Source organism: Achromobacter mucicolens, from assembly GCF_902859725.1.
GTDB classification, from domain to species: Bacteria; Pseudomonadota; Gammaproteobacteria; order Burkholderiales; family Burkholderiaceae_B; genus Achromobacter; species Achromobacter mucicolens.
The window spans coordinates 168488-224536 of sequence record NZ_CADIJP010000008.1 but is presented as its reverse complement, the minus strand read 5'-3'; the positions used below and the strand labels follow the sequence as shown (position 1 = coordinate 224536).

The 56049-nt window shown below is 67.1% G+C and carries 52 protein-coding genes and 1 riboswitch (2 of these 53 only partly in view); of the genes, 20 read left to right on the top strand and 32 right to left on the bottom strand.

The features are described from left to right. The 3 genes from HV786_RS12560 to gluQRS all read left to right on the top strand — a co-directional run. Window positions 1-1178 carry the 3' portion of a TRAP transporter permease gene (locus HV786_RS12560; RefSeq protein WP_128829700.1) on the top strand. The gene continues 847 nt to the left of window position 1, outside the view, so the window shows 1178 of its 2025 coding nt (coding positions 848-2025); its start codon lies off the left edge, out of view; the stop codon is at window positions 1176-1178. A gap of 237 nt (window positions 1179-1415) precedes the next feature. Then, the gene (locus HV786_RS12555) at window positions 1416-1874 is read left to right on the top strand and encodes a Smg family protein (RefSeq protein ID WP_056327700.1); all 459 of its coding nucleotides are present in this window, start codon (window positions 1416-1418) and stop codon (window positions 1872-1874) included. A gap of 86 nt (window positions 1875-1960) precedes the next feature. After that, entirely contained in the window at window positions 1961-2839 is an 879-nt protein-coding gene (gene gluQRS, locus HV786_RS12550) for a tRNA glutamyl-Q(34) synthetase GluQRS (RefSeq protein WP_175211004.1), read from the top strand. 70 nt (window positions 2840-2909) lie between these two features. Here the strand turns inward: gluQRS and HV786_RS12545 are convergent, their stop codons facing one another. Beyond that, window positions 2910-5534, bottom strand: coding sequence for a GDYXXLXY domain-containing protein (locus HV786_RS12545; RefSeq protein ID WP_175211002.1), 2625 nt, complete (start codon window positions 5532-5534; stop codon window positions 2910-2912). A 62-nt stretch (window positions 5535-5596) separates the two neighbouring features. Here HV786_RS12545 and HV786_RS12540 point away from each other — a divergent pair, with 62 nt between their 5' ends. The 5 genes from HV786_RS12540 (at window position 5597) to HV786_RS12520 (ending at window position 11858) form a co-directional block, all read left to right on the top strand. Continuing rightward, window positions 5597-8248, top strand: a complete 2652-nt coding sequence (locus HV786_RS12540; RefSeq protein ID WP_128829699.1) for a DNA topoisomerase III — start codon at window positions 5597-5599, stop codon at window positions 8246-8248. 119 nt (window positions 8249-8367) lie between these two features. Continuing rightward, the gene (locus HV786_RS12535; protein WP_128829698.1) at window positions 8368-9429 is read left to right on the top strand and encodes an ABC transporter substrate-binding protein; all 1062 of its coding nucleotides are present in this window, start codon (window positions 8368-8370) and stop codon (window positions 9427-9429) included. After that, window positions 9429-10199 carry an ABC transporter ATP-binding protein gene (locus HV786_RS12530; protein ID WP_175211000.1) on the top strand — a complete coding sequence of 257 codons (771 nt, stop codon included), beginning with the start codon at window positions 9429-9431 and terminating at the stop codon, window positions 10197-10199. The genes HV786_RS12535 and HV786_RS12530 overlap by 1 nt, the downstream gene beginning before the upstream one ends. 19 nt (window positions 10200-10218) lie before the next feature. Beyond that, window positions 10219-11064, top strand: a complete 846-nt coding sequence (locus tag HV786_RS12525) for an ABC transporter permease (protein WP_108006355.1) — start codon at window positions 10219-10221, stop codon at window positions 11062-11064. A gap of 14 nt (window positions 11065-11078) precedes the next feature. Then, window positions 11079-11858 carry an SDR family oxidoreductase gene (locus HV786_RS12520; RefSeq protein WP_128829807.1) on the top strand — a complete coding sequence of 260 codons (780 nt, stop codon included), beginning with the start codon at window positions 11079-11081 and terminating at the stop codon, window positions 11856-11858. A 12-nt stretch (window positions 11859-11870) separates the two neighbouring features. Here the strand turns inward: HV786_RS12520 and ilvB are convergent, their stop codons facing one another. Next, window positions 11871-13694 carry a biosynthetic-type acetolactate synthase large subunit gene (gene ilvB, locus HV786_RS12515; RefSeq protein WP_175210998.1) on the bottom strand — a complete coding sequence of 608 codons (1824 nt, stop codon included), beginning with the start codon at window positions 13692-13694 and terminating at the stop codon, window positions 11871-11873. Between the two features lie 93 nt (window positions 13695-13787). On the opposite strand from ilvB, the gene HV786_RS12510 reads away from it, so the two are divergent. Continuing rightward, on the top strand, window positions 13788-14258 hold the full coding sequence (locus HV786_RS12510; protein ID WP_076518156.1) for an Lrp/AsnC family transcriptional regulator: 471 nt from the start codon (window positions 13788-13790) through the stop codon (window positions 14256-14258). Window positions 14259-14280: 22 nt separating this feature from the next. Here the strand turns inward: HV786_RS12510 and HV786_RS12505 are convergent, their stop codons facing one another. Continuing rightward, window positions 14281-15201 carry a bestrophin family protein gene (locus tag HV786_RS12505; protein WP_056327692.1) on the bottom strand — a complete coding sequence of 307 codons (921 nt, stop codon included), beginning with the start codon at window positions 15199-15201 and terminating at the stop codon, window positions 14281-14283. A 106-nt stretch (window positions 15202-15307) separates the two neighbouring features. Between HV786_RS12505 and HV786_RS12500 the strand changes: the two genes are divergently transcribed. The 3 genes from HV786_RS12500 to HV786_RS12490 all read left to right on the top strand — a co-directional run bounded on the left by HV786_RS12500 (window position 15308) and on the right by HV786_RS12490 (window position 17734). After that, window positions 15308-15904 (top strand): SET domain-containing protein, encoded by a 597-nt coding sequence (locus HV786_RS12500; RefSeq protein WP_128829697.1) that lies wholly within the window; start codon window positions 15308-15310, stop codon window positions 15902-15904. A 111-nt stretch (window positions 15905-16015) separates the two neighbouring features. Beyond that, window positions 16016-16167, top strand: a riboswitch (FMN riboswitch). 113 nt (window positions 16168-16280) lie between these two features. Beyond that, on the top strand, window positions 16281-17000 hold the full coding sequence (gene ribB, locus HV786_RS12495) for a 3,4-dihydroxy-2-butanone-4-phosphate synthase (protein ID WP_056327690.1): 720 nt from the start codon (window positions 16281-16283) through the stop codon (window positions 16998-17000). Window positions 17001-17083: 83 nt separating this feature from the next. Next, window positions 17084-17734 carry a TetR/AcrR family transcriptional regulator gene (locus HV786_RS12490; protein ID WP_062839343.1) on the top strand — a complete coding sequence of 217 codons (651 nt, stop codon included), beginning with the start codon at window positions 17084-17086 and terminating at the stop codon, window positions 17732-17734. Between the two features lie 16 nt (window positions 17735-17750). Here the strand turns inward: HV786_RS12490 and HV786_RS12485 are convergent, their stop codons facing one another. The 6 genes from HV786_RS12485 to HV786_RS12460 form a co-directional block, all read right to left on the bottom strand. Then, a complete protein-coding gene (locus HV786_RS12485; RefSeq protein ID WP_128829696.1) occupies window positions 17751-18251 on the bottom strand; it encodes a nucleoside 2-deoxyribosyltransferase in 501 nt (166 codons plus the stop codon). Between the two features lie 5 nt (window positions 18252-18256). Beyond that, window positions 18257-18820 (bottom strand): flavin reductase family protein, encoded by a 564-nt coding sequence (locus tag HV786_RS12480; protein ID WP_420809639.1) that lies wholly within the window; start codon window positions 18818-18820, stop codon window positions 18257-18259. Window positions 18821-18827: 7 nt separating this feature from the next. Further along, a complete protein-coding gene (locus HV786_RS12475; protein WP_056327686.1) occupies window positions 18828-19286 on the bottom strand; it encodes a nuclear transport factor 2 family protein in 459 nt (152 codons plus the stop codon). Between the two features lie 63 nt (window positions 19287-19349). Next, on the bottom strand, window positions 19350-19961 hold the full coding sequence (locus HV786_RS12470) for an NAD(P)-dependent oxidoreductase (protein ID WP_062839340.1): 612 nt from the start codon (window positions 19959-19961) through the stop codon (window positions 19350-19352). Between the two features lie 259 nt (window positions 19962-20220). Beyond that, the gene (gene panE / locus HV786_RS12465) at window positions 20221-21147 is read right to left on the bottom strand and encodes a 2-dehydropantoate 2-reductase (protein WP_062839339.1); all 927 of its coding nucleotides are present in this window, start codon (window positions 21145-21147) and stop codon (window positions 20221-20223) included. A 112-nt stretch (window positions 21148-21259) separates the two neighbouring features. Next, on the bottom strand, window positions 21260-22174 hold the full coding sequence (locus tag HV786_RS12460; protein ID WP_175210996.1) for a DedA family protein/thiosulfate sulfurtransferase GlpE: 915 nt from the start codon (window positions 22172-22174) through the stop codon (window positions 21260-21262). Window positions 22175-22626: 452 nt separating this feature from the next. Between HV786_RS12460 and HV786_RS12455 the strand changes: the two genes are divergently transcribed. The 5 genes from HV786_RS12455 to HV786_RS12435 are packed head-to-tail and all read left to right on the top strand — an operon-like array spanning window position 22627 to window position 28588. Continuing rightward, window positions 22627-23658 (top strand): BMP family protein, encoded by a 1032-nt coding sequence (locus tag HV786_RS12455; RefSeq protein WP_128829323.1) that lies wholly within the window; start codon window positions 22627-22629, stop codon window positions 23656-23658. Next, the gene (locus tag HV786_RS12450) at window positions 23655-25184 is read left to right on the top strand and encodes an ABC transporter ATP-binding protein (protein ID WP_175210994.1); all 1530 of its coding nucleotides are present in this window, start codon (window positions 23655-23657) and stop codon (window positions 25182-25184) included. Before HV786_RS12455 ends, HV786_RS12450 begins: the two co-directional genes overlap by 4 nt. A gap of 45 nt (window positions 25185-25229) precedes the next feature. Continuing rightward, window positions 25230-26303, top strand: a complete 1074-nt coding sequence (locus HV786_RS12445; protein ID WP_063953565.1) for an ABC transporter permease — start codon at window positions 25230-25232, stop codon at window positions 26301-26303. A gap of 10 nt (window positions 26304-26313) precedes the next feature. Continuing rightward, window positions 26314-27264 (top strand): ABC transporter permease, encoded by a 951-nt coding sequence (locus HV786_RS12440; protein ID WP_128829695.1) that lies wholly within the window; start codon window positions 26314-26316, stop codon window positions 27262-27264. A gap of 43 nt (window positions 27265-27307) precedes the next feature. Continuing rightward, window positions 27308-28588 carry an amidohydrolase family protein gene (locus tag HV786_RS12435; protein ID WP_175210992.1) on the top strand — a complete coding sequence of 427 codons (1281 nt, stop codon included), beginning with the start codon at window positions 27308-27310 and terminating at the stop codon, window positions 28586-28588. Here the strand turns inward: HV786_RS12435 and HV786_RS12430 are convergent. The 9 genes from HV786_RS12430 to HV786_RS12390 are packed head-to-tail and all read right to left on the bottom strand — an operon-like array spanning window position 28563 to window position 36820. Beyond that, window positions 28563-28949: a RidA family protein gene (locus tag HV786_RS12430; RefSeq protein WP_128829694.1), complete on the bottom strand. Its 387-nt coding sequence runs from the start codon at window positions 28947-28949 to the stop codon at window positions 28563-28565. The two genes, HV786_RS12435 and HV786_RS12430, sit on opposite strands and share 26 nt — an antisense overlap. After that, complete coding sequence (locus HV786_RS12425; protein ID WP_128829693.1) at window positions 28946-30109, bottom strand: NAD(P)/FAD-dependent oxidoreductase; 1164 nt, start codon at window positions 30107-30109, stop codon at window positions 28946-28948. The genes HV786_RS12430 and HV786_RS12425 overlap by 4 nt, the downstream gene beginning before the upstream one ends. A 12-nt stretch (window positions 30110-30121) precedes the next feature. Further along, entirely contained in the window at window positions 30122-31564 is a 1443-nt protein-coding gene (locus HV786_RS12420; protein ID WP_175210990.1) for an FAD/NAD(P)-dependent oxidoreductase, read from the bottom strand. After that, on the bottom strand, window positions 31561-31869 hold the full coding sequence (locus HV786_RS12415; protein ID WP_056327675.1) for a (2Fe-2S)-binding protein: 309 nt from the start codon (window positions 31867-31869) through the stop codon (window positions 31561-31563). The genes HV786_RS12420 and HV786_RS12415 overlap by 4 nt, the downstream gene beginning before the upstream one ends. Continuing rightward, on the bottom strand, window positions 31853-33010 hold the full coding sequence (locus HV786_RS12410; RefSeq protein WP_175210988.1) for an NAD(P)/FAD-dependent oxidoreductase: 1158 nt from the start codon (window positions 33008-33010) through the stop codon (window positions 31853-31855). Before HV786_RS12410 ends, HV786_RS12415 begins: the two co-directional genes overlap by 17 nt. Then, a complete protein-coding gene (locus HV786_RS12405) occupies window positions 33010-33810 on the bottom strand; it encodes an ABC transporter permease (RefSeq protein ID WP_128829692.1) in 801 nt (266 codons plus the stop codon). Before HV786_RS12405 ends, HV786_RS12410 begins: the two co-directional genes overlap by 1 nt. A gap of 1 nt (window position 33811) precedes the next feature. Next, window positions 33812-34678 (bottom strand): ABC transporter permease, encoded by an 867-nt coding sequence (locus HV786_RS12400; RefSeq protein ID WP_056327672.1) that lies wholly within the window; start codon window positions 34676-34678, stop codon window positions 33812-33814. Then, on the bottom strand, window positions 34675-35742 hold the full coding sequence (locus HV786_RS12395) for an ABC transporter ATP-binding protein (RefSeq protein WP_063953571.1): 1068 nt from the start codon (window positions 35740-35742) through the stop codon (window positions 34675-34677). The genes HV786_RS12400 and HV786_RS12395 overlap by 4 nt, the downstream gene beginning before the upstream one ends. Before the next feature lie 46 nt (window positions 35743-35788). Further along, on the bottom strand, window positions 35789-36820 hold the full coding sequence (locus HV786_RS12390) for an ABC transporter substrate-binding protein (RefSeq protein ID WP_128829691.1): 1032 nt from the start codon (window positions 36818-36820) through the stop codon (window positions 35789-35791). Window positions 36821-37004: 184 nt separating this feature from the next. Here HV786_RS12390 and HV786_RS12385 point away from each other — a divergent pair, with 184 nt between their 5' ends. Beyond that, window positions 37005-37808 (top strand): GntR family transcriptional regulator, encoded by an 804-nt coding sequence (locus HV786_RS12385; protein ID WP_175210986.1) that lies wholly within the window; start codon window positions 37005-37007, stop codon window positions 37806-37808. A gap of 13 nt (window positions 37809-37821) precedes the next feature. On the opposite strand, the gene HV786_RS12380 is transcribed toward HV786_RS12385, so the two are convergent. Genes HV786_RS12380 through HV786_RS12370 form a run of 3 tightly spaced genes read right to left on the bottom strand, consistent with a single transcriptional unit; the run spans window position 37822 to window position 42601 of the window. Next, the gene (locus HV786_RS12380; RefSeq protein WP_128829690.1) at window positions 37822-39546 is read right to left on the bottom strand and encodes a hydantoinase B/oxoprolinase family protein; all 1725 of its coding nucleotides are present in this window, start codon (window positions 39544-39546) and stop codon (window positions 37822-37824) included. After that, window positions 39533-41596: a hydantoinase/oxoprolinase family protein gene (locus tag HV786_RS12375; protein WP_175210984.1), complete on the bottom strand. Its 2064-nt coding sequence runs from the start codon at window positions 41594-41596 to the stop codon at window positions 39533-39535. The genes HV786_RS12380 and HV786_RS12375 overlap by 14 nt, the downstream gene beginning before the upstream one ends. A 24-nt stretch (window positions 41597-41620) precedes the next feature. Next, the gene (locus HV786_RS12370; RefSeq protein WP_128829689.1) at window positions 41621-42601 is read right to left on the bottom strand and encodes a Bug family tripartite tricarboxylate transporter substrate binding protein; all 981 of its coding nucleotides are present in this window, start codon (window positions 42599-42601) and stop codon (window positions 41621-41623) included. A 159-nt stretch (window positions 42602-42760) separates the two neighbouring features. On the opposite strand from HV786_RS12370, the gene HV786_RS12365 reads away from it, so the two are divergent. Beyond that, a complete protein-coding gene (locus tag HV786_RS12365) occupies window positions 42761-43657 on the top strand; it encodes a LysR family transcriptional regulator (RefSeq protein WP_175210982.1) in 897 nt (298 codons plus the stop codon). Between the two features lie 16 nt (window positions 43658-43673). On the opposite strand, the gene HV786_RS12360 is transcribed toward HV786_RS12365, so the two are convergent. From HV786_RS12360 to HV786_RS12320, 9 genes are all read right to left on the bottom strand, one after another. Then, entirely contained in the window at window positions 43674-44507 is an 834-nt protein-coding gene (locus HV786_RS12360; protein ID WP_128829688.1) for an AraC family transcriptional regulator, read from the bottom strand. Window positions 44508-44955: 448 nt separating this feature from the next. After that, the gene (locus HV786_RS12355) at window positions 44956-45891 is read right to left on the bottom strand and encodes a 2-hydroxyacid dehydrogenase (protein ID WP_175210980.1); all 936 of its coding nucleotides are present in this window, start codon (window positions 45889-45891) and stop codon (window positions 44956-44958) included. Window positions 45892-45961: 70 nt separating this feature from the next. Next, window positions 45962-47032: an ABC transporter substrate-binding protein gene (locus HV786_RS12350; RefSeq protein WP_175210978.1), complete on the bottom strand. Its 1071-nt coding sequence runs from the start codon at window positions 47030-47032 to the stop codon at window positions 45962-45964. Then, window positions 47029-48201, bottom strand: coding sequence for an NAD(P)/FAD-dependent oxidoreductase (locus HV786_RS12345; protein ID WP_175210976.1), 1173 nt, complete (start codon window positions 48199-48201; stop codon window positions 47029-47031). The genes HV786_RS12350 and HV786_RS12345 overlap by 4 nt, the downstream gene beginning before the upstream one ends. Window positions 48202-48211: 10 nt before the next feature. Next, window positions 48212-49597 carry an FAD/NAD(P)-dependent oxidoreductase gene (locus HV786_RS12340; RefSeq protein WP_175210975.1) on the bottom strand — a complete coding sequence of 462 codons (1386 nt, stop codon included), beginning with the start codon at window positions 49595-49597 and terminating at the stop codon, window positions 48212-48214. Further along, window positions 49594-49935 (bottom strand): (2Fe-2S)-binding protein, encoded by a 342-nt coding sequence (locus HV786_RS12335; protein ID WP_175210973.1) that lies wholly within the window; start codon window positions 49933-49935, stop codon window positions 49594-49596. Before HV786_RS12335 ends, HV786_RS12340 begins: the two co-directional genes overlap by 4 nt. 37 nt (window positions 49936-49972) lie before the next feature. Continuing rightward, window positions 49973-50767: an ABC transporter permease gene (locus HV786_RS12330; RefSeq protein ID WP_128829687.1), complete on the bottom strand. Its 795-nt coding sequence runs from the start codon at window positions 50765-50767 to the stop codon at window positions 49973-49975. Window positions 50768-50786: 19 nt separating this feature from the next. Further along, window positions 50787-51677, bottom strand: coding sequence for an ABC transporter permease (locus tag HV786_RS12325; protein WP_128829686.1), 891 nt, complete (start codon window positions 51675-51677; stop codon window positions 50787-50789). Window position 51678: 1 nt separating this feature from the next. Beyond that, a complete protein-coding gene (locus HV786_RS12320) occupies window positions 51679-52752 on the bottom strand; it encodes an ABC transporter ATP-binding protein (protein ID WP_108006291.1) in 1074 nt (357 codons plus the stop codon). A gap of 210 nt (window positions 52753-52962) precedes the next feature. Between HV786_RS12320 and HV786_RS12315 the strand changes: the two genes are divergently transcribed. Further along, window positions 52963-53805, top strand: coding sequence for an IclR family transcriptional regulator (locus HV786_RS12315; protein WP_128829685.1), 843 nt, complete (start codon window positions 52963-52965; stop codon window positions 53803-53805). Window positions 53806-53877: 72 nt separating this feature from the next. Here HV786_RS12315 and HV786_RS12310 read toward each other — a convergent pair whose 3' ends face one another. Then, a complete protein-coding gene (locus HV786_RS12310) occupies window positions 53878-55041 on the bottom strand; it encodes an alpha-hydroxy acid oxidase (RefSeq protein WP_128829684.1) in 1164 nt (387 codons plus the stop codon). A 127-nt stretch (window positions 55042-55168) separates the two neighbouring features. Further along, a protein-coding gene (locus tag HV786_RS12305; protein WP_128829683.1) for a phytanoyl-CoA dioxygenase family protein crosses the window boundary here: on the bottom strand, window positions 55169-56049 show its 3' portion. It continues 16 nt past the right edge of the window; 881 of the gene's 897 nt are visible here — the last part of the coding sequence; the start codon falls outside the window, past its right edge — the gene reads right to left on this strand; it ends in the stop codon at window positions 55169-55171.

Genomic DNA, 56049 nt, shown 5'->3' with positions numbered 1-56049 from the left:
TCGCGGCAGGCGTGGAAGCCGCCAGCAGCACGGGCGGGCAGATCACGCCGCCCATCATGGGCGCGGCGGCTTTCCTGATGATCGAGTTCCTGGGCATTCCGTACCAGCAGATTGCGATCGCGGGCATATTCCCGGCCTTCCTGTACTTCTTCGGCATGTTCATGCAGGTCCACTTCGAGGCCAAGCGTGAAGGCCTGCGCGGACTGACCCCCGAGGAAATGCCCAAGCTCAAGCAGTCGTTCAAGATGCGCTGGCCGACGCTGATTCCGCTGGTGCTGCTGGTCGGCGTTCTGGCCAGCGGCCGCACGCCGTATCTGGCGGCCTTCGCGGGCATCACGGGCTGCATCGTGGTGGGCATGCTGAATCCGTTCCAGCGCTTGCACTGGCGCGACCTCTACGAAGCCTTCGAGACCGGCGCAAAGTACGCGCTGGCAGTCGGCGCGGCCGCCGGCACCGTGGGCATCGTGATCGGCGTGGTGACGCTGACCGGCGTGGGCTTCAAGATCTCGTACATCGTGATCGCCGCCTCGCAGGTGCTGGCCTCCGGGGCTGCATTCTTCCTGCCCGAGGCGTTGACGGACATGCAGTCGCTGACGCTGGTCGCCGCGCTGGTCATGACCGGTATCGTCTGCATCCTGATGGGCTGCGGCGTGCCCACCACCGCCAACTACCTCATCATGGTGGCCGTTGCGGCGCCCACGCTGGTGCAGCTGGGCGTGCAACCCATCGCGGCGCACTTTTTCGTGTTCTATTTCGGCATCCTGGCGGACATCACGCCCCCGGTGGCGCTGGCCGCGTATGCGGCGGCGGGCATGGCAGGCAGCGATCCCTTCAAGACCGGCAACACGGCGTTCAGGCTGGGCATCACCAAGCTCATCGTGCCGTTCGTGTTTGTGTTCTCGCCGTCGCTGCTGATCTCGGTGCAGGGGTTCACCTGGTACGACTTCTTCGTGACGCTGATCGGGTGCATGGTCGGGCTGGTGCTGCTGTCGGCCGCCTTCTCGCGTTACATGCTGGTGGGCATGAAGAGCTGGGAACGTTGGCTGTGCACCCTTGGCGCGCTGCTGACGATCATCCCGGGCCTGACTAGCGGCATCATCGGGGTGGTGATCTGCATCCCGGTGTTCATCCGCCAGCTGGCGGGTCTGAAACTGGAGAACGCGCCCAAGGCGGTGTAGCGCCGGGGGGTCGGATCAAAAAAGGGGCGGACCCAATCGGGCCGCCCCTTTTTGCTGAATCAGCCATTTTGTCAGCATTTGGGCGCAAAATGGGCGGTCTTGGGCGCATGGTGACGTCCTACAACATCCGCCTTTTCCCCGGTTGCCCGGCAAATTAAATCGGCGTAAAGTAAAATTCATGTTTGCTGGTCTGCCGATATGCGGGCCGACTGTGCAAACAGGCACAAACTGCGCCATATGTTCGATATCCTGGTCTATCTGTTCGAGAATTACTACACGCCTCAGGCCTGTCCTGCTGCCGATGTGCTCGCCAAGCGGCTTGCCGCTGCCGGTTTCGAGCACGAGGACATCGACGACGCGCTCGGGTGGCTGTACGGCCTGGCCGAGACCACCGAACGGTGCGTCGATCTGGCACAGGCGCCCTCGTCTGGCACCCGGATCTACACCGAGAACGAATACCAACAGCTTGGCACCGAGTCCATTGGCTTCATCGCCTTCCTGGAATCGGCCGGCGTGTTGCCCGCGCCCCTGCGCGAAATCGTGATCGACCGGGGCCTGGCCTCGCCGGAAACGCCCGTGCCGCTCTCCAAGATCAAGATCATCGCCCTCATGGTTCTCTGGAGCCAGGAAGCCGAGATCGACAATCTGGTCCTCGAAGAGCTGCTCGACGAAGAAGGCGGGCGCCTGCTGCATTGAGCACGCGCCCCCGTTCCACTTCCCCTGATTCAACCTTTAAGCCCGCGCGCCTGGCCGCGCGGGCTTGAGCTTTTTATTCCGTCCCCGTGACCTACATCGGCCGTTTTGCCCCCAGCCCCAGCGGCCCGCTGCATGCGGGTTCGCTGGCGACCGCGCTGGCCAGCTGGCTGGACGCGCGCGCGCAGGGCGGGCGCTGGCTGCTGCGCATCGAGGACGTTGACACGCCGCGCACGGTGGCGGGCGCGGCGGACGTCATCATGGGCCAGTTGCGGGCGCTGGGACTGATCTGGGACGGCGACATCGTCTGGCAGTCGCACCGCAACGCGGCCTACCAGGCGGCGTTTGACGCGCTTGCGGCACAAGGTCTGATCTATGGCTGCGGCTGCACGCGGCGTGAAATCGCGGATTCGGCGCTACGCGGTCAGACTGCGCCCGGCGCCGATGGCGAAAGACCGTATCCCGGCACATGCCGTCACGGCCTGCCGGCGGGGCGCGAAGCCCGCGCCTGGCGACTGCGCGTGCCGGACGGCGTGGAACGCTTCGAGGACCGTTGGCTTGGCCCGCAGGAGCAGGATGTGGCGCAGGCGGTGGGAGATTTTGCGCTGCGGCGGGCAGACGGGCTATGGGCGTACCAATTGGCGGTGGTGGTGGACGACGCCGCGCAGGGCGTGACGGACGTGGTGCGCGGGGCCGACCTGCTCAGTTCCACGGCACGCCAGCGCGTGCTGGGCCGTCTATTGGGCCTGCCGCCGCTGCGCTACCTGCACGTGCCGTTGATCCTGGACCCGGCCAGCGGCCTGAAGCTGTCCAAGCAGAATGGCGCCCCCGCGGTGGATACGCGCGCGCCGCTGCCGGCCTTGCAGGCCGCGTGGGCGGCGTTGGGCTTTGCGCCGTTGGCCGCCACGGGCGTCGCGCCATTCCTGCAGGAAGCCACGGCGCGCTGGGCAGCACGGTTTCCGGGCTGACGCCGATCGCAGCAGCAGCGCCCGTCGCTTCCGGACTTGCGCCCGCGGGACACCTAGGGACCGCGACCGCTCACAGCGGCTGCAGGTCCGCCCCCAGCATCCGCACCAGCAACGCTTCGCCATCGTCGGCCACGCGCAGTTCGCCATAGCGCGCGACCTCATACCGCGCCGCTTCGCCTTCCGGGAAGAAGAACGCATTGGTCACGATGCGCACGCCATTGCCGCGCACGCGATAGCGCAGCGGCACTTCGGTTTCGGCGTGCGGAAGCGCGTCAGGCTGGATCCGCACGGCCTGCGCCACCCCGCGTGAATCCGGCGTCAGCATCACGTAGCCGTCCGGCTCGTAGCCCATGACGCTTTCGGCGTCGTTCTGGTTGCCGCCCAGCCGCAGGCGCGTCACTTCGCGTCCGGCCGCAAAATTCAACGCCATATAGTCGCCCTGCATGAGGGAACGCGGATCGACCGGCACCAGCTCCAGGATGACGACCTTGCCCGACGACAGGAGTTTTTCGCGCTCCCAGATGCCGGCGTTGGCCGCGACCAACACCAGCGCCAGGCCGCCCAGGATGCCCGCCGTGCGCCAGCGCAGGGCCGGGGATACCGGCGGCAGGGGACGCGCTTGAACCGGGGCCTGCGTGCGCATCAGGCGCGGCACCAGCCATACCGCCGCTCGCAGCACGAACAACATCACCGCCGCGCCGCTCAACCACAGCGCCTTTTGCAGCAGCGGCAACTCCAATTGGTAGTAATAGACACCCAGGTACGCCAACAGGCTGGCGGCGCCGAAGATCATGACGCGCGGCTGGTTCAGGCCGAATCCCAGCAGCAGCCACGCCAGCGCGAAGCCGACGCCCGGGCTGGGCAGCCAGAACAGCGCCAGCAGCAACAGGCCGATCGGCACGCCCCAGGTGACGCCGCCGGTCAGGAGGCGGCGGCGCGGCCACAGCACGGCCAGCGCGGCGGCCACCGGCAACAGCGCGCCCGCCACGATGAGGATGGCGGTCCGCGGGGCAAGCTGCCAGATCGCAGGCAGTTCGGTGACGGCAATGCCGCTCGCCAGCCAGACCATGCCCTGCACGGACAGCAGGAACGCCCAAGCCAGCGGCTGCAGCGCATGGCCGCGCCGCGCGCCCACGCGGTGGCTGACGGTGAAGATGACGGCGGTGGCCCATGCGCCGATGACGCCGATGGGCAGCAACAGGAAGGTGGCCCGGGTCGCGTCAAAACGGATCCAGGCGTCCATCAGGTCTTCCTGCATGAGTTCGGGCGACAGGCCGCGCCAGATCAGGCCGGCGCTGGCCAGCGCGATCAACAGGCCGCTCAGAAAGCGCAGGATCACGTCGGGACCCAGCGCATAAACCGCGGCCGCCATCAGCAGCACAAAGAAGCTTGCGCTGGCGAACGAGGTCGAACTGGACAGTCCGAAAATGATGAGGATCTGCCCGGTGAAGGCCATGGCCGTGCCGCATTGCCGCCAGAACGGGCCGGCATCGCTGCGCAGCACCGCCACGCCCACGGCGCAGAGCACGAGGCCGGCGACCAGCGCGCCGCTTTCGGTGGTGATGAGGTTGGAGAACGCGACGAACAGCAAGAGGAGCAGGGTGGCCAGCCACGCGGACAGGCCCAGCAGGCATTGCACGTACCAGGGCGGTTCGGCGCGCGGCACGGCAGCGGGCGCCAACTGCGCCACGGGCGCGCTGGATTCGGCGGGATCGACGACATTGCCTGCCGAGGCGCCGGCCGGTTCCGCGTCCGCGGCGGGCACGGGGACCGGCGCTTCGTTGCTCATGCCGCGCAGCCATCGGGCGGCCACGACGGCCTCGGCCATCAGCAAGGCGGCCAGCGGCAGCGCCGCCCACGCGCCGGGCTCCAGCCGCCACAGCCATTCGCCCACCACGCGCAGCGACACGCAGATGACGCCGGCGGCCAACATGGCCAGGATGACGAGGTCGCGCCGGCCGCGCTGATAGTAAAGACCGAGTCCCAGCGTGGCGGCGACCCAGGCGATGCCGTTGTAGGTGCCCAGGCCGTCGACGATGAAATCGCCGAACATGAGGGCCAGCACCAGCACGCTGATCGCGATGGCGGCCAGGATGCGCGGCCCGAAGACCGTGCTGGCGCGCCAGCGTCGCGCGGCCATTTCCCAGCCGAACAGCAAGACGAGGTTCAATGCGGCCATGACCAGGCTGGGCAGGCCCGGACCGCCGAAGATCATCATCCACGTGAAGACGCGTTCGCCCAGCCACAGCGCGACCGCAAGATTGAGCACCAGCGCCCACAACAGCCACACGGCCTGGCTGCCCGCGGCAAGCGCCCAGGGCAGGAGCAGCACTGCCCACCACGCGAACAGTTCCCAGGTATCGGCGCCCGTCTGGTAAGTTTGGCCTAATAGGGCGAGCAGGGCGCCCAGCAGAATGCCGGCCAATGCCAGCAGCGCGCCAGGGATGCTGCGCCGCACGCCGGGCCGGGCGCGCAAGCGCAAGCCGGACCACGCGGCGGCCAGCGCGCAGACGGCCAACAGGCCCTGCACCCCAGCAAAGCGCTGCATTTTTGTCATGTCCTGCCAATTGGCGGCAACCCAGCAGACCGCAGCGCTGCCCAGCAGCAAAACGCCTAGCCACAAGGTGCTTCGCGCCAAAAATTGACGCCAAGCGTGCAGTTCGGATCCCGCTTGCCTTTCAGTGCCGACTTGCATCTGGCGAATCTCCGATCTTATTATCCGCGCTGATACGGCGGGACTACCGCCACTGGAAACACATGAATAAAACGCTGATTATTGCCGAGAAGCCCTCGGTGGCCCTTGATATATCACGCGCCTTGGGAGGCTTCGCGCGCGAGGGCGACTATTTTGAAAGCGAACGTTACGTTCTCGCTTCAAGCATCGGCCATTTGCTCAGCTTGGTCGCGCCCAACGATCCGGTCAAGGGGAAGTGGAGCTTCACGCACCTGCCCGTGATTCCGCCGGCCTTCGAATTGGGCCCGACCGACAAGAAGTCCGCCGAACGCCTCAAGCTGCTGGTCCGGCTTGCCAAGCGCAAGGATGTGGACGCCATCATCAACGCCTGTGACGCGGGACGTGAAGGCGAACTGATCTTCCGCTACATCATTCAGTACGCCGGCGTGAACAAGCCCATCCAGCGCCTGTGGCTGCAGTCGATGACGCAGGCGGCCATCCGCGAGGCCTTTGCCAGCCTGCGCGACGATACGCAGATGAAGCCGCTGGAAGCCGCGGCGCGTTCCCGCGCCGAGGCCGACTGGCTGGTCGGCATCAACGGCACGCGCGCCATGACCGCCTTCAACAGCAAGGACGGGGGCTTTTTCAAGACGCCGGTCGGCCGGGTGCAGACGCCCACGCTGGCCATCGTGGCCGAACGCGAAGAGCGCATCCGCCGCTTCGTGCCGCGCGACTACTGGGAAGTGCGCGCCACCTTCGTGGCGGCCGCCGGCCTATATGAAGGCCGCTGGATCGACCCGCAATTCAAGAAAGACGACCGCGACCCCGAAAAGCGCGAATCGCGCCTGTGGTCGGCCGCCGCCGCGCAAAGCGTGGTCGCCGCCTGCCGCGAGCAGCCGGGCAGCGTGACCGAGGAATCCAAGCCGTCCAGCCAGATGTCGCCGGCCCTGTACGACCTGACGTCGCTGCAGCGCGAGGCCAACGGCCGCTTCGGCTTTTCGGCCAAGACCACGCTGGCGCTGGCGCAGACGCTGTACGAACGCCACAAGGCCCTAACGTATCCGCGTACCGACTCGCGCTACCTGCCCGAGGATTACATCAGCACGGTGCAGGAAACCATGCGCGCGCTGGCCAAGGGCGGCTCGAACGCCGTGGGCGGCCTGTCGCGCCACGCCGAGACCGTCGTCAGCCAGCAGTGGGTCAAGCCCAACCGCCGCATCTTCGACAACAAGAAGGTGTCGGATCACTTTGCGATCATCCCCACGCTGCAGATTCCGCACGACCTGAGCGAAGCCGAAGCCAAGCTCTACGACCTGGTGCTCAAGCGCTTTTTGGCCGTGTTCTTCCCGGCGGCTGAGTACCGCGTCACCACGCGCCTGACCGAAGTGCAAGGGCATCGCTTCCGCACGGACGGCAAGGTGCTGGTCAACCCCGGCTGGCTTGCCGTGTACGGCAAGGAAGCGCAGGGCGAAGACGCCAACCTGGTGCCCGTGGGCGACGGCGAGACCGTGCGCACCGAGGAAATCGAGGCCGTCGGCCTGTCGACCAAGCCGCCCGCGCGCTTTAACGAAGGCACGCTGCTGTCGGCCATGGAAGGCGCCGGCAAGCTGGTGGACGACGAGGAACTGCGCGAAGCCATGTCCGAGCGCGGCCTGGGCACGCCGGCCACGCGCGCGGCCATCATCGAAGGCCTGCTCAACGAAAGCTATCTGCGCCGCGAAGGCCGCGACCTGGTGCCCACCGCCAAGGCGCGCCAGCTCATGACGCTGCTGTCGGGGCTGGACGTGGCCGAACTGACCTCACCCGAACTCACCGGCGAATGGGAGCACAAGCTCAAGCAGATCGAGCAGGGCGGGCTGGGCCGCGAGGCCTTCATGCGCGAGATCGCGCAGATGACGCAGGTGATCGTCAAGCGCGCCAAGGAATACGAGCGCGACACGGTGCCGGGCGACTACGCCACGCTGACAACGCCGTGTCCCAAGTGCGGCGCGGTGGTCAAGGAAAACTACCGCCGCTACGCCTGCACGGCGTGCGATTTTTCGATCGGCAAGCACCCGGGCGGCCGCACGTTCGAGCTGCCGGAAGTCGAAGAGCTCCTGGCCAAGCGCGAGATCGGTCCGCTGCAAGGCTTCATCAGCAAGATGGGCCGGCCGTTTGCGGCCATCCTGCGCATCAGCGACGAATACAAGCTGGAATTCGACTTCGGCCAGAACGACGAGGACGACAACGAAGCCGTGGACTTCTCCGGCCACACGCCGGTGGGCTCCTGCCCGAAGTGCCAGTCGCGCGTCTTCGAGCACGGCATGAGCTACGTCTGCGAAAAATCCGTGGGCCCCGAAAAGTCGTGCGATTTCCGGTCGGGCAAGGTCATCCTGCAGCAGGAGATCTCGCGCGAGCAGATGGAAAAGCTGTTGACCAACGGCCGCACCGACCTGCTCGACGGCTTTGTCTCCAGCCGCACGAACCGCAAGTTCAAGGCGTTCCTGGTGCGCCAGCCTGACGGCAAGATCGGGTTCGAGTTCGAGCCCCGTCCCGAGAAGCCCGGACGCGCCCGCGCGCCGGCCAAGACGGCCACCAAGACTGCGACCAAGACGGCTGCGAAGAAGGCGCCGGCCAAGAAGGCTGCCGCCAAGACCGCAACCAAAACGGCCACAAAAACCGCCACCAAGACCGCCACCAAAACCGCGGCCAAGAAAGCCGTGAAAAAGGCGGCGCCCAAGAAGACCACGGCGTAATCCAGCCTGCGCCGCACGACCAAACGCCCGGGAGACCGGGCGTTTTCCATTGTTGGGCAGCAATCGCTGGGGTATTGTTGACGCCAAACAGCTGCAACCCAGACACTTCCGAGGACGACATGACCCGTAGCTCCGACTTCACCACCCGCCGCCGCGTGCTGGCGGCGAGCGCTTGCGCTTTGGCCAGCATCGGCCTGCTCAATGGGCGCGTCGTCTTCGCGCAGCCCAAGCTGGGCAAGGTCGTCTACGGCCAGGGCAGCATCGACCCTTTTTTCGCGGCCGGCTACGTGGCGCTGAAGAAGGGCTTCTTCGGCGAAGGCGGCCTGGAGGTCGAGTATCTGAATTCGCAAAGCGGCCCGCGCACCAACCAGCTGCTGGCCGCTGGGCAGATTGTGTTCGGCGCCACCGCGGCCACCGCCGCGCCCGCGCTGACCATCGCGGGCAAGCCCGCCGCGCTGGTGTTCGGCTTTGACCGCAAGCTGACGTACGCCAACGTCATCGTGCGCCGCGAGGACTTCGACAGCGGCAAGATCAAGTCGCTGAAGGACCTGGCGGGCAAGCGCGTGGGCGCGACCCAGCCGCAGTCCAGCACGTGGCTGATGGCGCTGTACCTGATGCAGAAGGCCGGCGTGGCCGACAAGGTCGACATCCGCCCCTTGGGCGATCTGGCGACGATGCTGGGTGCGCTCAAGACGGGCTCGGTCGCGGCCAGCATGGCGACCATGTCGATGATGGAACAGGCCCGCCAGGAAGGCTGGGGCGTTCCCATCTTCGACGCCACCACCGAAGCGTCGTGGAACGAGTTCATGGGCGGCGACGTGCCGGGCATCGCGGCGCTGACGCTGCAAGACACCATACAGAAGCGTCCGGAGGTCGTGCAGGCGTTTGTGACCGCCATGGTCAAGGCGCAGGACTTCATCACCGCCAACAGCGCGGCCGCCATCACCGACGTCATCTACGACGATTACCTGAGCGCCTTCCCGCGCCCGGCCATCGAGAAGACGCTGGGCGTCTACAAGGAGACGGTGTTCCTGAAGGACAACATCATCACCGAGGACGCGTACAACCGCATGACGGCCATCATGGGCGACGGGCGCCAGTTCTCCAATGAAGAGATCAAGACCGTGCCTTACGCCAAATGCGTGAACATGAGCTTCGTGCGCAAAGCCCGGGGCCTTTGATGATCACGCTGGACAAGGTAGGCAAGGCGTACCAGTCGCGCCAGGGCACGACGCACGCCGTCGGCGAGGTCAGCCTGACGATCAACGAAGGCGAATTCGTGTCGATCGTCGGGCCGTCGGGCTGCGGCAAGAGCACGCTCTTGAACATGATTGCTGGCTTTCTGCAGCCCACCACCGGGACCATCCTGGTGGACGGGCGCGTGGTGGACGGGCAGGTGCCGCCGGCGCTGGGCTACATCTTCCAGAAGGACACGCTGCTGCCGTGGTTCAGCGTCAGGAAGAACGTGGCGCTGGGGCTGAAATTCCAGGGCGTGCCGGCCGACCGGATCGCAAAGCGTGTCTCCGAACTGCTGGAACTGGGTCACCTGAGCGCGTTTGCCGATGCCTTTCCGCATCAACTTTCCGGCGGCATGCGGCGGCGCGTGGCGCTGTTGATGAGCCTGGCGGTCGAGCCGCGCATCCTGCTGCTGGACGAGCCCTTCGGCGCGCTGGACACGCACACCAAGACCCACCTGCACCGCGAGCTGATGGAGATCTGGCGCAAGCTGGGCCAGACCATCGTGATGGTCACGCACGACCTGGACGAAGCCATCCTGCTGTCCGACCGCGTGGTGGTGTTGTCCGGCCCGCCCAGCCGCGTGCTGCTGGACGAGCGCATCCAGATCCCGCATCCGCGCGACGTCTTCACGCTGCGCGAAACGCCGCAGTTCGTCTCCCACGTGCAAAGCCTCTGGAGCGTGCTGGGCCAGCAGTTCCGCGCCGCCGCCTGAACCGATAGTCATGAATTCGATGGATACCGCCGACACCCTGCAGGACCAGTTGCGGCTGGACCGCCGCGCCAACGCCGCGCGCCGCGTGCGCATCACCTTGTGGCAGGTGCTGATTCTTGCCGTCATCCTGGGCTCGTGGGAAATCCTCACGCGCATTCCGTGGTTCACTCAGAACACGCTTTTCGATCCCTTTTTCATCAGCCAGCCCTCGCGCGTCGCCGTGCGATTGTGGGAATGGCTGCAACCGGGGCCGCGGTCGGTCTGGCCGCACCTGTGGCTGACGCTGCAGGCGACCCTTGTCGGTCTGGTGGTGGGCGTGGGCAGTGGCTTCGTGGTGGGCATGACGCTCAGCCGCAGCCGCTTTCTGGCCGATGTGTTCAACCCGTTCATCGTGGCGTTCAATTCCATGCCGCGGATCGCGTTCGTGCCGCTCATCACGATGTTCTTCGGGCTGGGGCTGGCGTCCAAGGTGGTCACGTCGTGGTTCGTCGTGTTCTTTCTGGTGTTCTTTAACACCTACAAGGGCGGGCGCAGCGTGGAGCGCGAGCTTGTCGATTTCTGCCGCACGCTGGGCGGCTCGCCGCGCCAGATCCTGTGGCGGGTGCGCATCCCCACGGCCGCGGCCTGGACCTTTGCCGCGCTGCCCAACGCCATCAGTTTTGCGCTGATCGGCGTGGTGCTGGCCGAGTTCGTGGGATCGACCACGGGCATGGGATATCTGATGATCACCGCGCTGGCGACGCTGAACGCCACCGACATGTTTGCGGCCGTGACGCTGCTGTCCATCGTCGGCATCGCGCTGGTCTATTGTGTGACGTGGATCGAACGGCGGCTCTTGCACTGGGCGCCGGAGTTCCGGGAATGAGCGAGGCCCGAAAGATGAAGACCCTTCCGTATCTGCGCAATTTCGACCTGACGGGACAGGTGGCGCTGGTGACCGGCTCGGCCCGCGGGCTGGGCTTTTGCATCGCGCGGGCGCTGGCCGGTTGCGGCGCGCGCGTGCTGATCAACGGCCGCAATGCCGATGCAGTCAATGCTGCGGTGACCGAGCTGACGGGCGCGGGCCTTGACGCGCATCCGCTGCCGTTCGACGTGGCCGACGACGCGGCGATGGCCGCGGCCTTCGAACGCATCGACCGCGAGCACGAGCGGCTGGACATCCTGGTCAACAACGTCGGCGCGCGCAACCGCAAGACGCTGCAGGACACCAGCCCGGCTGAAATCCGCGAACTGATCGACACCGATCTGGTGGCCGGTATGCTGCTGGCCAAGTTTGCGGCCGAGCGCATGATGCGCCAGGGCGGCGGCCGGTTGATTGCGATTACGTCGGTGGTGGGGGAGCTGGCGCGGGCGGGCGACGCGGTGTATCCAGCGGCCAAGCAGGGACTGACGGGGATGGTGCGCGCGCTGGCGGCGGAGTTTGGCGGGCATTACATCACCAGCAACGCCATCGCGCCGGGGACGTTTGCCACGGAGACCAATGCGGAGATGGTGGCGGACCCGCAGTTCGGGCCGCGCATCGCGGCGCGCAACCCGACTGGCCGGTGGGGCGAACCGGAAGAAATCGCCGGGGCGGCCGTGTTTCTGGCGTCACCCGCTGCGTCGTACGTGAACGGTCACGTGCTGGTGGTGGACGGCGGACTGTCGATTCAGTTTTGAAGACGGCCCTGCTCAGGTCGTCTCGTCCTGATACCAGACGCCTTCGGCCAGCATCATCTTCTGGTGGCCATGCCCGGCGGGCATCATCGGGAAGCAGTTTTCCTGCGCGGTGACCGCCACGTCCAGGAAGTACGGGCCATCGTGCGCCAGGCATTCGGCCAGCGCGGCGTCCAGCTTGGCCGGGTCATCCACGCGCGCCGCGCCCCAGCCGAAGGCGCGCGCCAGCGCCACGAAATCCGGCAGCGACGCGTTGTAGCTGTGGCTGTAGCGCCCGCCGTGGATCAGTTCCTGCCACTGGCGCACCATGCCCATGTAGCCGTTGTTGCACAGCACGACCTTCACGGGCGTCTCGTGCTGCATGGCGGTGGACAGTTCCTGGATGTTCATCAGCACCGACGCGTCGCCGCTGACGCAGACCACAGTCTTGTCCGGGTGCGCGACCTGCGCGCCGATGGCGGCCGGCACGCCGTAGCCCATCGTGCCCGCGCCGCCAGACGTCAACCAGCGGTTCGGACGGTCAAAGCGCAGGTATTGCGCCGCCCACATCTGATGCTGGCCCACGTCGGTCGAGACGATGGCGTCACGGTCCGCCAGCGCGGCGTTCAGGCGCGACATCAGGTGCTGCGGCAAGATGGCGTCGGGCGCGGGCGTGAAGCCCAGGCAGTCCTGCGCGCGCCAGGCGTCGATGCGCTTGAACCAGGGGGCCAGGCGCGCGGGCTCCAGCGCGGTGTCGCCCAGTTCGGCGCGCAGCGCCCGCACCAGCGGCAGGCAGTCGCCCACCAACGCCACGTCCACGCGCACCACCTTGTTGATCGAGGCGGGATCGATATCGATATGGATCTTGCGGGCGTGCGGGCAGAACTCGGACAGCTTGCCGGTGATGCGGTCGTCAAAGCGGGCGCCGATGCAGACGACGAGGTCCGAGTTGTGCATGGCGAGGTTGGCTTCGACCGTGCCGTGCATGCCCAGCATGCCCACGAATTGCGGGTCGGACGCGGGGAACGCGCCCAGGCCCATCAACGTCAGCGTGCAGGGCGCGCCGGTGTGGCGCACCAGGTCGGTGAACGCCTCGCAGGCCTCGGGACCGGCGTTCACCAGTCCGCCGCCGCCGTAGAAGATGGGACGCTTGGCCTGCGCGATCAGCGCGGCGGCGCGGCGCACGGCCGACTGCGGCAGCTTGGCCGCGAGCTTGCCCGACTGGCGGCGCGCGCGCAGCGCGGCCAGCTTGTGCTGCGACGGCGCATCCAGGCCATCGCCGCTGTCGCGCGGCACCGCAAGCTGCACGTCCTTGGGAAAATCCACCAGCACCGGGCCGGGACGGCCCTGGCGCGTCAGTTCAAAAGCACGGGCCGTCACGCCGGCCACGTCGTCCACCGCGCGGATCTGGGTGTTCCACTTGGTGACGGAGCGCGAGATGCCTATGGCGTCGCATTCCTGGAAGGCGTCGGTGCCGATGGCCGCCGTGGCCACCTGGCCGCTGATGCACAGCACCGGGATCGAATCGCACATGGCATCCAGGAGGCCCGAGGTCGTGTTCGCCATGCCGGGGCCGGAGGTCACGAACACCACGCCCGTGCGGCCGGTGGTGCGGGCGTAGCCCTCGGCGGCATGCACGGCGGCCTGCTCGTGGCGCACCAGCACGTGGCGCAGGCGCGGCTCGGCGTACAGGGCGTCGTACAAAGGCAGGACGGCCCCGCCCGGATAGCCGAAGACCGTGTCGACGCCGTGCGCAATCAGCGTGTCGAGCAAAATCTTCGCCCCGTTTTCAGGGGCGGTTTCGGTGGCGGCAAGCGCGGCGGCGGCGGTGGGGTGCAGGCGATCGTTCATGCTATCCATCTTATTGGGAGAACCGAAGAATTTTTATCTTCTTTTCCACGGATAACGGGCAGACGGAGTAAATTCATCTTTGATTTGGAGGAATCAAAGAAAATGAACCTCGACAAGTTCGACTTGGCCATTTTGAAGGTGCTGCAGGACAACGCGCGCGCCAGCCTGAACGACATCGGCGCGGCGGTCGGCCTGTCGTCCACCCCGTGCTGGAACCGCATCAAGCGCATGGAGAGCGCCGGGGTCATCCGCGGCTACACCGTGGACATCGATCCGGCCAGCCTGGGTTTCATGGACACGGTCATCGTCCACGTGACCCTGGAGAGCCACAGCGAAGAGACGCTGTATGAATTCGGCCGCGCGCTGGCGCAGATCCCCGAGGTGCTGGAGGCCTTCCTGGTGTCGGGCGACTATGACTATTACATCCGCATCGCCGTGCGCGACACCCGCGACTACGAGCGCCTCTTGCGCGAACAGCTCTACCGCATCCCGGGCATCCGGCACAGCAAGTCGTGCTTCGTGCTGCGCCGGCTGAAGGAAACCAAGCTGCCGCTGACGGGGCCGGCTGCGTAGGCGGCCCCCGCGTCCGGTTCTTTTAGCGCAGCACGTAGTCCACCGGCACCGCGGGCTCGGGCAAGGGGCGCACGCCCAGGCCTTCGAGCAGGTCGATCTCGATCACGCGGGCCAGCGCCGACAGCGGCAGGTCGTTCTCGTCCGCGCCGAAGGGGTCTTCCAGCTCGTCGCCCAGCGCGTCCAGGCCGAAGAACGTATAGGCGACGATGGTCACCGCGAGCGGCGTCAGGAACTCCAGCGTGCCCACCAACCCGAAGGGCAGCAGCAGGCAGAACAGCCACGCCGTGCGATGCAGGAGCAGCGAATAGGCGAACGGACAGGGCGTGAACTTGATGCGCTCGCAGGCCGCCTGGATGGCGGCGCACTGCGCCACGCGCTGGGTCAGGCCCTGGTACAGGATGTCGGTCAGCTCACCGCGCCGCAGGCAGGCCGCGAGATCCCGGTTGATGGCCAGGAGCAGGGCATCGGGCACGTTGCGGCAGCCGGCCAGCGAATCCAGCTCGTCCTGCTGCACCCACGGGCGCACCGCCTCGACCATGTCCTGCCCGCGAAGCCGCGCCGCCAGTCCGTAGCCGAATCCGATGCAGCGCCGCACCAGGCGCTCCTGCAAGGGATTGGCGGTGCTGGCCGCCAGCAGCACGGCGCTCTCGCGCGCCAGGCTGCGCGCCTGCACGACGAGGTCGCCCCATTGCTTGCGGGCTTCCCACCAGCGGTCATAGCAGACGTTGTTGCGAAAGCCCATGAAGACGGACAGGGCCAGCCCGAAGAGCGAGAACGGCACCGCGGTCAGATGCGCGGGCGAGAAGAACTGGCGGTGGTACATCCACACCACCACGCAGGAGAGCACCGTGATGACGATGATCCTGCTGAGGATGCGCGGAATGATGGAACCGCGCAGTACAAAGAACAGAGCCAGCGCGGAGGGCCGCGGACGGACGATCATGATGAATATCAAACAAGGGACAAGCCGGCGCTCACTATACGCCTGTGATCGCGCAAAGAGGCGGCCGATATAATTCTGTTTCGTCTCACGCCACCCGCGACCTTCAATGACCACCGAAGACACCCCGATCAAGCCCTGGTACGCAGTCCGCCGCTCCAAGCTGCACGGCAATGGCGTCTTCGCCGCCCGCAAGATTCCCGCGGGCACGCGCATCATCGAGTACGGCGGCAAGCGCATCAGCGCCAAGGAAGCCGACCGCCGCCACCCGACCAATCCGGACGATCCCTTCCACACCTTCTTCTTCGCGCTCAGCTCCGGCCGCGTGATCGACGGCGGCGACGAGGGCAACGACGCCCGCTGGATCAACCATTCCTGCCAGCCCAACTGCGAGGCGCAGGAAGGCAAGCACGGCAAGCGCGTCTACATCGTGGCGCTAGAGGACATCGCGCGCGGCACCGAGCTGTCGTACGACTACGGGCTGGTGCTGGATGGGCGCATCACCAAGGCGCTGAAAGAAGGCTACAAGTGCCTCTGCGGCACGCCGCCGTGCCGCGGCACGATGCTGGCGCTGCCCGCCAAGAAGGCGAAGAAAGCCGACAAGGAAGAGAAAGCGGAGAAGCCCGCCAAGGCCGAAAAGACCGCCAAAACCACCAAGACCGATAAGGGCCCCGCGACCAAAAAGGCCAGCGCCGCCGAGGCCTGACGGCAACACGGGGCCAGTCCCGCGCTTTCCGAAGACCACAACTGCAATAAGCATATTCAATCCCGTCCGGCGGACAGGCGTACAATCATTCGGTCGTTAACACGACATGCAGTACGTCTTCAGGGCGGGGTGCAATTCCCCACCGGCGGTATGCCATGCAATGTGGCGAGCCCGCGAGCGCCCGGCCAGCTATTTGGCCGGGGTCAGCAGACCTGGTGAGAAGCCAGGGCCGACGGTCATAGTCCGGATGAGAGAAGATGTGCCGGCACATACTCGGCTGCGCCGGGCGCGTTTGCGCCCCGCCTGGCCGTATTGCGTTCGGCTGTCGATTAGCCCTGAAACGTTTTTCGCCCAATCCTTTTGCGAGAGCGTTTCAATGTCCAACGTTGCCTTTACCCAGCAGTCCCCCCTTCCCAGCCTGGCATCCCAGCCCTTTGCCGCCCGCTTGCAGCGCGCGCTGCATCATCTGCGTCTTGGCCGTCCCGTCATCCTGATGGACGACTTTGACCGCGAAAACGAAGCCGACCTGATCGTGGCCGCCGACCGGCTGACCGTGCCCGTCATGGCGCAACTCATCCGCGATGGCAGCGGCATCGTCTGCCTGTGCCTGCCCGGCGAAACCCTGGACCGCCTGGAACTGCCGCCCATGGTCCAGCGCAACCAGAGCCGCTTTGCCACGGCCTTCACCGTGTCGATCGAAGCGCGCGAAGGCGTGAGCACCGGTGTGTCCGCCGTGGACCGCGTGACCACGATCCGCGCTGCCATCGCGCCGTCGGCGCAGGCCGACGACATCGTCAGCCCCGGCCACGTGTTTCCGCTGCGTGCGCAACCGGGCGGCGTGCTGACGCGCCGCGGCCACACCGAAGGCTCGGTGGACCTGGCCGTGCTGGCCGGGCTGCGTCCTGCGGGCGTGCTGTGCGAACTGATGAACGCCGACGGCACGATGATGCGCGGCGCGGCGCTGGAGCGCTACGCCGCCGAACAGGGCCTGGTGGCGCTGACCATCGCCGAACTGGCCGACCACCTGCAAAAGCTGCAGGACGGCCAGGCCGAAGCGATCGACGACGAGGTCCTGGAGATGGCGGCCACCGTCTGACCGGCCGCAACGGGTGGGGCCGCGCCATCGCAGCCCCGGTGCGGATGGCATAATCCGCGCAAATACTCGCTTTTGCCCCACCCATGACCGTCATCCCCCAGCCCCGGAAATCGCCGCGCCAACTCAGGTCCCAGCACACCGTCGACACCATCCTGCAGGCCACGGCTCACGTTTTGGCCACGCATGGCTATGCCGGCACCAACACGAACCTGATTGCGGAAACGGCCGGCGTGAGCGTGGGCTCGTTGTATCAGTACTTTCCGAACAAGAACGCGCTGATCGCCGCGCTGCATGACCGTCACGACAACCAGATGCTGGATGTGATCGACGACGTGTTGAACGGCAACCCGGCGGCCACGCTGCGCGAACGCGTGGGTGCAATCGTGCAAGCCATGCTGCACGCGCATCTGCTGGAGCCGGCGCTGCATCGCGTGCTGGAGCGGGAATTTCCGCTGTTTGACCAGCCGCACGAACACAGCCGCGCGGACCAGGACATTCACCGCCGCATGCGGCATCTCCTGGAATTGCACCGCGCCGAGATCGCGCAGGCGGACCGGGATCTGGCGACCTACGTGGTCCTGCGCATCATGGAATCGCTGGTGCACGCGGCCGCGCTGGAGCCGCCGGCGGGCTTCACGCCCAGGCAGCTGGAGGCCGCGGTGGTCGATGCAGTGATGGGGTATCTGGGCGCGCCAGCTGGCGCCGCCAAAAAGAGGAAGCCCGCGCGCGCCTAGCTGCTGGAATCAACCGTCAGCTGCGCGCCATGCTGGCCAGGCAGTCCGCCGGACCGCCATTCACGATGCGCGCGCTGCACGCCAGCATCAGGTTAAGGCTCAGGCCGAAGTCCTCGACGGTATGGCCCTGGGCGTCGACCATGCGCGATGCGCCGTCGTCGGCCGCCGCCCCCACCGCCACCTGATCGATCAGGCTGCCCGACTGGCCGGTATAGCCCCACACGGGTTTGCCGCAGGCAATGGCGTAACCCACCTCGAAGGCCGTGCCCGAATCGGGCTCGGCGCCACGAAACGGATTCAGGTTCGCCATCACCATGTCGGCGCGGCGGATCAGCGCGACGTTGGCGCGATAGATCCACTGCGCCAGCGCCTGTCCGGACAGGTCCGGCGGCGCCGCGTTGTCCAGCGGAAACACGCCCTCGAAACCGTAGGTGGCGCACAGCGTCTTGAGCCTTTCGCCGTGCGCCACGGCATCCGGAAGAAAGACGTCGAAACCCGCCAGATACACGCTGCGCATGGCCCTTACTCCGGATCGGCGACGTTGAAGGATTCGCCGGTGGCGAAGAAGGAGCCGCCGGCCACGTAATGCACCGAACGGCGCTCGTCGTCCGGAAAGTGCCAGCGGTTGCCCGAGAACACGTCCGGCGCCGCCCACGCGGCCACGACCTCGCCGATGAAAAGGTCGTAGGCCTGCTGATTGTGGGGTTCAGGAATGACCTTGCATTCCAGCCACCCGAGGCAGCCCTCGATAAGCGGCGCGCCGATCTTGCTGGCGGCAAACGTGGTCAGGCCGCTGGCCTGGAACTTGTCTTCGTCGCGCCCCGAGTGCGAGCCCACTTGCAGCGTGGCGTGCGCCTGCGCGCGCGACGGAATGCACAGCGCGAATTCGCCCGAGGCTTCGATGAGCTCGCGCGTCCAGGTGTTCTTGTCCACCACCACCAGCATCTTGGGCGGACTGAAGTCCAGCGGCATGGCCCAGGCCGCGGCCATCACGTTGCGGGCGCCGCCGTGCGCGCTGGTCACCAGCACGGTCGGGCCGTGGTTCAAAAGCAGATAGGCGCGTGGCAGGTCGACGGGTTCGATCATGGGCAGCCTAGAACATGCCGTTCTTGTTGGCGGGGTTCTCGGGGATTTCCTGGCTCACGTCCCAGTGTTCGACGATCTTGCCGCCTTCGAGGCGGAAGATGTCGACCACGGCCTGGCCGCGGTCTTCGGGCGAGTCGCGCCACAGGTTGTGGATCATGACGAGGTCGCCTTCGGCGATCACGCGCTTGATCTCGACGATGGCCTGCGGATGCTGCTCAAAGTAGCGCGGGAAAAAGTCGACCATCGGCCCGACACCGTCCTGCATGTACGGGTTGTGCTGGGTGTAATTCGGGCCGACGTACAGGCGCACCGCCTCGTCGATATCGCGGTCCTGGAACATCATGCGGAAGAACGCGACGGCAATTTCCTTGTTCGACTGCGGCGCGGCCGCAAGCGCCGGCGCAGCCGCCACGCAACTGGCGGCGACCAGCAGGCAGGCAGCCAAGGATTTCCACTTCATACGCATACAGGACTACTCAAATGACGCCGGCTGGCGGCCTGCCAGTTTACAAACAAACGCGGCGCAAGATCAGTATCCGACGGTATAGCGGCGGCGCGAATGCCGCGGCGTTTCGACTTCGTCGGCCAGGGCGATCGCGTAGTCTTCCATCGAAATCCAGCTCTTGCCCTCGTCGTCGGCCAGCAGATTGTCGTCGCCCACACGGAAGGATCCAGTGCGCTCGCCGGGCTCGAACATGGCCGAGGGCGACAGGAAGGTCCAGTTCAGCACCTTTTCCTGGCGCAGCGTGTCCAGGAACACGACGCCTGCGCGCGCCTCGGGCTTGTAGGCGTCCGGGAACTCGGGGGTGTCGATCAGCATCTTGCCGGGCGCAACCAGCAGGCTGCCCGCACCGCCCACCACCAACAGACGCGGCACGCCGGCGTTCTTCACGGCGGCCAGGAGGGGCTTGGCATCGGTGGACACGAAACGCGTGGCGCTGATGACGGCGTCGTGGCCGGTCAGGATCGGGGTCAGGCCTTCGGGATCGGTGGCATCGCCCTGGCGGACGGTCAGGCCCGGCTGCTCGTTAACGTCGGCCGGGTTGCGGGCGATGCCCGTCACCTGGTGGCCGCGCTTCAACAATTCGTCCGCCACGCGGGACCCCACGCGGCCGGTAATGCCGATCAATGCGATTTTCATGGTCTTGCTCCTGGGAGGAATGGGCCGGAAGCGGCCGCCGCACGATTGCGGCAGCACGGGCTTCGGCTCAGGCCAAGCCATACTATTCGGTCAAATCCGAACGAAAAACCCGCTAACCAGGAAGAGTTTGTTGCAACCCGTGCACCAATGGGTGCGAACCGGCCGCAGCGCGATATGACCGGACGCGCGCCGCACGCCGCGGCACGCGCAATCAGTGTGCGCCCGGCGGCCCCGCTTGAACAGGGGGCCGCTCCCGCGATCAGCGGGCGGCGCGTTGCGCCTGGTAGACCTGCAGGTGCGAATAAGCCACGCGCAGGTAGGTGGCGTCCACGCCCAGCGTGCGGGCGCGGCGGACCATGTCGCCGACGATGTGGTCCGCTTCCACGGGCAGGCCCTGGCGCAGGTCGCGGAACATGGAGGCGGTCATGGGCTGGGTGCGGTCGGACAGCAGCTTGCGCACGGTGGCATCCGCCTCGGGACGCACGGGATGGCCGGAGGCCGCGGCGACCGCCTGCGATTCCTGCAGCAGGCCGAGCAGGATGTCGACCCCGTCGTCGGTCGATGCGATCTCGCCCACCGAGCCGCGCATCAGGCAGGTGGCGGCGGCCAGCGTCGTCAGCATGACGTACTTTTCCCAGATGTCCTGGTAGATGTTTTCGCTCAGGCGGCTGACGTATTCGCCGCCCGCCAGCGCCTGCTCCAGCGCCACGCAGCGCTCGCTGCGCGCAGGACCGGCGCGTTCGCCGAACACCAGGTTGGCGTGTTTGCCCAGGTGGACCACTTCGCCTTCGGGACCGAGGGTGGCGTTGATCTGGCACAGACCGCCCAGCACGCGATGCGGCTCGAACTCGCGGTCCAGCACGTCGTACTGGAGCACGCCGTTCATGATGGGCAGCACGGCGGTGTCGGGACCCACGGCCGGCCGGATGGCCTCGATGGCGCTGTCCAGGTCGTAGGCCTTGCAAGACAAGACGACGATGTCGTAGCTGTCCTTCAGCGTCTGCTGCGTGACCAGCTTGGGGTGCAGCGTGGCATCGCCCAGCGGACTCTGGATGCGCAGTCCGTGTTCGCGGATGCGCGCGGCGCGCGGCTCGCGCACCAGGAACGTCACGTCCGCGCCGGCTTGCGCCGCGCGTCCGCCAAAGTATCCGCCGGTGCCGCCGGCGCCCAAGAACAACAACCGCATGCCTGTCTCCTGTTGACTGCCCGCGTCGGGCGCGGGCCGATGCGCGCATTATGCGCCCGGGTCTGGCGCGCCGCCCAGCGCCCGCCCCCCGAGGGGCCATGCGCCGGACGCTTCAGGCCTGCTGTTCGCGTTCGGCCCAGGCGTCGTAGCCGCCGCGCAGCGCCCAGATCTTGCGGTAGCCGGCCGCACGCAGCCGCGAGGCCAGCAGGGCGGCCGACACTTCATTCGGGCATGCGCAATAGACCACGATGTCGGAATCGATCGCGCCGGGATCGAGCGCGGGCAGCGGCTGCTTCAGGTCCACGGCCACGGCGCCCGGAATGCGTGCCGCGTCGCGCTGGGCCTCTGGCCGCACGTCGAAGACCAGCGCATTGCGTCCGCTCTGGCGCCACTGCATCAGCTCGTCCACCGACAGCCGCGGAATGACGCGCAGGCTGCGCAGCAGGATCTTGCGCCGCAGATAGCGGGCCACGATGTACACCGCCAGCACGGCCGCCAGCACCGCCAGCCCCATCGGGCCGTAGGTGCCCAGGATGTCGAGCACGTCGTTGACCACGCTGTGGAAAAGGCCGCCCAGCAACAGGGCCGAGCCCACCCAGATCAGCGCGCCGGCCAGGTCGTAGAGAAAGAAGCGGCGGTACGGCGTGTTGGTCAGCCCCGCCATGACGGTGGACAGCGCGCCCGCGCCCGGCAGGAACTTGCACACCAAGAGCGCGCGCACGCCGATGCGCAGGTACAGGCGCTGCGTCTGGCGGATGCACGAATCCTGCGACAGCGACACCTTGCAGACCACGCCCAAGAGTCGCGATCCGTAGCGCCGCCCGGCCCAGTACCACAGGCTGTCGGCGATGAGGCAGGCGGCGGTCGCGGCCAGAAGGGGCACAAGCCAGCCGGCGGCGCCGGCCAGCGCGCCGGCCGCGATGATCATGGGATAGGCGGGCACCGGCAGACCGGCCTGCTCGATGAGGACGTTGCCGAACACCAGCCACCCGCCGTACTGCTCGAGCAGCAATTGAATATCTTGCATGGGATTTCCAGCTTGCCGCGCGCGGCGCGGCTCATCCGCGGATTTTAGGCGCGCGGCTGCGCGCCGGGGCCATAGACCCTGCCCGCCGCGCGGCAACGGTCTGTTCCATTCACGCCCGGCATCCCCGCCCATGCCCCGCCTTCAGAGACGCGGCGCACCAATGTGGTGCCACGCTTCCCCGCCAGGGTGCCTATAATTCTGCCCGGCCATCAGGTTTGCCCGCCTTGTCGCGGGACTGCCCCGTGGCATACAAATTGCTTCGCCAGGACAGGCTGAGAACTCGACCATTCGGGCGGGTGCGCCGCCTGGCGCTCCCATCCGATGACCGAGCCCACGCCCCCGTTCACGCACGATCTGCCCGGCATGCCTGCCGGCCGCAGCGGCCTCCGTGCTGCGGGCGTCATCCCCCCTCATCTCCATTCCCTGTCCTTCCCCGCGTAGGAGTCACCTGCATGAAATCCCTTTCCCTTTCGACCGCCAGCGGCATCGCCCGCCGCGGCCTGCTCAAGCTGGCCCTGGCTGCAGCCGGCGCAACGCTGTTCTCGGGCGCGGCCCTGGCCCAGGCGCCCGCCAAGACCAAGGTCGCCGCCGTGTACACGGTGCCGGTCGAACAACAATGGGTATCGCGCATCCACAAGGCGCTGTCGGCCGCGCGCGACCGTGGCGACATCGACTACACGTTCTCGGAAAACGTCACCAACGCCGACTACGAGCGCGTGCTGCGCCAGTACGCTGAACAAGGCAACAAGCTGATCGTGGGCGAAGCCTTCGCCGTGGAAGCCGCCGCCCGCAAGGTCGCCAAGGACTATCCGCAGACCGCCTTCCTGATGGGTTCGTCGGGCAAGCCCCAGCAGCCCAACTTCTCGGTGTTCGACAACTACATCCAGGAACCGGCCTACCTGACCGGCATGATCGCCGGCGGCATGAGCAAGACCGGCAAGATCGGCCTGGTGGGCGGCTATCCCATCCCCGAAGTGAACCGCCTGATGCAGGCCTTCATCGAAGGCGCCAAGGAAATCAATCCGAAGGCTGAATTCACCGTGACCTTCATCGGCTCGTGGTTCGATCCCCCGAAGGCCAAGGAAGCCGCCTTCGCGATGATCGACAAGGGCGCGGACGTGCTGTACGCCGAACGCTTCGGCGTGTCGGACGCCGCCAAGGAGCGCGGCAAGCTGGCCATCGGCAACGTGATCGACACCCAGCCGCAGTACCCCGAGACGGTCGTCGCCTCGGCGCTGTGGAGCATGGAGCCGACCATCGACGAAGCCCTCAAGCAGGTCAAGGCCGGCACGTTCAAGGCCGACGACTTCGGCCAGTACTCGCTGATGAAGCACAAGGGCTCGTCGCTCGCGCCGCTGGGCACCTTCGAACAGAAGATCCCGGCCGACCTGATCGCCAAGGTCCGGGCCAAGGAAAAGGCCATCCTGGACGGCAGCTTCACCGTCAAGGTCAACGACAAAGAACCCAAGTCCTCGGCACGATGAATCAAGCGCCTCTCGCCCTGCAACTGACGGGGATCACCAAACGCTTCGGCAGCCTGACGGCCAACGACGATGTTTCGCTCACGCTGCGCCAGGGCGAAGTGTTGGCCTTGCTGGGCGAGAACGGCGCCGGCAAATCGACCCTGGTGTCGATCCTGTTCGGCCACTACGTGGCCGACGCCGGCAGTATCGAAGTCTTCGGCAAGCCCCTGCCCGCCGGCCGGCCCGACGCCGCGCTGGCGGCGGGCGTCGGCATGGTGCATCAGCATTTCACGCTGGCCGACAACCTCACCGTGCTGGACAACATCATGGTGGGCACCGAATCGCTCTGGAAGCTGGCCTCGGGCCGCGGCCAGGCCCGCAAGCGCCTCGTGGAACTGGGCCAGCGCTTCGGCCTGGGCGTGGACCCGGACGCGCGCGTGGGCACGCTGTCGGTCGGTGAAAAACAGCGCGTCGAAATCCTGAAGGCGCTGTACCGCGGCGCCCGGGTGCTAATCCTGGACGAGCCCACCGCCGTCCTCACGCCGCAGGAAGTACAGGACCTGTTCGCCACGTTGCGCGGCTTCGTCGACGAAGGACTGGCGGTCATCTTCATTTCGCACAAGCTGGACGAAGTGATGGCCGTGTCACGTCGCGTGGCCGTGCTGCGGCAAGGCAAGTTGGTCGCGGAACGCGAGACCGCGGGCACCAATCCCGCGGAACTGGCCGAACTGATGGTGGGCCGCAAGGTGGTCATGCCACGCGCCGAAGCCGCTTCGGCCGCCGAGCAGGCCGCACCCGTGGTGACGCTGTCCCAGGTCACCGTGCGCGACAGCCGCGATGGCGCGCCGCGCCTGGACAGCCTGGACCTCGTGGTCCACACGCATGAAATCGTGGCCATCGCCGGCGTGGCCGGCAACGGCCAACAGGCGCTGGTGTCGGTGCTGACCGGCCTGCGCCAGCCCTCGGACGGCACGATCCGGCTGGGTCCGGAACACGCCCCCGCACCCACCACGCCCGCCGGCTGGACCGCCGCGCGCGTGGGCCGCATCCCGGAAGACCGCCACGGCGAAGGCATGATCGGCGACAGCCCCTTGTGGGAAAACGCCATCGTCGAAGACCTGAAGGACAAGCGCTTCGCGCGTCATGGCCTGATCCGCGCCCGCGCGGGCAAGGCCTACGCGGCGTCGCTGGCCAAGCAGTTCGACGTCCGCGCCGCTTCGCTGGACGTGCGTACGCGCAGCCTGTCGGGCGGCAACATGCAAAAGCTGATCCTGGGCCGCACGCTGGCGCGCGAGCCGCGCTTCATCGTGGCCGATCAGCCCACCTGGGGCCTGGACATCGGCGCTGTCGCCTACGTGCGCGAGCAGCTTCTGGCCGCCCGCGCCCGCGGCGCCGGCGTGCTGCTGGTGTCCGAGGACCTCGAAGAGATCTTTGCCCTGGCCGACCGCATCGCCGTGCTGTGCGGCGGCAAGCTGGTCGCGGTCAAGCCGGTGGCCGAATGGACGCCGGCCACCGTCGGCCTGGCCATGACGGGAACCCGGGCGTGACGGTGCGAACCGTGCCGCCCGGTTTTCTTCACTTTTGAGCATCCCATGAAACTGATCCTGGAACGCCGCCCCGAGCCCAGCCGCCTTGCGCTGGCATTGGCGCCCATCGCGGCCATCCTCTTTACGCTGGCGGTCTGCACGCTGCTGGTGGCTTGGGCGGGCGCCCCCGTCGGCCGCACTTACGCGCTGCTGTTCGAGGGCGCGTTCGGCACACGCTTCGCGCTGTCCGAAACCCTGACGCGCGCCACGCCGCTGATGCTGACGGGCCTTGCCTGTGCCGTGGCCTTTCGCGCCCGCTTCTACAACATCGGCGCCGAAGGGCAGCTCTATCTGGGCGCGCTGGCGGCGGTGGCCGTGGGCGGCCTGCACGACGGGACGGGCTTTGACCTGCCGGTGCCGGTACTGTTTGGCGGCATGATGCTGGCCGCGGCGCTGGCCGGCGCCTTGCTGCTGCTGATTCCGGCCATCATGAAAACCCGCCTGGGCGTCGACGAAGTGGTGACCACGCTGCTGGGCAACTTCATCGTGCTGCTGTTCGTGTCGATGATGCTGGACGGCCCGATGAAGGATCCGATGGCGATGGGCTGGCCGCAATCGGTGGCGCTGAACGGCGACCTGGAATTGGGCAAGCTCATCGAACGCACGCGCGCCCACACGGGCCTGTTGTGGGCCGCCGGCCTGGCGCTGGGCCTGTGGCTGCTGAACCGCTACACCGTCTTTGGCTTTCAGATGCGCGCGGTGGGCGCCAACGCTCATGCGTCACGCTTTCTGGGCCTGCCGGTGAACCGCGTGATGCTGGGCACCGCCATGCTGTCCGGCGCGCTGGCCGGTCTGGCCGGCGCCATTGAAGTCGCGGGGCGCACCAGCTACGTCACGCTGGATATGTCGCCGGGTTACGGCTACACGGGCGTCGTCGTCGCCATGCTGGCCGGCCTGCATCCGCTGGGCGTGATCCTGGCCAGCATCTTCGTGGCCGGCATGCTGGTCGGCGCCGACAGCATGAGCCGCGCCATCGCGGTGCCCAACTACATCGCCGACGTCATCGTCGCCACTTCGCTGCTCGCCATGCTGGTCGCGACGCTATTCGCGCAGTACCGCCTGCGCCGCAACAAGGCTTGAGGAGCACGCCATGGAATGGATGGATCTGATGAGTTCCTCGGCGTTCTGGGTGGCCGTGCTGCGCCTGGCCACGCCGCTGATTCTGGGCACGCTGGGCGTGCTGCTGTGCGAGCGCGCCGGCGTCTTGAACCTGGGCATCGAGGGCATCATGGTGGCCGGCGCCTTCACCGGCTGGCTGGTCGTTTACCTGGGCGCGCCGCTGTACGTGGGCGTGCTGGCCGCCGCGCTGGCCGGCGCCGTGTTCGGCCTGCTGCACGCCGTGCTGACGGTGCCGCTGGGCCTGTCGCAGCACGTCTCGGGCCTGGGCGTGACGCTGCTGGCCACCAGCCTCAGTTACTTTGCCTACCGCGTCACGTTCCCCAGCGTGTCCGCACCGCCGACGATCACCCCATTTGCCGAAATGAAGTTCCTGGACGGGATTCCGCTGATCGGCCCCGTGCTGGCCGGACAAACGCCCATGACGCTGATCGCGCTGGCCGCCGTGCCGATCCTGGCCTGGGTGCTGAACCGCACGCCGGTGGGGCTGGCCGTGCGCATGGTGGGCGAGAACCCCGCCGCCGCCGAAGGCCAGGGCCTGTCGGTGACGCGCCTGCGCATCGGCGCTATCGTGGCGGGATCGGCGCTGATGGGCGTGGCGGGCAGCTTCCTGACGCTGGCCGCGTTCAACGCGTTCTTCTTCAACATGGTCAACGGCCGCGGCTGGGTCTGCGTGGCGCTGGTGGTGTTTGCGTCGTGGCGGCCCGGCAAGGCGCTCCTGGGCGCGCTGATCTTCGCGTTCTTCGACGCGCTGCAACTGCGCCTGCAACAAGGCGGCGCGGCGCTGCCGGGCATGCCCGAACTGCCGTATCAGGTGTATCTGATGCTGCCCTACATCCTGTCCATCCTGGCCCTGGTATTCATGGCGCGCCGCGCCGCCTACCCGCAGGCCTTGATGAAGCCCTACCGCAAGGGCGAACGGTGACGGGACGACATGACGCCACTGACATTCTTCGCAAGGAACACGCATGCTTGACCTGATTCTTAAGCACTGCACGCTGCCCGACGGCCGCACCAACATCGACATCGGCGTGGCCGATGGCCGCATCGCCGCGCTGGAACCGGCCCTGAAGGCCGAGGCCGCGCAGACGGTGGACGCCGCCGGTCAACTGGTGAGCTCGCCCTTCGTCGACGCGCATTTCCACATGGACTCCACGCTGTCCTTTGGCCTGCCGCGCGTGAACCAGTCGGGCACGCTGCTCGAAGGCATCGCGCTGTGGGGCGAGCTCAAGCCGCTGCTCACGCAGGAAGCGCTGGTCGAACGCGCGCTGGCCTATTGCGACTGGGCCGTGGCGCGCGGGCTGCTGGCCATCCGCTCGCACGTGGATGTCTGCGACCCCCGCCTTTTGGCAACGGAAGCGCTGCTGCACGTGCGCGAAAAGGTCAAACCCTACCTGGACCTGCAACTGGTCGCCTTCCCGCAGGACGGCGTGCTGCGCGCGCCCGGGGCGCTGGACAACCTGAAGCGCGCGCTGAACATGGGCGTGGACGTGGTGGGCGGCATTCCGCACTTCGAGCGCACCATGCAGGACGGCGCCGAATCCGTGCGCATCCTTTGCGAACTGGCGGCCGAACGCGGCCTGCGCGTGGACATGCACTGCGACGAAAGCGACGATCCCCTGTCGCGCCATATCGAGACGCTGGCCTATCACACGCAGCGCCTGGGCCTCTCCGGCCGCGTGACGGGGTCGCACCTGACCTCCATGCACTCGATGGACAACTACTACGTGTCCAAGCTGATCCCGCTGATCCGCGAAGCCGGCGTGTCCGCGATTGCCAATCCGCTCATCAACATCACGCTGCAGGGCCGCCACGACACGTATCCGAAGCGCCGCGGCATGACGCGCGTGCCCGAGCTGATGGCGGCCGGCGTGCCGGTCGCCTTCGGCCACGACTGCGTGATGGACCCGTGGTACAGCCTGGGTTCAGGCGACATGCTGGAAGTCGCGCACATGGGGCTGCACGTGGGCCAGATGACGGGGCAGGACGCGATGCGCGCCTGTTTTGAAGCGGTGACGACCACGCCCGCCAAGATCCTGGGCCTGGACGAGACGGGCCTGGCGGTCGGCAAGCGCGCCGACCTGGTGCTGCTGCAGGCGCGCGACGCGGTCGAGGCATTGCGCCTGCGCGCCACGCGCCTGATGGTGCTGCGCGCGGGCAAGGTGGTGGCAACCACGCCGCCGGCCACCGCCACGCTGCACCTGCCGGGCCGCCCCGGCGAAGTCAGCTTTCAGACGTCGGCCCGCTGACGTAAGCGGGCTGCGCCGCGGCCGTCACGATAATCTCCACCAGCATGTCGGGCGAGGCCAGCTTGGCCTCGCAGGTGGCGCGGGTGGGCATCGCTTTCGGCAACGCCCACTCGGCCCACACGGCGTTCATGCCGGCAAAGTCGCGCGCGATGTCCTTGAGCCAGATCTGCACGGACAGCAGCTGCGACTTGTCGGTGTTCGCCTGCTTCAGATAGCCGTCGATCTTGGCCAGCACGTCGCGCGTCTGGGCCTCGATGCCGCCCTCCGCGGTCGAAGTCACCCCCGCGATATAGACGGTGTCGCCGTGAATCACGATGCGGGACAGGCGCTCGTTGGTTTCCCTGCGCACGATATCGTTCATTCGTCTTGCTCCTTGGTCGATGGGGCGGATGCCATGCCGGCATCCGAAAAACGTTCAATCCGGAATGGCGCGATCGGCAGGTCCGTCGCGCCGGTCGTGATCAGGTCGGCCATGATGCGGCCCACGATGGGCCCCAGCTCGAAGCCGTGCGCCGAAAATCCGAAGGCGTGAAAGGCGGTCTCATGCCGGCTGCTGCGCCCGATCACGGGTATCTCGTCGGGCATGGCCGCCTCGATGCCCGCCCAGCCGCGGTTCACGATGGCGTCGCGCATGTGCGGGAAAAGGTCAACCACCGTGCGCGCGCCCTCGGCCAGCGAGCGGAAATCCAGTTCGGTCCATTCGGCATCCCGGTCCACCCAGGCACGCCGGCCCCCGCCGATCAGCACGGTGCCATTGGTGCGCTGCTTGAACGACAGCGCACGGCCCGTGCCCAGCACCACGGGATCCAGAAAGTGATCCATGCGCAGCGTGACGAGCATCATCGGACTGATGGGTAGCAGCGGCACCGGCTCGCCCCATTGCGCGGCGATGCGATCCGCCCACGCGCCGGCGCAGTTCAGCACCTGCGGCGCGGTGTACACGCCGTCATCCGTCTGCACGCGCCATTGCCCGTCCTGCCGCGCCACGCTTTGCACGCGCACGCCTTCCAGAAAGCGCGCGCCCAGGCTGGCGGCCTTCATGCGAAAGGCGAGGGTGGTGCGGTAGGGATCGGCCGCCGCGTCTTCGCGCGCGATCAGGCCGCCCTGCACGGTGGGCGCGATGGCGGGAATCAGATCCAGCAGGTCTTCACGCGTTATCCACTGCTCGTGGGTGTAGCCGTGATCGGTCATGGTCTTGAGCCGCGCGCGCAGCGTTTCGGCATCCGCCGCGTTCTCGGCGACGCGCACCTGCCCGTGCTGCTCAAAGCCGCAATCGTCATCCACCAGTTCGCCGATGCGATACCAGATCTCGCGCGAGGCCAGCGCCAGCGGCACTTCGGCCAGATGGCGCGACAGCGTGCGCACGCCGCCCGCATTGACGCCGGAAGCGTGACGCCCCACGTAGTTCTTTTCGATGACCAGCGCGCGCACGCCGGCGCGCGCCAGATGCAGCGCGGCCGAGCTGCCGTGCAGCCCGCCGCCGATGATGATGACTTCAGCCGCCCGCGGGTGAACGGTCATGGTGTCCACCCGTCATTTCTTCAGGCGGACGACGGCCTGGCGCGAATCGTCGGTCTGGGGCAGCGAGGCCAGTTCGCCCAGCGTGAGCGGCTTGGTCGGAAAGCGCAGCCGGTAATAGCCCACTTCCTCTGTCGGCACGCCGCGTTCCTCGGCAATGATTTCCGACACCGTCAGGCCGCAGAAGCGGCCCTGGCACGGACCCATGCCGCAGCGCAGGAAGGCCTTCATCTGGTTCGGCCCGCTGCACCCCAGCTTGACGGTCTCGCGCACCTGCGCGGCGGTCACTTCCTCGCAGCGGCACACGATGGTGTCGCCCGTGGGCCGCCGGAACGCCTCCGGCGCCTTGTAGAGCGTGTCGAAGAATTCGCGGCCGCGCACGGCCTGCGCCAGCGCCGCGCGCGGCGCGGCCGCTTCGCTGTCGCGCTTCTCCGCATCGATGCGGCCCAGCAGATGCGCGGCCTGCAGCGCGGCCAGCCGGCCGCGATGCTCGGCGGCCAGCGCCCCGGCGATGCCCGCGCCGTCACCCGCCATGCCGACGCCGTCCACCCCCGTCGTGCCCCATTCGTCGACTTCAGGCTCCCAACAGTCCAGCGCGTCGTTCCAGCGATGCGCCACGCCCACCGCGCGCGACAGGTTCACGTTGGGCACCACGCCCTGGTGCAGCATCAGCTGATCGGCGGGCAACGTCTTGGTGACGCCGCCAGCCGTGTAACGCACGCTTTGCAGCTTGCCGTCGCCCAGCGCTTCCAGCGCCGTCACGCCCTTGACGATGGGCACGGCGGCCTTGACCGCGCGCAGCAGTTTCAGTCCCTTGCCCAGATACGGCGAGCGCAGAAAGCCCCAGACCTTGGGCAGCGCCTGTCCCATGCGTCCCGGCGGCGTGGTTTCCAGCAGCGCGTCGACCTTCACGCCCGCATTCAGGTATTGCCAGGCCACCAGGTACAGCAGCGGCCCGCAACCGGCCAGCACGGTGCGATCGGACGGCACGACGCCGGATGATTTCAAGAGGATCTGCGCTGCGCCCGCGGTGATGACGCCCGGCAGCGTCCAGCCCGGAATCGGGAAGGGCCGCTCCTGCGCGCCGGTGGCCAGCAGCAGGCGGCGCGCGTGCACGATGCGCGCCTCGCCCGCCACCGAGTACGCGACCTCGAAACCGTCGGCCGGCTCGGGCGCGGTACGCTGCGCCACGGCCCAGACGGTCGCCCCCGGCACGTAGCGCGCGCCCGACTGCTGGAACGGCGGCACCAGCGTCGCGCCGTGCCAGTAGTCTTCACCCAGGATGCCGCGGTTGGTAACCGGGGTGGTGGTAATGGCGCGGTAGATCTGGCCGCCAGGCGCGGGCTGCTCATCGAGCAGCATGGTGTCCACGCCCAGGTTCGCGGCCAGCGTCGCGGCCGCCAAACCGGCCGGGCCGGCGCCCACCACCAGCAAATCGCATTGCATCGTGTCGATCATGCCTGCACCTTGCGCGCGCCCAACTGGCGCTCGATCTTCATTCCTTCCCGCACGGGCGTCATGCAGCCCTGCTGGTTCGCTTGTCCGTCGATGGTGACCAGGCAGTCGTAGCACACGCCCATCATGCAGTAGGGGCCACGTGGCACCTCGTTGACGGCCGTGTCGCGGCAGGCCTGCACGCCGCCCGCAAAGAGCGCCGCCGCCACGCTGTCGCCCTGGCGGCACAGCATTTCGGCGCCATTGACCGTTACCCGCACCGGCGCGCCCTGCGCCTGCCGCTGCGCCTCGTCAAGCCGCTTGAACATGAAACCTCCGGGTCGAGAAGGGCGCCATGTCGTCGGCCAGCTTGCCGGCGGCGATCATGGGCGCCAAGTTGAGCGCGTGCGCGGCGGCGAGCGTCACGCCGCTGTGACAGGTGGCGACGAAGGCCCCCGGGCACGTTTCGGATTGCTGATAGATCGGAAAGCCGTCCTTGGACATGACGCGCAGCGCCGCCCAGCTGCGGACCACGCGCACGTCCCGCAGCGCGGGCAGCGTGCGCACGGCGCGGTCGGCAAGCGTGCCCAGGATCGGCAGGCCAACCAGGTTGTCCACATAGCCGGCCTCTTCCTGCGAATCGCCGATGAGCCACGTGCCTTCGTCGGTCTGGCGCAGTGTGGACAACGGCGTCTCCAGCATGCGGCGCGTGCGCTCCAGCACGACGATCTGGCCGCGCTGCGGCCGCACCGGAACGTCAAGACCGACTTGCTCGCCAAGCTGCTTGTTGGACAGCCCCGAGGCCAGCACCACCTTGTGCGCGCGCACCGTGCCGCCGGGCGTGGCGATTTCAAACACGCCGTCACGCAGGCGGATGCTCTGCGCCGGCCGCTGCGGCAGGTAATCCACAACCCGCTGTGCAAAACTCATGTGCAGCGCGCGCAGCAGCTTGAGCGGGTTGGCGATGCCGTCCACCGGCGTCCACGTCGCGCCGCGTACGTCGGGTCCGATGCCCGGCACCAGGTCCGCGACCTCGGCGCGATCCAGCATCTTCCATTCGTACTGCGCCATGCCCGGCTGCGCCAGCAGCGTGTTCATGAAACGCGTGCGCGCCTCGACCTCTTCGTCGCTCAGGAGCGCGTGCAGGCCGCCGCGCTGCTCCAGGTGCACGTCGACCCCGGTCTCTTCCTGCAGCAGGGCGGCAAGCCGGGGCCAGCCGGTGGCCGACGTCATCGTCCACACGCCGTAGCGTGGCAGGCCCATGCCCTTGCTCTGCACCCACACCAGACCAAAGTTTCCGCGCGAGGCCCGGTAGGCCACGTCGCCTTCGTCCAGCACGGCCACGTGGTCCAGTTCGCGGCGCAGCCCGTAGGCCACCGCCGATCCGACCAGACCGCCCCCGATCACCGCTGCATCGTAGATGCCGCGGTGCACGGGCGCGCGCGGCGCCAGTTCTTTCTCTTCCGTCATCAGCGTCCCTTTCCTACAAACAGCTTCTCCAGGCCGACCGCGCGGTCCAGGATGAATATGGCAATGATCGTCACGTAGATCAGCACCGCCGACACAGCCGTCACCAGCGGATCGATGGTGTCTTCGATATGCAGGAAGATGCGCACCGGCAGCGTCGTGGTGGACGGCGAGGCGATGAAGATCGACATCGTCAGCTCATCGAAGCTGGTGATGAACGCGATCACCCAGCCGCTGACCACGCCCGGCAGCAAGAGCGGCAGCACCACGCGCCGAAATGCCGTCCAGTTGGAGGCGCCCAGCGATTGCGCCGCGCGCTCCAGCGCCGGATCGATGCCCGTTGCCGAGGCCAGCACCAGCCGCAGCGCATACGGCATGACCAGAATCACGTGCGCCACGACCAGGCCGAAGTACGTGCCGGCCAGGTCCACGGTCGTGAAGAACTTCAGGAACGCCAGGCCTAGCACCACGTGCGGAATCATCAGAGGCGACAGGAAGAACGCCACCAGCGCTTCGCGGCCCGTGAAGCGGTTGCGCGCGATCGCCAATGCGCTGGGCACGGCCAGTCCGATGGCCAGCGTGGCCGACAGCGTGCCCAGGCCCAGGCTGAACCAGAACGCGTCGACAAAGCGCGGGTTGTCCAGGATGGCGCGGAACCAGCGCAGCGACAGCCCGCCCGAGGGCAGCGAAATAAAGCCTTCGGACGTGAACGCCACCGCGCACACCATGACGATGGGCGCCAGGATGAACAGGATGAACAGCGTGTGGAAGACGAGGCCGAGGGGGCCGTTGCGAAATTGCATGTCAGCCTCCGGCCTGGTTGAACACGGCGCCGTAGCGGCGTTCGATGATGCGGTTGGCCGACAGCAGCACCACCACGGTCGCCACCAGCAGCACCACAGCCAGCGCCGCGCCCAGCGGCCAGTTCAAGGTATTCAGGAACTCGTCATAGGCGGCGGTGGCCACGTTCTTCAAGCGCCGTCCGCCGATGATGGCGGGCGTGGCGAAGGAGCTCGCCGCCATCGCAAACACCATGATCGCGCCCGAGAGGATGCCGGGCATCACCTGCGGCACGATCACACGCCGGATGACGGTGAACTGGCTGGCGCCCAGCGACAGCGCGGCCGCCTCGGTAGCGGGGTTGATCCGCTGCAAGGATGCCCACACCGAGATCACCATGAAGGGCACCAGCACATGCGTCAGCGCAATGCCCACGCCCAGGTTGCTGTACATGAGGTCGATGGGCGTGGAGATCAGGCCGATGCCCATCAGCGCCTTGTTGATGAGGCCGGTAGACCCGAACAGCAACGCCCAGCCCAGCGTGCGCACCACGACCGAAATCAGCAGCGGGCCCAGCACCACCATCAGAAAAAGGCCCTTCCACGGATTGGCCATGCGCGACAGCACGTAGGCTTCGGCCGTGCCCAGCACCAAACACGCCACGGTCACGGCCGCGGCCACGCCAAACGTGCGCGCGTAGATCTCGTAGTAGTAGCCGTCCGAGAAGATCTCGATGTAGTTCTTCCAGGTAAAGGTGGCCTCGATGCCGCCGTAGAACTGGAAGTCGAAGAAGCTGATCAGAAACACCAGCGCCATCGGCACCACGAGGAACGTGGCATACACCACCAGCGCCGGGGCGCTCAGCACCCACGGATTGGTGCGCGCGCTCATGACGCGTTACCTTGCGGCGCGGCCGCCGGATCGACGGCGCACATGTCCTGCGCGCGCCAGCGCAGATGCACGGTCTCGCCTTCGGCGGGCACCGGCACGCCGTCGTTCTGCCGGATCACCATCACTTCACCGACCGACGTTTCCACCTGGCACAACCAATGATTGCCCTGGAAGACGCGCGTCTTCATGCGGCCGGGCAACGCACAGGCCGCGGGCTCGGAAAACAGGATCTTCTCGGGCCGCACGATCACCGCGCCCTGCGGCACCGGTGCGCCCGCCAGACCAATGTGGGCTTCGCCGATGCGCGCGCGGGTTTCGCCCTCGTACTGCTCGGCCTGCGGCGTGAACACGTTGGCCTTGCCCAGGAAACCGCCCACGAAATGGCTGGCGGGCCCTTCGTACGCGGCAAAGGGTTCGGCCACCTGTTCGACGCGACCCTGGTTCATCACCACGATGCGGTCCGACAGCGCCAGCGCCTCGGACTGATCGTGCGTGACGAGAATGGTGGTGGTGCCGACCGTGCGCTGGATGCTGCGCAATTCCAGTTGCATCTCTTCGCGCAGCTTGGCATCCAGGTTGGAGAGCGGTTCGTCCAGCAGCAGCACGCTGGGCCGGATGACCAGCGCACGCGCCAGCGCCACACGCTGCTGCTGGCCGCCGGACATGCGCGCCGGGTGCCGGTCGGCCAGATGCGACAGGCCCACGAGCTTGAGCGCGTCGGCCACGCGGGCCTGGCGCTCGTCCTTTTTCACGCGCTGCATCTCCAGGCCGAACGACACATTCTCGGCCGCGGTCATGTGCGGAAAAAGCGCGTAGTTCTGGAACACCATGCCCAGCCCGCGCTTGTTGGCGGGCACCTTGCTGACGTCCTTGCCGTTCAGCACGATGCTGCCGCCGGACGGTTCGACGAAGCCGGCGATCATCTGCAGCGTGGTGGTCTTGCCGCAGCCGGACGGCCCCAGCAGCGAGATGAATTCGCCTTTGTTTACCGACAGGCTGAGGTTTTCGACGGCGGTGGTATCGCCGTAGCGCTTGCTCAGGCGGTCAAGCACAAGATAGGTCATGAATGCTCCCGGTGGGCGGCAGTGGCGCCGCCCGTATGCACACGCGTCAGCGCTCGATTTCCCGCGTCCAGCGCTTGTTCCAGTCGTCCCGGTTCTGGTTGACCGTGTCCCAGTCGATCACGATGAGATCGGCGGCGCGCTTGCCGATGGGCAGCGGCACACGGGGATCGTCCGTGACCTTGGCCTTCTTGTTGACCGGACCATAGCCGTACGCGGAAGCGAGCTTTTCCTGGACCTCGGGCGACACCAGGTATTCGACAAAGGCCTGTGCCTTCGGGTTGGCATTGGGTTTGGCGATCGGACACACGGAAGACAGCAGCGCGTAGGCGCCTTCCTGCGGATAGACGAATCCGACGGGGAAGCCCGTGTCGGCAAACGCCTTGACGCGGCCGCTGCCCCAGACCGCGATGGTGGCCTGCCCGCTGGAGAAGAGCTCGGTCATCTTGCCGGGCGAGGGCTCATAGACCAGCACATTGGGACCGACCTCGTTCTTGAACGTGGTGAAGCCGGGATCGATCTTCTTTTCGCCGCCGCCGCCTTCGCGGGCGTATTCCACCAGCGTGTGCAGGCCATAGGTGTTGTTCAGCGGCGGAATGACCAGTTGCTTCTTGTACTTGGGATCCTTCAGGTCCTTCCAGGACGTGGGCGGCGCCCATTTCTTCTCGTCGAAGACCTTCTTGTTGTACATGATGCCCGTGGCCACGATGCCGATGGCAACCGCCTTGTCGTCCTTGTAGCGCGCGGTGGTGTAGATGTCGTCGGCGGGCAGGTTCTTGATGGGTTCGCAAAAGCCCAGCGCAATGGCCTGGTACATGGGGCCGTCATCGATGATGGCGACGTCGATCTGCTGGTTGCTCTTTTGCGCCTGCAGGCGCGCCACGGTGTTGGTGGAGTTGCCGGCCACGTAATCCAGCTCGACGCCATGCTGCTTGGCGAAGGGCGGGAAGATGTCCTTGCGCATGATGTCTTCAAACGAGCCGCCGTAGCCGGCCACCACCAGTTTCTGCTGCGCCTGTGCGTTTGCGCCCAGCCCGGCCGCTACCGCCGCCGCCGCGAGCACTGCAAATACCTTGCTCATGAGAACCCCCGAATTTTGGAAGAGAACTGCAAGAACCGACTGATTTGTTGCCCGGCGACCTCATGTCCGCCGTACAATTTGTCCGTACATGAATGTCCGGACAAATAATGGATCCCGCATGACTGCCTTGTCAATCGGTTATTGTCCGGACAAACCCTATAAAACCAATCAAGGAGCCAACCTCATGACCCGATCCTCCGAGCGCGCTGCCAGCCCCGGCGGCGAGCGGCAAGCGCGCGGCCGGCCCGGCGCGGCGCTCCCGGCAGACGTGGCGGGCGGCCCGCGCTACAAGAGCATCTATCAGTCGCTCTCGCAAGACATCAGCTCCGGGCGCTACCCCGTCATGACGCTGCTTCCCACCGAGCACGAACTGTGCGAACAATTCGGCGCCAGCCGCCACACCATCCGCGAGGCAATCCGCATGCTGACGGTGGCTGGCGTGGTATCGCGCCGGCCGGGCGTGGGCACGCGTGTCGAAACCGCCCGCGCGACGACCCGTTTCACGCAGCGCATCTCGCAGTTTCCAGATTTGCTGCAGTACGCGCGCAACGCGGCGCTGCTGGTGCAGGACGTGCGCACCGTCAAGTCGACCAAGCGCCTTGCCGAAACGCTGGGCTGCGAAGCCGGGCAAGAATGGCTGCACATCAACTCGATCAAGACGCTGGACGATCCCGACGTGCCGGCCGCCAGCACGCTCATCTACACGAACCCGGCGCATTCGGACGTGCTGGTGGATGTGAAGTCGCGGATCTCGCTGCTGCGGCTGATCGAGGACCACTTCGGCGACCGCATCACCGAGGTCAACCAGGAGTTCTCCGCCACGCCCATCGGCGCGGCGATCGCCAGGCAACTTCAAGTCGACACCGGCACGCCGGGCTTTGTCATCACCCGCCGGTACTACGGCGACGGCGGCGTGCTGCTGCTGGCCACCATCACCACGTTTCCGCACGACAAGATGAAGTACTCGATGACCCTGAACGTCAGTTGACGCGCGGCGCGGCCTACACGGACAGCCCATAGTCCGCGCGCGCCGCGTGAGGGCTGATCTTGCCGTCAGCCAGGTCCTGTTTCACGCGCGCCCGCAGCCGCTCCGACGGCGCGCCATACCCGCCGGCCCCTGGCGTTTCGATGCGCACGCTTTCGCCGGCCGCAAGCGCGATGTTGGCGGTCTTGGAGAAAAGTTCCTCGGCCTGCGGCGTCCCGAAATTGCGGATCAGGCGCGCGCGGCGGCCATCGCCACCGCCGTCAACGCCCGCGGCCACGCCGACCGTGTGGCTGTCCGAGCGCGCCGAGAACACGATGCCTGGTCCCACCGCGCGTATCTGCTTGGCGATGCCCATGCCGCCGCGCGTGCGGCCCGCGCCGCCCGAGTCCTGAATCATCGCGTACTCGTCCATCAGCAGGGGATACTCGTTTTCCAGCGCTTCGACCGGCAGGTTCGATGTATTGGTCATGTGCACGTGCACTGCATCCATGCCGTCCGCATCGAAGCGCGCCCCCGCGCCGCCGCCCAACGTTTCCAGGTACACGAAGTGTCCCGCGCGCTCGCGCCACCGGCCCGAGAACACGATGGCGGGGCAGCAGTCGTTGCTGGAAGCCATGGTCTTTTCCGGCGGCAGCAGGCCCCGGAATGCACCGAAGATCGCCCCGGCCACTTTCTGCGCGGTGATGGACCGCGCGCCCACCGCGGCGGGGTGCTCGGGATTGGTGATGGTGCCCACGGGCGCGGACAGCGTGATGGGATCGAACAGCCCGGCATTGGGCGCCAGGTCCGGGTCCAGCAGCGCCTTCACCGCGTAGTAGACGCAGGCGCGCAGGGCATTGAACGGCAGGTTCATGGCCCCGCGCGCCTGCTTGCCCGATCCGTCGAAGTCGAAGTGCAGATTGTCCGCGCCAACGGTCAGCGTCACCTGGATGGGCACCGGATCGCCGCCCATGCCGTCGTCGTCAAGATCGCTGCGGAAGGTGTAGCTGCCGGGGCGCAGCTCGGCGATGCGGTTCAAGAGGCGTTTGCGCGTGTAGGCGATCACGTCGTCCACCGAGCGCAGCACAGCCTGCAGCCCCATCTGGCGGATCAACCCCTGCACTGCGGCCGCGCCGCGGCGATTGGTCGCCATCTGCACGCGCAGGTCAAGCACGCGCTCTTCCGGATCGCGGGTGTTCGCGCAGATCAGACGCAGCAGGTCCTCGTCGGTCTCGCCCGCGCGAGCCAGGCGGCAGGCGGGGATGCGGATGCCCTCCTCGAAGATCGACTTCAGCCCTCCGGCGATAGAGCCAGGCACGGCGCCGCCCACGTCCGAGTGGTGCGCGATGTTGGCGGCAAAAAATCGCAGCGTGCCTTCCCAGAACACCGGCGTGATGATGTTGATGTCGGGCAAGTGGCTGCCGTCGGCAAGGTACGGATCGTTGCAGATGAACACGTCGCCGTCGCGGATCTGGTCTTCGGCAAACGTGCGCAGGATGGCGCGCATGGCGCCGTCCAGCGATCCGAGGTGCAGCGGGATCTGCGTGCCCTGCGCGACCAGCCGCCCCGCCGCGTCAAAGAGCGCCACCGAGCAGTCCTTGCGCTCCTTGATGTTGGTCGAGAACGAGGCGCGCACCAGCGTGTTGTTCATGTCTTCGGTGATCGACAGCAGGCGGTTGCAGAACACCTCCATGCCGATCGGATCCGCCAGGACCGAGGCGCTGTCCGCCTCGCGCGGTTCAATGGAATCAGGCTTGTTCATGCGAGCCTCCTTGCAAACGGATGATCAGGTTGCCGAATTCGTCGACGCTGGCCTCGTGGCCCACGCCGACCACCGTGGTCGAGCTCATTTCCTCGAGCAGCGCCGGGCCCTGAAAGCGCGCGGCGGTCGGCACGCGGTCGCGGTCGTACACGGGCGTTTCCAGCCAGCCATGCGCCGGCCCGAAATACGCCTTGCGCTCGCCCAGCCGCGCGTCCTGCAGCGTGCCGCCCACATGGCGCGGCGCGAGCGGCGCCTTCACCACCTGTCCGACCGCCTGCATGCGGCAATTGATGATCTGCACCTTGCGATCGTCCACCGTGTAGCCGTATTCGCGCTCATGGGCCTCTGCAAAGCGCCGCGCGAATTGCGCGTAGCCGCCCGGGCCCGTGTCGTCCAGGCTGACCTGCACCTCGAAGTTCTGCCCCTCGTAGCGCGCGTCGATCGCGCTGTGGCACACGCGCAGCGCGGGATCGACGCGTTCGGACGCGAGCCAGTCGCGCGCCTGCGCGGCAAGGCCTTCAAAGATGGCGGTGATGGCGGGCCACGTGTCCTCACTGGCGAGCGATATCTCGCTTTGCACGAAATCGAACGAGATGTCGCTGAGCAAAATGCCGCGCGCGCACATCGTGCCGGGTTCCTGCGGCACGATGACGACGGGGATGCCGCACTCCTCGGCCACTTCCACGGCGTGCAGCGGACCCGCGCCGCCGTAGGCATACAGCGCGAAGCGCGACAGGTCGTAGCCCCGCTCGGTGGAAACCGCCCGGATCGCGCGGCTCATGTTGGCGGCGGCGATGCGCAGGATGCCCTCGGCAGCCGCCTCCATGGACAGGCCCAGCGGTTCGGCGACGCGGCCTCGGATGACCTCGCGCGCCGCATCGGCATACACCGGCATGCGGCCGTTCAAGAGCGCCACGGGGTTGAGCCGCTGCAACGCGATTTCGGCGTCGGTGATGGTGGGCTCCTGGCCGCCACGGCCGTAGCCCACCGGGCCCGGCACCGCGCCCGCGCTGTGCGGCCCCACCTTCAGCGCGCCGGCATCGTCCAGCCACGCAATGCTGCCGCCGCCCGCGCCGATGACATGAATGTCGACCATCGGCGTCTTGACCGGATAGCCGGCGACATGGCGGTGCGAGGTGAAGAGCGGCCTGCCTTCGCACACCAGCGACACGTCCGTGCTGGTGCCGCCCACGTCGAACGTCACGAGGTTCAGGCTACCGATGGCGCGTCCCACAGCCGCGGCGCCGACCACGCCGGCGGCGGGGCCGGACAGGCAGGTGCGCACCGGATACTGGCGCACCGTGGCGATCGACATCAGGCCGCCATTGGAGTGAATGGTGTGCGGCTCATGCCCGATATCCAGTTCCCGCACCCGCTTCAGAAAACGCTCCAGGTAGCGCGCCATCTTCGGCCCGACCGCCGCATTGAGCACGGTGGTGGACAGGCGCTCGTATTCGCGGAACTCGGGCAGCACCTCGGACGACTGGCTGATGTACGCATCCGGCATTTCTTCCTGGACGATGCTGGCCGCGCGCCGCTCATGCGCAGGGTTGCGGTAAGCATGCAGGAAGCAGATCGTGACGGCCTCGATTCCGGCCTTGGCGAAGCGCCGCGCCGCATCGCGCACCTGCGCTTCGTCCAGCGCCGTCAGGACCTCGCCCGCCGCGTTGACGCGCTCGTCGACTTCGGCGCGAAATTCGCGCGGCACCGCAACGGGCGGTTTGCCCACGCTGTAGTCGTACAAGTGCGGGCGCGTCTGGCGGCCGATCTCCAGCACGTCGCGAAAGCCCCGCGTGGTGATCAGGCCGACGCGCGCGCCCTTGCGTTCGATGATGAGGTTGGTCGCCACCGTGGTGCCATGGCCCACGTGCGACACCTGCGAAGGCGCGACGCCATGATCCGCAAGCATCTGCCCGATGCCCGTAGCGATGGCCTCGGAGGGATCGTGCGGCGTGGAGGGCACCTTGTGAAAGTGCACCACGCCGGCGTCCTCGTCGATCATCGTGAAATCGGTAAACGTGCCTCCGACGTCTATCCCTATGCGATACATATCGTTCTTTCCAAAAAATTAGGGTCAGTCCAGACGAATGCCGGCTTTCTTCACCACCTGGCACCACTTGCTGATTTCGTCCTTGATCATCGAGCCGAACGCCGGGCCTGCAACGTCCGACACCTGAGCGCCCTGCTGCTCGAGATAGGTCTTCATGGCGGGCGCGTGCAGGGTCTGCACCAGGCCGTCGGTCAGCTTGGTGCGCAAGGGTTCGGGCATGTTGGCGGGCGCCAGCATGCCGAACCACACCATGGCCTCGTAGCCGGGGTAGCCGGACTCGGCGACAGTGGGCACGTCGGGCAACATGGCCGAGCGCTGCGGCGAGGTCACCGCCAGCGCCTTGATCTTGCCGTCCTTGATGTAGGGGTACGACGTCATCACGACGTCCATCATCATGTTGATCTGTCCGCCCACCAGGTCGATGAGCGCGGGGCCGGAGCCGCGGTAAGGCACATGCACCATCGACACCCCGGCGGTGGACTTGAAGAGTTCGGCGGCCAGGTGGTTGGACGTGCCTTGGCCGTTGGAGGCGAAGGAATACTTCTCGGGCTCCTTCTTCAGCAGGGCCACAAACTCCTGCAGGTTGTTGGCGGGAACGGACTGCTTCACCGACATGACGTTGGGGATCGTGGCCACGACCGTCAGCGGCGTGAAGTCCTTGACCGCGTCGTACGGCAGCTTGGAATAGACGCAGGGCGCGCTGCCGTGCGTGCTGACCGATCCCATCAGGATGGTGTAGCCGTCGGCGGGTTGGCGCGCGACGTACTCGGTGCCGACGGTGCCGCCCGCGCCGGGCCGGTTTTCGACGATGACGTTGACGCCCAGGCGCTGGCTCAGTCCTTCGGCGATCTTGCGCGCCACCAGGTCGGTGGAGCCGCCGGCCGCGAACGGCACGACGATGCGGATGACCTTGTCAGGCCAGGCGGCGCTGGCGGTTCCGGCGGCGGCAAAGAGCGCGACGCCTGCGGCAATGCGACAGCAACTGCGAAGTAGCCCTGTTTTCATGGCTTGGTTTCCCCTTGTTGATAGAACTTCCTTATGGCCGGATCATGCGTGTCCGACCTTGGTTCGCTGCAACAACGAAGTCATGCTAGGCCTGGCGCCGCGATGACAGCAGTCCTACAGGTTTATATTTGTATAGATGCCATTTATGGACGCGCGGCGATGAAGAATCCGGACCTGAATCTGCTTCTGCACTTCGATGCGCTGATGGCATGCCGCAATGTGTCGCGCGCGGCCGAGGCGATGAACATCAGCCAGCCGGCCATGAGCGCGGCGATGAACCGGCTGCGCCAGTTGTTCGGCGATCCGCTGCTGGTGCGCGAGGGCGGCACGTGGCAGCCGACGCTGCAGGCGCTGGAACTACACCAGCATTTCAAGCCGCTATTGGAGGGCTGGCACCGTGCGACGCGCACCCGCGAGGCGTTCGACCCGGCGCATTCGTCGCGCACGCTGTCGCTGTATGCGACCGATTATGTGCAGTACACGCTGCTGCCCAAGCTGATTCCGCGGCTTGCGGTGGACGCGCCGCACTTCCAGTTGCAGATCGTGCCGGCGCGGCCGCAGCACGGGCTGAGCATGCTGGACACCAATCATGTGGAGTTGATCGCGGGCTACTTTCCGGACCCGGCGCCGGATCTGCGCACGCGCTTTCTGTACCAGGAGCCGGCGGTGTGCATCGTGCGCGAAGGACATCCGTGTTTGCGCAAGCGCTGGAACCTGGACGCCTACCTGAGCTACGGGCATCTGGATCTGGCCGCGCACACGCGCTACTTCAGCACGGCGATCGATCGCATCCTGATGGGCCAGAATCGCAGCCGCAAGATCGTGGCGACACTGTCCAGCTACCTGGTGTGTCCGTTCATCGTGGAGGGATCTGACCTGATCGCGACGATGCCGGTGAGCATTGCGAAGGCGATGTCGGGCAGCGCACGCATCGTGACGCAGAAGGTGCCACTGACGTTGCCGCCCATTGCGGTGTCGTTGTACTGGCACGAGCGCTATCAGGACGATCCGGCGCACGCCTGGCTGCGGCAATATCTGGCAGGCGTGCTCGGGTAGCGGGAGGCGCTGTCTGCTATTGAAGCGGCAGGCAGATGCGGGTTTGCAATTGCGCGGGCGGGGTGGTGCGCGGGTCGTTCAGGTATTGCTCGAACATGGGGAAATCCGCGGGGGCCATGCCGCTGGATGGCAGCCATTCGGCAAAGAGCCAGTCGTAGGGCTTGCGCATTTCGTTGTAGGGGCCGGTGTAAGTGAGGATGGCGCAGCGGCCGGCGGGGATTTCGAAGCGTTCGAGTTCCTGGCCGATGTCGGCGTCGGGCGCGACGGGCATGCCGGCAAGCGATCGCAACTGGTTTTGCGGGACTTGCTCGGGGTCGTCGTAGTAGATGCCGAAGCCGATGGTGTCGGGGGTGGCGATGCCGCGGCCGATGGCGAGCATGAAGACTCTTGAGAAGACGGGGCCGATATCCTGGTAGCTGCCGCGGTGGGGCAGAACGGCGAGGACGATTCCGGGGAAGTTTTCAATGACAACGGGGTACATGGCTGGCTCCTGGGTGGTGGAAGGTTGGGAGCGGGCGGCGCGATACCGACCTGGCGAGATGCCGAAGACAGCGCCGAAGGCGCGGTTGAACGCGGCGTCGGATTCGTAACCGGCGCGTTGCGCAACGTCCCGTAGTGCCGTCTGCGTGCCAGCCAGGGCCACGGCCGCGCGGTGCATGCGGATGCGCTGGACGGTGGCGTTGACCGTTTCTCCCATCATGGCGCGGTAGACGCGGTGGAAGTGGTAGGGGGATAGGCAGGCCAGGTCGGCCAGGTGGTGCAGGTCTGGCGGGGCGTCTGGGTTGGCGGCTAGCCAGCGTAGGACGGGGTCCAGGCGTTGGGCGTAGAGGGATCGCGTTGCGGGTTTCAATGGGTTGCTCCTTGGTAGGGGCAATTTAGCTTTTGGGGGTTTGCAGATTTTGCGGTTTTTTTGGGCGGCGGATTGATTTCTTTTGGCGCACGGCGCGGCGGCGGCCTTGGGACGCGGGGCTACGATTGCGGTCCGGAGCCTTCGCTCCGGACTGCCCCTTCGTCATCGTCGTTGTCGCCTCCGGCGACTGCCTTCCGATTCCCTCGGGCGCATCTACACGCCCCGCGCCCCAAGGCCACCGCCACGCCGTGCTCGGGTGCTTCGGGTTCCGGCATTGCCGGGGCGAGTTGTTTGCTTGGCGTTCTGGCAAGCGGTGGGAGGTGGCGGAAGGTCTTGCGGGGCCCGCGCCACGGCGGCCGCGCGGGCGGCCTGGTGGCGCTTACGCAGTGTCTTGCGTCATACGATGGCGCTGCGCGCTTCGCTCTGGATTGCTGTGGGCTGCGCAGTGTCAGTAGCCGCGCTGCGGGTCGTAGATGTTGGGCAGCGCTTCGCCACGCTCATTGGCTGCGATCAGCAGCGCGGTGTGACGCGCTCGTTCCTTGCGGTCGGGGATTGCCGCGCAGTGGGGGGTGATGGTGATTTTTGGGTGGGTCCACAGCGGGGAGTCTTCTTGCAAGGGTTCTTGTTCGAAGACGTCCAGGATGGCTTGATCCAGATGGCCGCTGTCCAGCGCGTCCAGGATGTCCTGGGTGACCATGTGGGCGCCGCGGCCGGCGTTGATGAGGCTGGCGCCTTTTGGGAGCTGGGAGAGCGTCGTGCGGTTGAGGATGCCGCGCGTCGTTTCGGTGGCGGGCAGGAGGCAGACGAGGAGGTCGGTGTTGGCGAGGAAGTCGGCGAACTGGGCCTGGCCTGCGTAGGACGGCATGCCGGGGAGCCTGCTGGCGCCGCGCGACCAGCCGCTGACGGGAAAGCCCGCGCGGGACAGGAGTTGCGCTGAGGCGACGCCAAGGTGGCCCAGGCCCATGATGCCGACGCGCACGTCGGCGGCGACGCGCAGGGAGTCGAAGAATTCCCAGTGGCGGCGGGCCTGGTTGTCGGTGATGCGTTTGACGTTGCGCGTGATCATGAGCGCGCTGGTGAGCACGTACTCGGCCATTTCGGTCTGCGTGCGCGCGGTGACCATGCGGGCGATGGGCAGGTGGCGCGGCAGGGCGGGGTCGGCGAGGATGTGGTCGACGCCGGCGCCGGCGCTGACGATGAGTTTCAGGTTGGGGAAGGTGGCCAGGCGGCCGGCGTCGGGGGCCCAGACGAGGGCGTAGTCGATGGTGGCGGGGTCGGGGTCTTCGTGCCAGCCGACAACGTCCAGTTCCGGCGCGAACGCGCGGAAATGCGCGCGCCATTCTTCTGTCGCCTGGGGGCCGCCGGAATTGATGATGAGGCGCATGCGTGTCCTTGCTGCTGGAAGGCCGGCGCGGCGCGCCTGCGGGTTGTCCACAGGCATGCGCGCGTTGACCTCAACGTTCGACCGTACGGTTCCAGCGGGCGTTGAAGGCGGGCCGGGCCGCGTTGATCTGGTCCCAGTCCAGGATCTTAGCGTTGGCCATGTAGCCTTGGAAGCGCTTGAGCGTCTCGGCGTTGTCGGCGGACGCCTGGACGTTCTTGTTGGACGGGAAGTGGCCGCCCATTTCCAGCGCCTTGGCCTGGGCCTTGGTGGACAAGAGGTACAGCGCGAGCTTTTGCGCGAGTTCGGGTTCGCTGTTCTTGGCGATGACGCATTCGCCGACCATCAGGATGACGGAGCCTTCCTTGGGCTGGGCGTATTCCACCGGGATGTCGCGCTTTTTCAGGCGGGCGATGGCGGTGGGGGTGAGCGGGAAGATGGCGGCCTCGTCGGACTGGATCATCTCGGCCAGCTTGGCGGAGTTGGGGATGTACTCGAGCACGTTGGGGCCGATGGTGGAGGGCCACTTCTTGAAGCCGGGCTCGTAGTTCTGGTCGGTGCCGCCTTCGATGCGGTTGAACATCAGAAAGCCATGCAGGCCGAAGGTGCTGCCGGAGGCGGACTGGAAGACGACCTTGCCCTTGTACTTGGGATCGGCCAGGTCCAGCCACGAGGTCGGCGGCGTCCAGCCGTTCTTCTGGAAGAGGCGGGTGTTGTAGCCCAGGCCGGTCATGCCGATGTCGATGCCGGCGGCCATGCGGTCTTTCATCAGGGCGGTGGGATACAGCTCTTTCAGGACGGGGTCGTCGTTGAGCTGTTCGCACAGGCCCATCGAGATCGCGCGGGCCATGATGCCGTCATCCAGGAACATGACGTGCATCTGCGGGTTGTCCTTGTAGGCCTGTGCCTTGGCCAGCACGTCGGTCGAGGTGCCGGGCACGACGACGATCTTGACGTTGTTGGCCTTCTCGAAGTCGGGGAACACGTGCTGCGTGAAGGCGCGTTCCATGTCGCCGCCGTTCATGCCGACGTACAACGTCTTTTGCTGCGCCATTGCGCCGGCGGACAGCAATGCCAGCACCGCCGCGCCCAACAGGCGCTTCCCCTTGGTCAGGCGCTGCGCGCCCTGTTTCTTGTGCATCATGGTGACTCCAGCGTTTGCTCACGAAGACTCTCAGGCCGGGCCGCGGCGCCGTGAGCGGCGGGCGCGTACCGTTCAATGCGGAAGGCATCGATGGGAATGGAGGATCGGCCGTGCACGACCAGTTCGGACAGGACTTCGCCGATGGCCGGACCGATCTGAAAGCCCGCGCCGGACAGGCCGAAGGCATGAAAGAGACCGGGCACGGTGGCGCTGGGTCCGAGCACGGGATTGTGGTCGGGCATGTTGCCTTCCACTCCCGTCCAGAAGCGGATGACCTGGGCGCCGCGCAGCACGGGCAACAGCGTTGCGGCATTGGCCATCAGCGTGCCAAGGTTGTCGCGCCCCGGGCGGGCGTGGTCAGGGTCTGCCGAGACGCCGCGCCCGCCGCCGATGACGCAGTTGCCGCGCGCGACCTGGCGCGCGTAGATGCCGCCGCCCTGCATACCCAGGCTGACATCCATGAACAGCGGCAGGGGTTCGGTCACCATCATCAAGGGATGAATGGAGGTTTCGGGTACGGGTTCGCCAAAGCCTTCGGCGAAGCGGCCAGCCCAGGCGCCCGCGCAATTGAGCAGTACGCGCGCGCGCACTTCAAGCGTGTCGCCGGCGCGCACGATGAAACGCGTGCCGTCGTGCGTGGCTGATGTGACTCGCACGCCTTCGCGCACGTCGGCCCCCAGCGCGGCCGCGGCACGCCCGAAGGCCGGGGACACGAGCCGAGGGTTGGCGTGGCCGTCCTGCGGGCAGAACGAGCCGCCCACCACGCCCTGGCCCAGCCAGCCGAAGCGCCGCGCCAGCGCGCGGCGGTCCAGGATTTCAAGATCCATGCCGAAGCCGCGCGTGCTCTCGCGATAGGCCTGCAGCAACGCCAGGTCGGCGTCGGAGCAGGCAAGCTTCAAATGTCCGGAGCGCACGTACTCGCCGTCGATGCCGATCAGCTCGGGCAGCTTGCCCCACAATTCGTGCGCGCGCCGCGCGAGCGGCAGTTGTTCAACGCCGCGGCCCTGCCGCCGCACGCCGCCGTAGTTGACGCCGCTGGCCTTGGCACCGCACAGCGCCGCTTCCAGCAGCACCACGGGCACGCCCTGGCGGCGCAGGAACAGCGCGGCGCTGCCGCCGACGATGCCGCCGCCGATGATCGCGACTTCGGTGTCGATGCGTTCCATCATGCGGCCTCCATCATGCGGCCCTTTTAGCGGGCCGTTCCAGGCACACCACGTTGACCGGGATGGGTTTGACCGGCGGCTGGTTGCGCAGCCGGCCCACGGCGCGCGGCGCGCAGCCCACGGCGTGGGCCAGGACTTCCGCGCCGGCAACGCCGCACATGCGGCCCTGGCAACGGCCCATGCCGACGCGCGTCAGCGCTTTCAGGCGATTCATTTCGCGCACGCCGTTCTGGTGCACGGCCTGGCGGATGGCGCCGGCGGTGACTTCCTCGCAGCGGCAGACGACGGTGTCGTCGGCGATGCCGGCGGCCCAGTCCTCTGGAAAGGGGAAGGCGCGCTCCAGCGCATCGCGCACGCGGCCGTTGGCCGCCAGTTGCGATTCCAGCACACGCGCGCGGCGCGTGTCGTGCGGATGCCCGGTGTCTTCAAGCAGCGCCAGCGCCGCGCGTTCGCCCGCCAGTTCCGCGGCGTCGGCGCCGCCAATGCCCGCGCCGTCACCGGCGACGTAGACACCCGCCACGCTGCTGCGGCCGGCGGCGTCCCGCCGCGGGATCCAGTTGCGGTCGCATTCGTTGAATTCAAAGTCGCAGCCGATCAGGCTGGCAAGCTGGGTTTCGGGCCGCAGCGACAGGCCAAAGCCGACCGCATCGCAATCCAGCGTGTGCGTGCGTTCACCCTGCCGGTACGACAGACCCGTGACACGGCCCGTGCCCGCGACGGCCACGGGCCGCACGCCGCTGCGCAGCGGCACGCCGTGCGCGCGCAGCCACGCCATGTAGTAAAGGCCCTTGGCCAGCAGGGTGGGCGCGCGCAGCATGCCGGGCAGCGCGGCGGCGCGGTCGGCAAAGCGGGACGTGTCCAGGACGGCGGCGACTTGCGCGCCCGCCTTGGCGTACTGGTAGGCCACCAGATACAGCAGGGGGCCCGTGCCCATGAACGCGACGCGCGAACCGATGGTGCATCCCTGGTGCTTGAGCGCCACCTGCGATCCGCCCAGCGTGTAGACGCCGGGCGTCAGCCAGCCGGGAAACGGCAGCACGCGGTCGGTGGCGCCGGTGGCGAGGATGAGGTGGGTGTAGGGCACGGTGGTGCTGACACCGTCGCGCAGCACGTCCAGCGTCCTGCCCTCGGCGTTCCAGACGAGACAGCCGGGGCGGTATTCCACACTGCCCTGCAACGCCTGCATGGTCCGGTGCACGGCGTCGGCCTTGCGGTGTTCGAAGCCGTACAGCGCGGATTTGGGCCGCGAGAAGCCGGGCGGCGGCTGCCGGTAGATCTGGCCGCCTGGCCGCAGGCCTTCGTCCAGGATCACGGGCCGCAGGCCTTGCGCGGCCAGCGTCTGGGCCGCGCGGATGCCGGCCGGACCCGCACCGACGATTACGGGCATCACAGCGGTCATGGCGTGCCGTCCTCAGGCCAGGCGGCGGCCGACAGCGTGCCGGGCGCGGCTGCCGGCGCCAGCGCGGCGCTCTGCAGCCGCATGCCGGGCTCGATATACGTGGAACAGGCGCGCACGCGCTCGCCGTTTTCAAGCTGCACCCAGCAGTCCTGGCAGGCGCCCATCATGCAGAAGCCGGCGCGCGGGCCGCCCCCGAATTCCGAGACGCGCAGGCGCTCGCCCTGCGTCAGGACGGCGGTCAGGACCGTGTCGCCGGCAAGCGCCGTGCAGGGCTGTCCGTCGAACGTGAAGGTCAACGCGGGCCGGCTCGTCTCGGCCAGGCGTTTCAAAATTGCCATGGCGCGCGCGGCTCCTTTGCGGCTGTCGGAAGCGATTTCATTTCTGGCCCACCAGGACGCGGTCCAGTCCGTACACCCGGTCCAGCAGCAGCATGGTCACGGCCGTCAGCGCGATCACCAGCGCGGACACGGCAGCCATCATGGGATCGATGGATTCTGTGGCGTACATGTACATGCGCACCGGCAGCGTGATGGTCGACGGCGCCGTGATGAACACCGACATGGTCAGTTCGTCGAAGCTGTTGATGAATGCCAGCAGCCAGCCGCCAGAGACGCCGGGGATGATGAGCGGCAACGTGACCAGGAAGAACACCTTGGCGCGGCTGGCGCCCAGCGACAGCGCCGCGTGCTCGATGGACCGGTCAAAGCCGACGAGCGCGCCGATCACCAGGCGCATCACGTAAGGCGTGATGACGACCACGTGGCTGGCGACCAGCCACGGAAAGCTGCCGGCCATGCCCATCAGCGCAAAGAAACGCAACAGCGCCACGCCCAGCACCAGGTGGGGAATCATCAGCGGCGACAGGAACAGCCCGTTGAGCACGTCACGCCCCGGAAAGCGGTAGCGCGTGATGGCGATGGCCGCGGGCACGGCCAGGCACACGGCAATGCTGGCCGACAGGAATGCGAGCCACAGGCTGTTCTTGAACGCCTGCATGAAGTTGGGATGCTCGAATACCGCGTAAAACCAGCGCAGCGAGAAGCTTGTGGTGGGCACGGTAAGCGTCGAGTCCGGCGTGAACGCCACCAGGCACACGATGACCAGCGGCGCCAGCACGAAAGCCACCACCAGGAAGTTGAACGCCAGCGCGAAAGGACCGTTCTTCTGCATGTTCGATTCCTTGCGCGGCTCAGCCCAGGCTGCGGCGGTAAGAGCGTTCGACGACGCGGTTGTACGCCATCATGACGATCACGTTCACGATCAGCAGCACGATCGCGATGGCCGCGCCCAGCGGCCAGTTCAGCTCGGTCAGGAACTCGTCGTACACGACGGTCGCCACCATCTTCAGGCGACGTCCGCCCAGCAGAGCCGGAATCGCAAACGAGCTGGCCGACAGGCCGAAGACGATGAGGCTGCCCGACAGGATGCCCGGCATTGCCTGCGGCAGCACGATGCGCGTGAGCGTCTGAAAGCGCGAGGCATTCAACGACAGCGCCGCATGCTCGACGGTGGGGTCCAGCTTCTGCAGCGACGTCCAGACGGGGATCACCATGAAGGGCAGCATGACGTGCACCAGGCCGATGATGACGGCGGTGGGCGTGTACAGCAGCGTTCCCAGCCCTAACGCGGCGGCCGCCTTGCCCAGCGGTCCGCCCGGGCCCAGCAGCATGCTCCAGCCGAACGCGCGCACCACCAGCGAGATCAGCAGCGGCGACAGCACCACCAGAAGGAAGATCGAGCGCCAGGGCTTGCCCATACGCGAGAGGATGTAGGCTTCGGGCGCGCCGATCAGCACGCAGATCAGCGTGGTGACGCCGGCGATCCAGAAGGTGCGCCAGAAGATCTCGATGAAATAGCTGTCCGTGACCACGGCCAGGTAGTGCTCGAACGTGTGGCCGGGCTGGATGCCGGTCGCGTAGTCGAACGGCCGGAAAGACAGGACGAACGTCAGCGCCAGCGGCGTGAGCACCAATGTCAGAAACACGAGCGCCAGCGGGATCGATCCCAGGATGGCGAGCAGGCCGTCGTTGCGCGGCTTGGGCAGGCTGGCGGCAGCGCCGCGTTGCGTGAGCGTCGCCATGTCAGTCCGCCGCCACCGCCGCGGCGGGCGCGCGCAGCACGCGCAGCACGCCGTCCGCCCAGTCCAGCCCGATAGCTTCGCCGTCGTCGTGCGGACGGCGGCCGTCGTTGGGCGTCAGGATGGTCAGCGCCCCCACGGGCGAATCCAGGTCGTACATCCACTGGCTGCCCAGGAAGTAGCGCGTGTTGACCACACAGGCAAGCTTGCCTTGCCCGGACGGCACCGGCACCAGCTTTTCGGGCCGCAGCGACAACTGCACGCTGTCGCCGTGGCGCAGGCCTTCGCCGTCGACCAGGAGACTGAACGCGCCGGTCTGGACTTCTGCCTGCGCGCCGCAGCGCGTCACGCGCCCGGCCAGCAGATTGGTCTTGCCCACGAAGCGCGAGATGAACTCGGTTTGCGGGTGCTCGTACATGCGATAGGGTGCGTCCACCTGCGTGGCGCGGCCGTCCTGCATGACCACGACGCGATCGCTGATGGACAGGGCTTCGGCCTGGTCGTGCGTCACCATGACGGTCGTGGTGCCGATCTTGCGCTGGATGCTGCGCAGTTCGAACTGCATGTCCTCGCGCAGCTTGGCGTCCAGGTTGGACAGCGGCTCGTCCAGCAGCAGCACGGGCGGGCGGATCACCAGCGCGCGCGCCAGCGCCACGCGTTGCCGCTGGCCGCCCGACAGTTCGCGCGGGAACCGGTCCGCATGCTTGTCCAGCTTGACCAGCGCCAGCGCCTCGCGCACGCGGTCCTGGCGCTCGGCGCGTTCGACCTTGCGCATCTTCAGGCCGAAGGCGACGTTGTCGGTCACGGTCAGGTGCGGGAACAGCGCGTAGCTCTGGAAGACGATGCCCAGGCCGCGCGTGTTGGGCTTGGCGTGCGTGATGTCGCGCCCGTCCAGCGTGATGGTGCCGCAGGTCACGTCGGCAAAGCCGGCAATCATCTGCAGCGTGGTGGTCTTGCCGCAACCGGAGGGGCCAAGCAGGGAGACGAACTCGCCCTTGTCGACTGACAGGTTCAGGTCCGAGACGACACGCAGGTCGCCATAGTTCTTGGAGACGTTGTCCAGCCGCAGAAATGCCATGTTCCACACCCCGTGACCCATCCGGGCCTTGCGCCGCCGGGGGGATTTGACCTCACCCCAGCTGCTTGATCGATGGGGGCAGTCTAGGAGCCGCGAAAATGCGGGGCAATTAGGGTTTTCCGAAGAATCGAATTTTTTATCTAGTAATTCCGTTAGACTGAATTTCTTGATAAAAATACATCTGACTATTTTGATTATCGGAACTGAAGAATGAAGAAATCAGAAGCTTCGGAGGATTCCGCAGGCCAGGGCGTGCTGCAGCGGGCGTTCGCGGTGCTGCGCGTGCTGGCCGACGCCAAGGGCGAGAAGCTGCGCCTGACGGATATCGCCGCCCGCACGGGCCAGGCGCAGGCCACGGTGCATCGGGTGCTGCAAGGGCTCATGCAGGAGGGCGTGGTGGAGCAACCTGCGCAAAGCAAGGGGTATCAGCTCAGCGTCGCCTTCTTTTCGCTGGCCGCGGCCGCCGGCACCCACCAGTCCAGCCTGCGCACCCTGTACCGCCCCGCCATGCTGCGGCTGTCCGGCATGCTCAACGACACCATCTTCCTCCTGGTGCGCAGCGGCTTTGACGCCGTCTGCGTCGACCGCGTGGATGGCGCATTTCCGGTGCGCTCGCACACGGGCGACATCGGCGGGCGCGTGCCGCTCGGCATGGGACAGGGCGGCCTGGTGCTGCTGGCCAGCCTGCCCGAGGCCGAGCGCGAAGAGGTCATGCGCTTCAACATTCCGCGCCTGCATCATCTGGGCTTCGTGGACGAGATCTCGATGCGCGTGCGCATCAAGGAATGCCTGGAGCTGCGCTACGCGCGCAGCCAGGGGCAGGGCGTGTTTCCCAATATCGCCGGGCTGGCCGTGCCGGTCTACGATCCCAACGGCGTCACGGTCGCGGCGCTGAGCGTGGCCGCGCCCATCGAACGCATCAGCGATGAACGCCTGCCGCTGATCGTGGAAATGCTGCGGCGCGAGGCCGACGCCGTCGGCGCGCAGATCAATCCGTTCGATCCGGCGCTGCGCCGGCCCAGCCAGTTTCTGGGCACCGGCAACGGGGCGTAGCCCCCGCCGGCATTGGCGCATAAAAAACCCGGACACGCTGGCGGTCCGGGTTTTTGTCATGCGCGTCTGCAATCAGGTCGGGTACGTGCCCGGCAGCAGGATGCTGCGGTCGCCCGGCTCGATCGTGCGGCGGCCGCACAGCGCCATCGTCGTGTCCATTTCCTTGTACAGGATCTCCAGCACGCGGGTCACGCCGGCCTGGCCGTAGGCGCCCAGCCCGTACAGAAACGCGCGGCCGATCATCGTGCCGCGCGCGCCCAGCGCCACCGCCTTCAGGATGTCCTGGCCGGAGCGGATGCCGCCGTCCATCCACACCTCGATCTTCGAACCCACGGCATCGGCGATTCCCGGCAAGGCCGCGATGGACGACATGGCGCCGTCCAGCTGGCGTCCGCCGTGATTGCTGACGATGAGCGCGTCGGCGCCGCTGTTGGCGGCGAGCTGCGCGTCTTCGACGTCAAGAATGCCCTTGATGATGAGCTTGCCGCCCCAACGCTGCTTGATCCATTCCACGTCGTCCCAGCTCAGACGCGGATCGAACTGCTCGGCCGTCCAGGACGACAGCGACGACAGGTCGCTCACACCCTTGGCGTGGCCGACGATGTTGCCGAACGTGCGGCGCTTGGTGCCCAGCATGCCCATGCACCAGCGCGGCTTGGTCGCCAGGTTGATGAGGTTGCGCAGCGTGGGCTTGGGCGGCGTCGACAGGCCGTTCTTGATGTCCTTGTGGCGCTGGCCCAGGATCTGCAGGTCCAGCGTCAGCACCAGCGCCGAGCAGCCGGCGGCCTTGGCGCGGTCGATCAGGTTGCCCACGAACTCGCGGTCGCGCATCACGTACAGCTGGAACCAGAACGGCTTGCCGGTGGCCTGTGCCACGTCTTCCAGCGAGCAGATGCTCATCGTGGACAGCGTGAAGGGCACGCCAAAATCGGCGGCGGCCTTGGCAGCCAGGATCTCGCCGTCGGCGTGCTGCATGCCGGTCAGGCCGGTGGGGGAAATCGCCAGCGGCATCACCACATCCTGGCCCACCATCGTGGTGCGCAGCGACCGGCCTTCCATGTTCACCGCCACGCGCTGGCGCAGCTTGATCTTGTGAAAGTCGCTTTCATTCGCGCGGTAGGTGCCTTCTGTCCAGGCGCCGGAATCGGCGTAGTCATAGAACATGCGCGGCACGCGCTTCTGCGCGACGACGCGCAAATCTTCGATGCAGGTGATCGTAGAAAGGTTAGCGGTCATGGAGTGTCTGTGGAGTGATAGGGGGGCGCCAGCGCCGCCCAGTATACGCGCCGAGGCCGGCAAGCGTCGCTTGCCGGCCCCGTTCGCCCCCCTGCGCAAAGACTCTACGGTCCCTGCACGCCCAGCCTTAGCGCGGCCACACCTTGGTGACCGCGCGGATGGTCGCCCATGCGACCCAGCGCGGGCTGGTCAGCCGCGCGCCTGGCAGCCGGCGCATCACGTCCACCGCCAGGCCGCCGCGCTTGTGCCATTGTTTCTTGCGCGTCTGGCTGTCGGTCCAGCGGCCCTCCAGCCACGGGAATTCGCGGCGCCCGGGCTTATAGACCGGCGGCGTGTTGTAGATCAGGATGTACGCCAGCCGCGGCGTCTGCGAGGTGTTGGGCCCCGTGAAGTGCAGCGTGCGCGCGTCGTGCACCGTGATGCCGCCCGGATCGAGCGGCTCGGCCACGGCCTGTTCGCGCGGAAAATCGCCGCAGCATTCCAACGGATGCAGGCTCTTGTCGCCCCCCGGCGAACGGTGCTCCAGCACGTCCCATTTGTTCGAACCCGGCAGGAACTGCATGCAGCCGTTCTCGACGGTGGCCGGCTGCAGCGCCAGCCAGATGCTCAATTCGTTGTAGACGAAGTCCGGAGAACGGAACGCTTCGTCCTGATGCCACGGCGTCTCTGGTCCGTGCGGACCGGGCTTGAGCAACGCGTGCTCGCCATAGAGCGCCGCCTGCGGGCCCAGCAGCTGGCGCGCCAGTTCCAGCGTGCGTTCGTGGTAAACCGTCTTCAACAGGCCCGGGGCATAATGGCGCGGATCATGCAGACTGGGAAACTTGGCGGGCTTGGTCGGGTCGTCGCGGCTGACGAAGTCATACTGCGCGCCCTCGTTGTAACCCGTCTTGTTCGCGAACAAGTCCAGCAGCGTCCTGCGGATGTAGCCGACCTCATCCTGAGGGCACATGTCCTTCAAGGCCAGGTAGCCCTGATCCCTGTAGCGCGCTGTCTCGGCATCCGACAACA

What these genes read in the sequence shown, in the direction of transcription:
- HV786_RS12555 (WP_056327700.1), top strand. Translation starts at nt 1,416, where the DNA reads ATGTTCGATATCCTGGTCTATCTGTTCGAGAATTACTACACGCCTCAG.
- HV786_RS12545 (WP_175211002.1), bottom strand. Translation starts at nt 5,534, where the DNA reads ATGCAAGTCGGCACTGAAAGGCAAGCGGGATCCGAACTGCACGCTTGG.
- HV786_RS12540 (WP_128829699.1), top strand. Translation starts at nt 5,597, where the DNA reads ATGAATAAAACGCTGATTATTGCCGAGAAGCCCTCGGTGGCCCTTGAT.
- HV786_RS12535 (WP_128829698.1), top strand. Translation starts at nt 8,368, where the DNA reads ATGACCCGTAGCTCCGACTTCACCACCCGCCGCCGCGTGCTGGCGGCG.
- HV786_RS12530 (WP_175211000.1), top strand. Translation starts at nt 9,429, where the DNA reads ATGATCACGCTGGACAAGGTAGGCAAGGCGTACCAGTCGCGCCAGGGC.
- HV786_RS12525 (WP_108006355.1), top strand. Translation starts at nt 10,219, where the DNA reads ATGGATACCGCCGACACCCTGCAGGACCAGTTGCGGCTGGACCGCCGC.
- HV786_RS12520 (WP_128829807.1), top strand. Translation starts at nt 11,079, where the DNA reads ATGAAGACCCTTCCGTATCTGCGCAATTTCGACCTGACGGGACAGGTG.
- ilvB (WP_175210998.1), bottom strand. Translation starts at nt 13,694, where the DNA reads ATGGATAGCATGAACGATCGCCTGCACCCCACCGCCGCCGCCGCGCTT.
- HV786_RS12510 (WP_076518156.1), top strand. Translation starts at nt 13,788, where the DNA reads ATGAACCTCGACAAGTTCGACTTGGCCATTTTGAAGGTGCTGCAGGAC.
- HV786_RS12505 (WP_056327692.1), bottom strand. Translation starts at nt 15,201, where the DNA reads ATGATCGTCCGTCCGCGGCCCTCCGCGCTGGCTCTGTTCTTTGTACTG.
- HV786_RS12500 (WP_128829697.1), top strand. Translation starts at nt 15,308, where the DNA reads ATGACCACCGAAGACACCCCGATCAAGCCCTGGTACGCAGTCCGCCGC.
- ribB (WP_056327690.1), top strand. Translation starts at nt 16,281, where the DNA reads ATGTCCAACGTTGCCTTTACCCAGCAGTCCCCCCTTCCCAGCCTGGCA.
- HV786_RS12490 (WP_062839343.1), top strand. Translation starts at nt 17,084, where the DNA reads ATGACCGTCATCCCCCAGCCCCGGAAATCGCCGCGCCAACTCAGGTCC.
- HV786_RS12485 (WP_128829696.1), bottom strand. Translation starts at nt 18,251, where the DNA reads ATGCGCAGCGTGTATCTGGCGGGTTTCGACGTCTTTCTTCCGGATGCC.
- HV786_RS12480 (WP_420809639.1), bottom strand. Translation starts at nt 18,820, where the DNA reads ATGATCGAACCCGTCGACCTGCCACGCGCCTATCTGCTTTTGAACCAC.
- HV786_RS12475 (WP_056327686.1), bottom strand. Translation starts at nt 19,286, where the DNA reads ATGCGTATGAAGTGGAAATCCTTGGCTGCCTGCCTGCTGGTCGCCGCC.
- HV786_RS12470 (WP_062839340.1), bottom strand. Translation starts at nt 19,961, where the DNA reads ATGAAAATCGCATTGATCGGCATTACCGGCCGCGTGGGGTCCCGCGTG.
- panE (WP_062839339.1), bottom strand. Translation starts at nt 21,147, where the DNA reads ATGCGGTTGTTGTTCTTGGGCGCCGGCGGCACCGGCGGATACTTTGGC.
- HV786_RS12460 (WP_175210996.1), bottom strand. Translation starts at nt 22,174, where the DNA reads ATGCAAGATATTCAATTGCTGCTCGAGCAGTACGGCGGGTGGCTGGTG.
- HV786_RS12455 (WP_128829323.1), top strand. Translation starts at nt 22,627, where the DNA reads ATGAAATCCCTTTCCCTTTCGACCGCCAGCGGCATCGCCCGCCGCGGC.
- HV786_RS12450 (WP_175210994.1), top strand. Translation starts at nt 23,655, where the DNA reads ATGAATCAAGCGCCTCTCGCCCTGCAACTGACGGGGATCACCAAACGC.
- HV786_RS12445 (WP_063953565.1), top strand. Translation starts at nt 25,230, where the DNA reads ATGAAACTGATCCTGGAACGCCGCCCCGAGCCCAGCCGCCTTGCGCTG.
- HV786_RS12440 (WP_128829695.1), top strand. Translation starts at nt 26,314, where the DNA reads ATGGAATGGATGGATCTGATGAGTTCCTCGGCGTTCTGGGTGGCCGTG.
- HV786_RS12435 (WP_175210992.1), top strand. Translation starts at nt 27,308, where the DNA reads ATGCTTGACCTGATTCTTAAGCACTGCACGCTGCCCGACGGCCGCACC.
- HV786_RS12430 (WP_128829694.1), bottom strand. Translation starts at nt 28,949, where the DNA reads ATGAACGATATCGTGCGCAGGGAAACCAACGAGCGCCTGTCCCGCATC.
- HV786_RS12425 (WP_128829693.1), bottom strand. Translation starts at nt 30,109, where the DNA reads ATGACCGTTCACCCGCGGGCGGCTGAAGTCATCATCATCGGCGGCGGG.
- HV786_RS12420 (WP_175210990.1), bottom strand. Translation starts at nt 31,564, where the DNA reads ATGATCGACACGATGCAATGCGATTTGCTGGTGGTGGGCGCCGGCCCG.
- HV786_RS12415 (WP_056327675.1), bottom strand. Translation starts at nt 31,869, where the DNA reads ATGTTCAAGCGGCTTGACGAGGCGCAGCGGCAGGCGCAGGGCGCGCCG.
- HV786_RS12410 (WP_175210988.1), bottom strand. Translation starts at nt 33,010, where the DNA reads ATGACGGAAGAGAAAGAACTGGCGCCGCGCGCGCCCGTGCACCGCGGC.
- HV786_RS12405 (WP_128829692.1), bottom strand. Translation starts at nt 33,810, where the DNA reads ATGCAATTTCGCAACGGCCCCCTCGGCCTCGTCTTCCACACGCTGTTC.
- HV786_RS12400 (WP_056327672.1), bottom strand. Translation starts at nt 34,678, where the DNA reads ATGAGCGCGCGCACCAATCCGTGGGTGCTGAGCGCCCCGGCGCTGGTG.
- HV786_RS12395 (WP_063953571.1), bottom strand. Translation starts at nt 35,742, where the DNA reads ATGACCTATCTTGTGCTTGACCGCCTGAGCAAGCGCTACGGCGATACC.
- HV786_RS12390 (WP_128829691.1), bottom strand. Translation starts at nt 36,820, where the DNA reads ATGAGCAAGGTATTTGCAGTGCTCGCGGCGGCGGCGGTAGCGGCCGGG.
- HV786_RS12385 (WP_175210986.1), top strand. Translation starts at nt 37,005, where the DNA reads ATGACCCGATCCTCCGAGCGCGCTGCCAGCCCCGGCGGCGAGCGGCAA.
- HV786_RS12380 (WP_128829690.1), bottom strand. Translation starts at nt 39,546, where the DNA reads ATGAACAAGCCTGATTCCATTGAACCGCGCGAGGCGGACAGCGCCTCG.
- HV786_RS12375 (WP_175210984.1), bottom strand. Translation starts at nt 41,596, where the DNA reads ATGTATCGCATAGGGATAGACGTCGGAGGCACGTTTACCGATTTCACG.
- HV786_RS12370 (WP_128829689.1), bottom strand. Translation starts at nt 42,601, where the DNA reads ATGAAAACAGGGCTACTTCGCAGTTGCTGTCGCATTGCCGCAGGCGTC.
- HV786_RS12365 (WP_175210982.1), top strand. Translation starts at nt 42,761, where the DNA reads ATGAAGAATCCGGACCTGAATCTGCTTCTGCACTTCGATGCGCTGATG.
- HV786_RS12355 (WP_175210980.1), bottom strand. Translation starts at nt 45,891, where the DNA reads ATGCGCCTCATCATCAATTCCGGCGGCCCCCAGGCGACAGAAGAATGG.
- HV786_RS12350 (WP_175210978.1), bottom strand. Translation starts at nt 47,032, where the DNA reads ATGATGCACAAGAAACAGGGCGCGCAGCGCCTGACCAAGGGGAAGCGC.
- HV786_RS12345 (WP_175210976.1), bottom strand. Translation starts at nt 48,201, where the DNA reads ATGATGGAACGCATCGACACCGAAGTCGCGATCATCGGCGGCGGCATC.
- HV786_RS12340 (WP_175210975.1), bottom strand. Translation starts at nt 49,597, where the DNA reads ATGACCGCTGTGATGCCCGTAATCGTCGGTGCGGGTCCGGCCGGCATC.
- HV786_RS12335 (WP_175210973.1), bottom strand. Translation starts at nt 49,935, where the DNA reads ATGGCAATTTTGAAACGCCTGGCCGAGACGAGCCGGCCCGCGTTGACC.
- HV786_RS12330 (WP_128829687.1), bottom strand. Translation starts at nt 50,767, where the DNA reads ATGCAGAAGAACGGTCCTTTCGCGCTGGCGTTCAACTTCCTGGTGGTG.
- HV786_RS12325 (WP_128829686.1), bottom strand. Translation starts at nt 51,677, where the DNA reads ATGGCGACGCTCACGCAACGCGGCGCTGCCGCCAGCCTGCCCAAGCCG.
- HV786_RS12320 (WP_108006291.1), bottom strand. Translation starts at nt 52,752, where the DNA reads ATGGCATTTCTGCGGCTGGACAACGTCTCCAAGAACTATGGCGACCTG.
- HV786_RS12315 (WP_128829685.1), top strand. Translation starts at nt 52,963, where the DNA reads ATGAAGAAATCAGAAGCTTCGGAGGATTCCGCAGGCCAGGGCGTGCTG.
- HV786_RS12310 (WP_128829684.1), bottom strand. Translation starts at nt 55,041, where the DNA reads ATGACCGCTAACCTTTCTACGATCACCTGCATCGAAGATTTGCGCGTC.